Origin of the sequence: Pseudomonas sp. CFBP 8772, assembly GCF_014841665.1 — a bacterium.
In the GTDB taxonomy this organism is placed as follows: domain Bacteria; phylum Pseudomonadota; class Gammaproteobacteria; order Pseudomonadales; family Pseudomonadaceae; genus Aquipseudomonas; species Aquipseudomonas graminis_B.
Genome location: NZ_JACYUI010000005.1, coordinates 284214 through 340544, shown reverse-complemented (window position 1 = coordinate 340544; position 56331 = coordinate 284214). Strand labels below are relative to the sequence as shown.

The window sequence follows — 56331 nt, the reverse complement described above, 5'->3', positions numbered from 1 at the left end:
CGGCTTGCCATGAGCACGACGCGTTTTTTCTGCGCGGAATCGGTAATCCGCCAGTCCATCGAAAACTCTTCGGCGATAGGCGCAAAGGCTTGGCGGAAACCTTCGAGTTCGAAAGGCAGGGAATCGGCGCGGATTTCATGACGCATGAAAAACCAGCCGCTGAGACTGTCAGAGTGATGACTCGCTTCGGTAATCCAGCCGTTGTGCGAGGCCAGAAAGTTACTGACCTTGGCAACGATACCGACACGGTCCGGGCAAGCAATCACCAGACGAAAAGTGCGCATGTGAAAAACTCCAGAACTTCGCAAAGGCCGCCATTCTAGCGATTACGTGAGGACTGTGCAGTACCCGTATGCCGCTCATTTCAGGCGGCAAAAAAGCGCACCCTGCGGGGGTTAATGCATAAGTGCCAGACCGGTTCATCGGCGACGGAAATTCGACGCCAGATACTTCGCTGGAACTGCACCATGAGGGGCGTTCTATAACCCAACATGTGTATCTAAATCGAGCGTATGTCTGCGGCTATTTCAAAATGCTACGGATAAAACTTTTCTTAAATGTTTACTTGCGCAAACACTCTGATTATTATGCGCCCATCGCATCTTGCCCATCACAACATAGGTAACCCCCATGTCATTGATCAACGAATACCGCGCAACAGAAGAAGCCATCAAAGAATTGCAAGCCCGCCTGCAAAACCTGCAACAAGACGACAAACTGCAGAAAGAACTTGAGTTCGAAGGCAAACTGCGCACGTTGATGGGCGAATATCAGAAATCCCTGCGCGACATCATCGCGCTGTTGGATCCAGAGTCCAAAATGAAGGCGCCACGTGGCGCTGCTGTAAAGCCGGTTGGCACCAAGCGCGCTCGCAAGGTCAAGCAATACAAGAACCCGCACAACGGTGAAATCATCGAAACCAAAGGCGGCAACCACAAGACGTTGAAAGAGTGGAAAGCCAAGTGGGGCGGCGACGAGGTTGAAGGCTGGGCAACTCTGCTGGGTTAATTCCCGAGTGTAGAGTCAGTCGTCGCACTGAAACGTCCGACCCCAAAAAAACGCCAGCTGATGCTGGCGTTTTTTATTGCCTGCCATTAATCCAGCCTGGCTAAAGCGCCAGACGCTGTTTCAACATCAGAGAGTATTCCTGCCATTGAGCGAGCACCTTGAGTTGCTCGGGCGTGGCCTTCAGTGAGAGCTCGATCAGCGCACGGCTGAATGCCTTGAGCGTATTCGGCGCGCCGGCCTGAGGATCGCTCAGGCGCAACTGACAAAACGCCAGCCAGCGCTGTTGCTCTGCAACGCTCAGGGTTTCAGCAAAGTTGCGGGCGCGATAGCGGAATAACAACTCGGGCAGTCGATGATCATCGAACGGCCAGACATCGGTAGCCAGTTGCTGCGGCTCGGCAGTTCGCACCTGCTCGCAGAGACGACGGTCCCGGTCATTGATGAAGCCGTCGTATAACTGCTGTTCCGGATCTTCACTGGCAGGGAAGTTGTCGTTGGCGTACACGCTTTTCAACTTGTCCTGCCAGATCGTCTGCCCTTCATTCAATGCGGCGACGCGCATTTTATAAACACTCATGTCCAATTGCAGACGCTGACGGTCCTCCTCACGAAGCACGCTCAGCGGGGCAATGACCGGGCATTTATTTACATGCAGCAATTTGAGCGGGACCGGCAACTGGCCTTCGAGCAGATCTTCGCGACGGGTATATAGACGCTGACGCAAGGTCTCGCCGTCTTCGTCCAGCAGCGGGCTGTGGTCATGGAACAGGTCGCAGACAATCAATGCATTTCGGTTGACCGGATGCCAGGCCAGCGGGAGTACAACGCTCACATAACTTCGCGCCGCGGAAAACCGACCCGATATATGCACAAGCGGCTGCATCAACCGAATCTGATCCTGCACCTTGTGCTTGAAGCGCAACTCAAAAAGATAATCGTAAAGTTTGGGTTGTTTATCGCGAACCAGGCGCGCCAGTGCGATGGTCGCGCGGACGTCGGAGAGCGCGTCGTGGGCCTGACCATGGTCGATCCCGTTAGCCGCCGTGAGCCGCTCGAGTTTCAGCGTGACCCGGCCCTCTTCTTCCGGCCAGACAATGCCTTCGGGGCGCAATGCGTAAGCCGTGCGGACCACGTCGATCAGATCCCAGCGGCTGTTACCGCTCTGCCACTCGCGGGCGTAAGGATCGAAGAAGTTTCGGTAAAGGCTGTAGCGGGTCATCTCATCGTCAAATCGCAACGTGTTGTATCCCGCGCTGCAGGTGCCAGGGAGTGACATCTCTGCGTGCAATCGCGTCATGAAATCCGCTTCACACAGGCCCTTTTCCGCAAGCCGGTCAGGCGTAATGCCCGTCACCAGACACGCGGCCGGATGGGGCAGGATGTCATCGCCGGGCTGGCAATAGAGGTTGATCGGTTCGCCGATCTCGTTGAGCTGATCGTCCGTACGAATGCCCGCCACTTGCAGCGGCCGGTCGTTGCGTGGATTGATCCCGGTGGTTTCGTAGTCGTACCAGAAGATGCTGGAAGTCACGGGCTGATCCTGAGCAAAAGACCGGGCGAGTTTATCAGATGCCTTTGGGCGTCTGACGCCAGCGGATGCACACCACCGCTTGGGATACTGCGACACAGTTTGTGCGAAAGTGTCGGCTGTCTGTGGGCAGCAAGTTGTAACAGGACCCTTCCCACACTGTGTCCAGAATCATCCGGTTGCTTAGCCGCTCCGGCGTGGCTAGCATCAAACCTCTTTCACCGGCGTACCTTTCTTTATGTCCCTTTCCCATGCAGAGCCAGGAATTGCTGCGCCGCTTGTCCTGCTGGACACCCGTGTTCGCATGGAAACGCCCGAGGGCATAGACCTCATCCTGCGCCCCGCCGGTTCACTGCCCCGCTCCGTTGCGTTCGGCATCGACCTGATGATTCGCGGCGTATTGCTGGGTGTCCTGTTTTTTGTGCTGGGAACACTGGGCGACTTCGGCACCGGACTGTTCATGCTCGCGCTGTTTCTCGGAACCTGGGGCTATATGGTGCTCTTCGAGGTGCTGCACCAGGGGCGCACGCCGGGGAAACAGATCATGGGGCTGCGGGTCATTCATGATGACGGCACGCCGATTGGCTGGTCGGCCTCAGTGCTGCGCAACCTGCTGCGTTTCGTCGACATGCTGCCCTTCGGCTACTGCGTTGGCGGGTTCACCTGTTTGCAGCACCCGTTGTTCAAACGCCTGGGGGATCTGGCGGCCGGCACGCTGGTCATCTATCGGGATTTACCCCCGCAGCGGTCGCCACTGGCCGAAGCCACTGCGGTGAGCCCACCGCTGCTCCTCTTGCTGGAGGAGCAGCGCGCCATTCAAGCCTTCGCCGAGCGCCACGACACTCTTTCCCCGGCGAGGGCTCAGGAGCTCGCCGCCATCGTCACGCAGCCGTTGCAGCTGGCTACCTCGCCAGATCCGCACTATCCGGTCCAGCAACTACACGGCATCGCCCGCAGCCTGGCCGGTTCGTCATGAAGCAGAGCCTGTTCGAACAACGCCATGCAGACGACTGGCAGCGTTTTGCAACGCGTCTTGAGGCGCTGGAAGGGAGTCGACGTAAAAGCGAATCCGGTGCTGGCTTCAGCCGCGAATACCGTCAGATCTGCCAACACCTTGCGCTGGCGATTGACCGTGGGTACGCCAGTTATCTGGTCGAGCAACTGCAACAGCTTGCGATGCGCGGCCACCAACAGTTGTATCGCCACCGAAGCCAGTTCACTGCGCAGTTGCTGAGCTTCGTGCTGGCGGACTTTCCGCGGCTGGTGCGTGCTGAATGGCGATGGGTTGCCCTCGCCGGCCTGCTGTTTTTTGGCAGCCTGACGCTCATGGCGCTGCTGGTCTACGGCTATCCGGATCTGGTCTACAGCGTCGTCAGCCCGGCCGATGTCGCCGAGATGCACGCGATGTACGAGCCCGCCGCGCGGCGCATCGGGCAGACGGCCGAGCGCGCATCGAGCACTGACTGGCTAATGTTCGGTTACTACGTCATGCACAACGTCGGCATTGCTTTCCAGACCTTCGCCAGCGGCCTGCTCTTCGGCGTCGGCAGTCTGTTTTTTCTGTTCTTCAACGGGCTGATGATTGGCGCGGTTGCAGGCCATCTCACCGACGCGGGCATGGGGGCAACTTTCTGGCCGTTCGTGGTCGGACACAGCGCCTTTGAGCTGACCGGCATCATGCTGGCGGGTGCGGCGGGGCTCAAACTCGGATGGGCGCTGGTGGCGCCTGGTCAACTGCGCCGGAGCGAGGCGCTCCAAGGCGCTGCCCGGACCAGCGTACGACTGATCGGCGGGGTCATGATGTTCCTGCTCATCGCCGCATTCATTGAAGCGTACTGGTCGTCGATGTGCTGGCCACCAGCGATGGCCAAATATGGGGTGGGCGCTTCTTTGTGGCTGCTCGTCGGCGCCTACCTGACGCTTGCCGGACGCACGCCCCATGCGCCTGACTGACGCCAGCGTTGTCATACGCCCACGTACGCCCTGGGAGGCCATCGACCTGGGCGTTCTTCTGGCGCAGCGGCATCGCGCGTTGCTGATGACCAGTTGGGCCATCGTCACCTTGCCGGTCGTCGCACTGATTACCCTGCTGCTGTGGGATTACCCGTCGGTGGCAGTCCTGGTGTTCTGGTGGCTGAAGCCGGCCTACGAACGGCTCCCGCTGCTGATTCTGTCCCAGGCGCTCTTCGGCTCGGCACCTTCGCTCAGGCAGGCGCTGAAAAACTTCCCGTCCGCACTCAAACCGCAGTTGATAGCAAGCCTGACGTGGCGCCGTCTGAGCATCAGCCGCAGCTTCTATCAGCCGGTGCAGCAACTCGAAGGACTCGACGGGTTGCCGCGTGCGCAGCGGATTGCCGTGCTTGGACAGAAGGATTCCCGGGCGGCGCGTCTGCTGACCGCGCTGGGCAGCACCGTTGAAATGACCTTCTGGATCGGCCTGATGGTGCTGTTCTACGCCATGATTCCGCCACAGATTGAGGCGGACTGGTCGTGGCGCAGCTTGCTGGACATCGAGGGTGAGTGGAACTGGCTGGAGCATCTGACCAACGGGTTTTATGCCTTGGTCCTTATCGTCTGGGGGCCGGTGTATGTGTCGTGCGGGTTCGCGCTGTACCTCAATCGCCGAACCGCATTGGAGGCGTGGGACATCGAACTGGGTTTCCGCAAGCTGCGTCAGCGTGTTATGGGCAGCGCACTGGCGTTGCTACTGGGCGGGTGCCTTGCACTGACGTTGCTGCCGTCTTCCGCCCTGGCAGAGTCGGCGCTAAACCCGTCGATGACAGACCCGTCAATGGCGGACGAAATCCCCGGCGAATCGGGCAATAGCTGCCCGTTGCCGCCGCTGGACAACCCGCAGACGGACGAGAACGTGGCCTCGCCGGATTCCCCTCGCCTGCGTAATCAGTTGCTGACCAGCCAGGCGTCACAGGACGCCATCCATTCAGTGCTTGAGCAACCGCCGTTTAAAAATCCCAAACCAGTGTCCGGCTGGCGCATCGCCCAGCCAAAACAGGATGCCAGCCATGATGCCAGGTCAGCCGAGACACTGACCTGGCTGGCGCGGCTGATCGTCGGCCTGCTCAACGTGGGCAAAACCTTATCAACGCTGTTCGGGGCACTGTTATGGACGCTCGTCGGCCTGACGGTCGCGTGGGTGATCTGGCGCTATCGGGCCTGGTTCGCCACCTTCGTTGGTAAAAGCACGCCCAAGGCAATTGCACCACAAGACCTCCCTCAGCAACTCTTTGGCCTGCAGGTTCGGGCTGAAAGCCTGCCGGCGGATGTCGCCGATGCAGCAGAAAGGCTCTGGCAGCAGTCACCGCGCGAGGCGTTGAGCCTGCTTTACCGCGCACTGCTGAGCCGCCTGTTGACGGATTACCAGCTGCCGCTGAGAAGCGCAGACACCGAGGGCCAGATTCTGGCGCGGATCGCCGAGCTCAAGCAGCCCTCCCTCGATGACTTCAGCCATGAGCTGACGCACCACTGGCAGAATCTCGCGTACGGGCACCAGATGCCGCCGGATCAGGCACGGCAGACGTTGTGTGCAGACTGGCGGAAGTTGTTCGCGCAAGGGGCAGGGGCATGAGCCGGCGCTGGATCATCGGGCTGGTCGCCACGCTGATGCTGGCAAGCATCGTCATCGCCAGTGTGCCCGTACTGAAGCGGCTCGAGCGTTACCAGGAAACCGTCGATCAGGGCCCTTCTCCCGAGGCGCTGGCCAACCCTTACCTCGCCGCTCAGACGTTCCTGCGTCAGCGGAACATTGTGGTGAAGACGGTCGAAACCCTCGCCACTCTCCCGGATATCCAGGACCAGCCGCAGACGCTCATGCTGCTGGATTTCCGCGACAAGATGACGCCGTCCGAGGTCCAGCGCTTGCTGGCCTGGACCCGTTCGGGAGGCCGCCTTCTGTTTGTTGCGGAACAACTGTGGGACCCGACCAAGGGGAGCAGCGGCGACCTGTTGCTGGATCAATTGCAGATTCATCAATTTCTCACCCTGGATCTGCAAGAGCAGGACCGCGAACGTCAGCGCGAACAGCTCAAGCCGGTCATCCCGCTGAGCACTCCGGACATTCAAGGCTCCGAAACGCCGTGGCCCGAGTTGACCCGGCTATTCCTGCAAAATGAAAACGATCCGGCCTACATGAGCTTCGACCCGGCCTTCCACCTGGATGACCCCGAGGATCATGCGCAGTCATGGGCCAACAGCGCTGACGCCACGCACCTGCTGCAAATGGTGTACGGCTCCGGATTGATCACCGTCGTCACCGACGCCGACCTCTGGAAAACCCACGCCATCGGCGAATACGATAATGCCTGGCTGCTCTGGTACCTGAGCCAGGACAGCACTGTCACGATGGTGCTGCGCACTGAACACGACAACCTGTTCGGCCTGCTCTGGAAATACTTCCCACAAGCCCTCCTCGCGTTGACGCTGTGCCTCATCGCAACGCTTTGGCATGCAGCCATGCGCCATGGCCCGATGCTGCCAGTCCTGTCCCGTGGTCGCCGTCAGCTCAGCGAGCACCTGCGGGCGAGCGCCGACTTCATGCTCCGCCGCGAAGGCCAGCACGCCGCGTTGCGCGCCTTGCAGCAAGACATCCTGCGCCGCGCCCGGCAACGGCATCCCGGTTTTGAAACCCTGGCCGTCACCGAACAATGGCAAACGCTGGCGCGCATGACACGTCAGTCCACCAGCAGCATCGGCCAGGCATTGCGTCCGCGGCCAGAGCAGCGCCTGTCCAGCAGCGAATTCACCCGTCAGGTTGCGTACCTGCAAACCATCAGGAATGCCTTGAGCGGGTAGAAGGCAAAACCGCAGTCTCATGACGCTGCACTGGCTACTGGGATGCCGAATCAGTCTTCGACTGCATCAACAACTTTGTTGACGTAATTCTCGACGAACCAATCAGGCAAATCCTCGAACCGAAATTCGAAATCAATGCCGTTGGTGACCTCGGCAAGCAAAACGGCCTCAGCTTCCGAGTTATCGAAAATGTAAGCACGATCGGTCGCCTCGACTGCAGCAGGAAGCAAATCAAGCGAGCCCTTGTAGCGCTTGCGACTTTTGTCTTCAGGTACGTTGTGACCACCTTCTGCAACTCGGTTGGCGACTCTCTGGATGTTGATGTCCACAGAATCAGTGGAAACGTAATAGAGGTAGGTACGGTAGCCCTTGCGCTGTGCCAGCTCCAGAAACTCGACTTTGTCAGGGCTGGACATCACCGTTTCAAAGGTGAAATTTTCGCCGAGTTCAAGCAGCTGATGTCGAATGAAATCTGCAATCGCCGACGCGAAGTAGGAATCCATGGGTACAAACGTGAAGTCAACGCGATCGCCATTCAGACCGATTAACTTTGCCTGGCCCTGTCTGTTGAATCTGACGAGCAGCGCGTGCTCATCGATAAATGAATGCAATGCCTGGGGGGTGGTGCGAATTGTGTAGCTGGAAAGGTCCAGAAAACCGGTTTCTTTGACTTCGTGTTCGATGTCATCCGCGTTGACGTAGATACCGAAGGTTCGCCGGGACAAATCCCTTCATCGTGGATTTACCGCTGCCATTGGGCCCTGCCCAGCAGCGTGCCCTAGGCACTGGTTTTCAGCCGGCGAACCTTAAGCACTTTGCCGAGCTGGACTTTGGTACGAGGCTTGGCTTCGGCGATCACCCGCATCGAGCCGTCAGCTTTGGCTTCAACCATATTCGTACCCTGGATGCGATAGACAGTCAGGCCTGATGACAACGCTCGGTAATACGCCGAAACGGTCGCGCTTGCAGCCAATACGGGGATTTTGTCCTCAAGATTCAACATGTCTTCTTCGGACAATGTGTTTAATTCGACCTGAGCCATGGCGTTCTCCGGCATTCAGTTTCATTTGGTAAGGAGGTTCGTCGTGATTCTAGCCCAAGTGGGGCCGCCAATCTCGACCCGGTTGTTTAACAGGACCCGAGCGAATCGCTTGAGGGTTCTGGACATCGACTCAAGATCGGACAAACATGGCTCCGGCTCTGTTCGACCAAGCTTCGACACGGCATCGCTGTCGACCTTTGAGTCTCCATATATTCACAAGATGCGGCGAGCCATGCAGCTCGCTCAAGACGCCCCGACATAATCCCCCGCACATTCAAATGAGGTAAGCGCTCGATTTATGGACGATAAAACGGACCTCAACGTTAGCAAAACGCCTGAGCATGGGAGCGATCAACCGACCGAGCCAGGCCACGCCGCCAATCACCTCCCCACTCCAGAACACGGGGCCGTGGACCACAAGCAAATCGAGCCAGCCACCCCCTCGGGCAGCAATCCGGCGCAGCAGCGCCAGCGTGCGATTCATCTGGCGCAGGCGGTGCGGCACGAGTTGCAAAAAGCGGTGATCGGCCAGGACGCCGTGATCGATGATGTACTGACTGCACTGATCGGCGGCGGCCATGTGTTGCTTGAAGGCGTTCCCGGGTTGGGCAAGACGTTGCTGGTACGGGCGCTGGCCCGGTGTTTCGGCGGCGAGTTCGCGCGCATTCAGTTCACCCCTGACCTGATGCCCAGCGATGTCACTGGCCATGCCGTGTACGACATGCAGAGCGAGCAGTTCAAGCTGCGCAAAGGGCCGCTGTTCACCCATCTGCTGCTGGCGGACGAGATCAACCGCGCGCCGGCGAAGACTCAGGCGGCGCTGCTTGAGGCGATGCAGGAACGTCAGGTCACGCTGGAGGGCCGAGCCCTGCCGGTGCCGCAACCGTTCATGGTGCTCGCGACGCAGAACCCGATCGAGCAGGAAGGTACTTATCCGCTGCCTGAAGCCGAACTCGACCGCTTCATGCTCAAAGTGCGTATGGATTACCCCCAGGCTGATCAGGAGCTGGAGATGGTCCGTCAGGTGACCCGTTCGACGCGTTCCGACATGCTCGACATCCAGCCCCTGCGCACCTTGATGCAGGCGAAAGATGTGCTAGCGCTGCAACGCATCGCCGGCGATCTGCCGGTGGATGAACAGGTCCTCGATTACGCCGTACGGCTGGCCCGCGCCACCCGTACGTGGCCGGGCCTGACACTCGGCGCGGGGCCGCGAGCATCCATTGCTTTGATTCGGGGAGCCCGCGCGCGGGCGCTGTTGCGCGGCGGCGAGTTCGTCGTACCCGACGATGTCAAAGGTTGTGCGCTGGCGGTACTGAGGCACAGGGTCAGGCTGGCCCCGGAGTTGGACATCGAAGGGTTGTCGGTAGATCACGTGCTCAAGCAATTGCTGGATCAGGTGGCGGCGCCGCGCCGATGAAACAACTGCTCAAGCCTTCGACCCGCATGCTCTGGTGGCTGGCCGTTCTGCTCGGCGTGTCGGTGCTGCTCGGCGTTTTGCAGGCATTGGGTCGAGGCCCCGTTGCACGGCTGGACGGCTTTTTCTGGACCCTGCTATGGGTAATGGCTGCCGTGGCAGGGCTGGATGCAGCATGGCTGTGGCGCTTGCCCTCCCCTCGGGTCAAGCGGCATTTGAGCGGCAGCCTGGGGATGGGACGCTGGAGCGAGGTGCGGGTCGAGCTGGAACACGATTCACCCCGCGCGCTGCACATGACCTTCTTTGATCACGGCCCCTCCGAGCCGGACGCCCGCTACGAAACCGACAATCTGCCTCAGGTCGTCGTGCTGCGCCCCCAGCGAACGGCCCAGCTGACCTATCGGCTGCGGCCGGCCAGCCGGGGGGACTTCACTTTCGAACGGACCGAAATCCTCATGCGCAGCCCGTTGCGCCTGTGGTCATCCCGGCGGTATGTACCCAACCATGACGCCGTCCGGGTCTACCCTGATTACGCCCGGCTGCAGAACGGGCAGTTGCTGGGCGTCGAGAACTGGCTCAGGCAGATCGGCATCCGCCAGCAACCGCGTCGGGGACTGGGCCTGGAGTTTCATCAGCTGCGCGAATTTCGTGAAGGCGACAGCCTGCGCCAGATCGACTGGAAAGCCACGGCCCGGCATCGCGCGCCCATTGCCCGGGAATATCAGGATGAGCGCGATCAGCAAATCCTGTTCATGCTCGACTGTGGCCGACGCATGCGCAGCCAGGACGGCGAGTTGACGCATTTCGACCATGGGCTGAACGCCTGCCTGCTGTTGAGCTATGTGGCCTTGCGTCAGGGCGACGCGGTCGGTCTTTCAACCTTCGCGGGCGATCAGGACCGGCATTTGCCACCCGCCAAAGGCGCGGGGCAGCTGAACGTGCTGCTGAATCACCTCTACAACGTCAACGCGACCCAGCGCCCCGCCGATTATGCGGTGGCGATGCGAACCCTCCTCGCGCGGCAGAAGCGACGGGCGTTGGTGGTGTTGATCACCAACCTGCGGGACGAGGATGACGAGCAATTACTCGAAGCGGTCAAACAGCTGAGTCGCCATCACCGGGTGCTGATTGCCAGTCTGCGCGAGGCCGTGCTCGACGATCTTCGTCAAGCGCCGGTGCATACCTGGCAACAGGCCGTGGACTATTGCGGAACGGTCGACCTGCTCAACGCACGCAGCGGGCTGCATGAGCGTTTGATCGCCCATGGCATCCCTGTGCTGGATGTGCGCCCCAGTGAGCTGGGGCCAGAGTTGGTAAGCCGATACATGAGCTGGAAAAAAGCCGGCGCGCTGTAGGGCGCCGGCCTTCAGGCAGACGCTTCGAGCGGATAGAAGCTGAAATAGCGCTGCAAGGCCTGAATGAGGACAAAGTATTCCGCCGGCGCCGCTTGCAGACGGAAGCCGGAATCGAATATGCGAGGGGTTTCGTCTTCCTGACACCACAGGCAGCTGGCGTCGATGTCGATGTGGTAGAGGCCGTTCTTGCCGTCAGGCACTTTCAGGCGCAGCTGAAAATCGGCGCCCACCAGAATGGGCAGATCGCTGATCAGCATCAGGCCCTGCTCTGACACGTTCCCCAGACAACCCAAAGGTTTATCGGTGTACCGGTTGAACACTTGCAGGTAGTAAGGCAGTTGATGACGCTCTATTCGTCGTTCATTAAGCATGCGGACACTCGCCCTGAGATGACCATTGAGCATGGCCGCGCTAGTGCTTTGGGATTCGGTTGCACGGAACTGCCAGACCCGTAAAGCCAGAACCCATCAATGGATAAGCCCATCACGGCATCTGACTCACTCGGTACTGGCAAAAGTCACTGACTCCTAGGGCCGATCGGCGTTAAACACCCCTATCGGGCTCGCTTTCGGATCAGTGGCACTGCCACCTTCGTCAAAACACTTAGGTCCCTACCCATCGCAGCCTAGCTCAGGTTTTCCCGATATCCACTCGAAAACGCTACCGTACATCCACTCGGGTGTAACTAACGTGAAGCAGGGCGCGGTGTGGCGGGCGGCGCCAGGTTGTCATGGCCGAGCTGATGCAGTGTGTCCAGACGGGCCTTGGCGCGGAACGCGTATTCGCTTTCCGGGAACTGGGTGATGATGTACTGGTAGGTCTGTACCGCATCCATGTAGAACTTCTGGCGCTCCAGGCACTGACCCCGCAACATTGACACTTCGGGCTGCACGTAGCGACGCGAACGGCTCTCCCGGTCGACTTTCGACAGGTTGTACATCACCGCGTCACAGTCGCCCTGGGCGTAGGCGCGGTTGGCATTGTTCAAATGGCTGTTCATTGCCCAGCGGGTGCAACCACCCAAGGCAAGCAGCGCCACTAATATCATCACGATTCGCATGAGAGTCTCCTGTGCTCAGCCCTTGTATCGGCGTATTCCGGGATTTCTTCAAGGCCGATTTGAGCCCCGCCGGCCTGCCGATTGCCCAGCGATCAGGGGGTCAGGTAGTGCAAAGGAACAATGACTACAGAGCAATACAGTAGTAGCCTCTCGCTGCGCTTCATTTAAGGAGTTTGTGCATGACCGTTCGCCGCACCAAAATCGTAGCCACACTGGGCCCTGCCAGTAATTCGCCAGAAGTCATCGAGAAGCTGATTCTTGCAGGCCTGGACGTCGCCCGCCTTAACTTCTCCCACGGTACGCCCGACGAGCACAAGGCTCGCGCGAAGCTGATCCGCGACATCGCCGCCAAGAACGGTCGGTTCGTCGCGTTGCTGGGTGACCTTCAAGGCCCGAAAATCCGCATCGCCAAATTCGTCAACAAGAAGATCGAGCTGAAGGTAGGTGACAAGTTCATCTTCTCCACCAGCCATCCTCTGACCGACGGCAACCAGGACATCGTCGGTATCGATTACCCCGATCTGGTCAAGGACTGCGGCGTCGGCGACGAGCTGCTGCTGGACGATGGGCGCGTGGTCATGCGCGTCGACACGCAAACCGCCGATGCACTGCATTGCACCGTGACCATCGGCGGCCCGCTGTCGGATCACAAAGGCATCAACCGTCGCGGCGGCGGCCTCACGGCACCGGCGCTGACCGAGAAAGACAAGCAGGACATCAAACTCGCTGCCGAAATGGACCTGGATTACCTGGCCGTTTCGTTCCCGCGTGACGCGGCCGACATGGAATACGCGCGCAAGCTGCGTGACGAATCCGGCGGCACGGCCTGGCTGGTGGCGAAGATCGAACGCGCCGAAGCCGTTGCCGACGACGACACCCTCGATGCCCTGATCCGCGCCAGTGACGCGGTCATGGTTGCCCGTGGCGACCTGGGCGTGGAAATCGGCGACGCCGAGCTGGTGGGCGTCCAGAAGAAAATCATCCTGCACGCGCGTCGCCACAACAAGGCGGTGATCGTTGCCACGCAGATGATGGAATCGATGATTTCAAGCCCGATGCCAACCCGCGCTGAAGTGTCCGACGTGGCCAACGCCGTGCTCGACTACACCGACGCCGTGATGCTGTCCGCTGAAAGTGCCGCGGGCTCATACCCTGTGGAAGCCGTTGAAGCGATGGCGCGTATCTGCGTCGGCGCTGAACGTCATCCGACCGGCAAGACCTCCAGCCACCGCGTCGGTCACTCGTTCACCCGTTGTGACGAAAGCATCGCGCTGGCCGCCATGTACACCGCCAACCACTTCCCTGGCGTAAAAGCGATCATTGCGCTGACTGAAAGCGGCTATACCCCGCTGATCATGTCGCGCATTCGCTCCTCGGTGCCGATCTACGCGTTCTCCCCGCACCGCGGCACCCAGGCGCGCGCGGCGATGTTCCGTGGCGTCTACACCATCCCGTTCGACCCGGCCGCACTGCCGCCGGGTCAGGTCAGCCAGTCGGCTGTGGACGAACTGGTCAAGCGCGGTCTGGTTGAGCAAGGCGACTGGGTCATCCTGACCAAGGGCGACAGCTACCACACCATCGGCGGCACCAACGGCATGAAGATCCTTCACGTCGGCGACCCAATGGTTTAAGCGACACCGCAACACGAAAAAGCCCCGCCTCGTGAGAGTGCGGGGCTTTTTTATGTCCGCACGGCGCCCAACATGCTGACTGCCGTGTGGAACAGACCGACCCGGTACTAGCCAAAGCAGTATCCAGTTCAGGCACGCATTCCCACTGTCATTTATGTCAGTAGCTCCGGTAAAAACGCAGGTCTACAGTTAACAGTTCAGATGACCATCGGAAGGGAAATCACATGAACAAGGAAACTATCGTCAGTGGAAAACCGGACCTGACCTTCGGTACCGGTGGGCTCGCACACTTACCTCCGACCATGAGGTATGCAGGTAATGTGATGTGGAAGCCTGGCGCGGATGCTCTGGTGGTCGGCGCCTCCGAGCAAGACGGGCATTTTCTCGTCACGCGCTTGCTGAAAGACGGCAACGTTGATGTCACGTTCGGAAATAACGGCATCATTCAGGGCCAAATACTACTTGAGCAGATATCGATGGGTGTGAGTGCCTTCGACGTCGAATCCAGTAAGACAGTCATTGTGGTGAACACCTCGACCCCCGGCGGTGGGTATATCCCCTGTGCAACCCGATACGAAGAGGGCGGCATCCTCGACCTAAATTATGGACAAGGTGGCATCCTGCAGCTTGCTTATCCCGGGACCCTCGGCAGTGACCACCTGCCGGCTCATGACCGCCTGCCGAATGTCGAGAGCCAGCGGCAGTCACTCGCGACGACAATGCCAACCGGATCAACGGGACTAACGCCCTCCGGCAAGCTCATAGTGGGTTGGTGGTACGTCAACGAAAGAAAGACCGTTATTTACCAGGTTGATGACACTGGCAAACTGGACACTTCCTTCAATGGAGTGGGTTACGTGACTTACCCAGAGGCGCTGGGCTCTAGCTCACTGAGTGCGTTATTAATCCTGGCATCGGGGAAACTCCTCGCCGTCGGCGAGCATAGAAGTGAATCCGGCGCCTTCTATCCATTTTTGGTTCGGTACAACGAGACTGGCACGCTGGATAATGAGTTTGGAAAGGACGGAAGCGGCGTCGTAGAACTTCAATCGGACCAATATGCCGGTTATATCCTGAACGGCTGTATTGAAACCGAAGTGGGGAATCTGATCATTTTTGGTCGGGATGCCGCAGGCAATGCCCGGCTTATAGGTCTTGTGGGTGACGGCAGCATTGATCCGTCGTTTAGACCCGACAAAGTCCCCGATGTATTCGAGTGGCTTAGCGCAGCATACGACGGAGACAAACTCGTCGCTGCGGGCCATACGTCTGACCCGCGCTACGTCATCATCGCGCGCTACAACACAGATGGCTCTCTTGATCCTGCATTCGGGTCCGATTCAGGCTGGGTACGCCTCGACTACCCCGGCATACCCGAGTCTCCGACGCCGTACGACGTAAAAGCCGTGGATGAAAAGATACTTATAGCCGGCGGCAGCTTCGTCACGCGTATTCTTGCCTGAGGGTGTGTGGGGAGCCAGAAAACGATTGGCGGACTGTCAGCCCTTCTCCACAAATACGTCCGCCAGCAACTGACTGCGCGGCAGTCCTGCGATGAAGAGCCGCTTCGAAAACGCCTCGACGCTGGCGGGCGACCCGCAGACCAGCGCAATGGTCTGACGAGACGTCACGCGCAACCCACTCAGCTCGGCCGCAAAGTTTTCCTGATTGATCAGCTCCACGCGCAGGTTCGGATGCTGGATCGCCAGCTCGCCCAGAGGCCCTGCCAAGTAATGCTCCCGAGGTTCGCGCGCCAGATGCATCAGGCGAATTTCACCCTGATGGTGCTGCCGCAACGCCTCGTGCAGCACACCCCACAACGGTGCCAATCCGGTCCCCGCCGCCAGCAGCCATAACGGCCGATCCTGCCAGTCAGGGTCGTAATGCAACGCGCCGCCTTGAAGTTCGCCGAGACGGACAGGATTGCCCGGTTGCAGCCTACGGGCGACATCAACGAAAGCGCCCGGGCGCTGGCAGTCGATGTGAAACTCCAGAAAGGGATCGTTCCCCGGCACACTCGCCAACGAGTATGGCCGTGCTACGCCGCTCTCGGTCCACAGCACCAGATGCTGTCCGGCACGATAGCGCAACGGACGTTCGGGGTTCAGTCGCAAGCGCAGCACCGATGCGCTGAGCCAGTCAGCCCCGACGACGGTTGCCGGCAAGCCATCGCGCAAGGGATCGAAGATCTCAACGGTCAGATCGCTCGTCACCCGGCACTGGCACGACAACCGCCAGCCCTGGGCGCGCTTATCGGCCTCCAGCGCATCGGGCGCGGCGTCCAGCGGATCGCCACTGACGCAACGCACCATGCACGTATGGCAACTGCCGGCGCGGCAACTGTAGGGGACGGACAACCCGGCGTCGTTAAGCGCGTCGAGCAAATTCGCCGCAGGCGCCACCGACCATTGCCGGTCGCCCACACGCAACTCAGGCATCGGCGTAATCCCAGGCGCCGTGGCAACGGTTGCGGCCCTCGTGCTTGGCGCGATACAGCGACTGGTCGGCGCGTTGCAGTGCGCGGTCCATGTGGTCGCCACGCTCAATGACGGCCATGCCGATGGACAGGCTCAGGTCCAGTTCAGGAAACTCCGGCAGCGTGACCCGGGTAAACGCCAGCCGGATACGTTCGCAGCAATCGACCAGCTGCGCACGGGTGCAGCGAGGGATAAGCAACACGAATTCTTCACCGCCATAACGCGCGAGGATGTCGTCGGAGCGAAGGCACTGGGCAGCGGTTTTGCCGAACACCTGCAGCACCCGATCCCCCGCCGCGTGACCATGGATATCATTGACCCGCTTGAAGTGATCCAGGTCGATGAGCGCCAGCCCGGCGGTGTAATTGCCATCCATGAGCTCAAGTTCGCGGGTCGCTATGCGCAGGAAGTGACGGCGGTTGTAGAGGTTGGTGAGTTCGTCGGTGGACGCCAGCTCTTCGAGCTGGAGCATCATGCCGCGCAGGGTTTCCTGGTGCGCCTGCAAGGTGATCCGGCGCTGGTGCATGCGATTGCGCGAGTTCTGCACGAAGCGCGCGAACAGGCACAGCCAGGAGAAAACGATGAACAGCGCGCAGGTCTGAATCACCGCCAGCCCCGGATCGGCGAGGCGTCCGCGGCTGGCGTCCCACAGGTTGACGCCGGCGAACCCCAGCAAGGCAAACAGGGCACAGCGCGCGAAAATACTGGGGCGCAGATGAAACAATCCGAACATCAGCACCAAAACGTACACGAGCAGAAAGGTGCCGCGGGAGGCTTCCGTATGGCTAATCAGAAACGTCTGCCAGCCCAGCCCCAGCAACACCTGAAACTCGGTCAAGCTGGGGTCTTTGAAGCGTCGGTTGTAGCCACCGAAAAACACCAGGCTCAACGCGGCCTGACAGAAGAGCACCAGCACACTGGTGCACCAGATCCCGAAGAAGGTGGCGTGATAGTAGCCGGTAAAATACGCCATCCATACGAGCATCAGCCCCAGCACGTAGGTGCCGGTAGCGAGCGCGAAACGTTTCAGCAGCAAGCGCTGGATAGTTTGGGCATTCACTCGTTGACTCATCATGGGTATTAAGGGTCCGTCCCGTACCGGCAAGATGACCTGTGATACTTTTCAGGCACCAGATCGAAGCAATCCTGCGCCGTGCGCGGTAATGCAGGCAGCTTGCCACTGTAGTGCTTGCGCAAAAAAATGACTATTCAAATTCCTGTGTTCCAGACGGCCGTAGCAATCTGTTTCACCGGTGTTCCGGTATATACGTTGTACGATGTTCGACCATTGATTGGCGCTCGGCAGATGTACCTTATTTGACCTCGGGTTATACTGCCGCGCCTTTTTTACCCCGGCCTGCCGAGGTGCTGCCCGGCTGTCTGACGCCTGATCAAGATGCTTTCATCCGGCCCAAACGGTCCCGTCGCCACCCGCAATTCGAATGTTCCCGCCAAATCAGAGGAGCGCGCCCAATGACCGTGATCAAGCAAGATGACCTGATCCAGAGTGTCGCTGACGCCTTGCAGTTCATTTCTTACTACCACCCCGTTGATTTCATCCAGGCCATGCACGAGGCCTACCTGCGTGAAGAGTCGCCCGCCGCACGCGACTCCATGGCCCAGATTCTGATCAATTCGCGCATGTGCGCCACCGGTCACCGGCCAATCTGCCAAGACACCGGCATTGTGACCGTGTTCGTCCGCGTCGGCATGGACGTGCGCTGGGATGGCGCGACCATGGGCCTGGACGACATGATCAACGAAGGCGTGCGTCGCGCCTACAACCTGCCGGAAAATGTCCTGCGCGCCTCGATCCTCGCCGATCCGGCCGGCGCCCGCAAGAACACCAAGGACAACACACCTGCGGTCATTCACTACTCCATCGTTCCGGGTAATACCGTGGAAGTGGACGTGGCGGCCAAGGGCGGCGGTTCGGAAAACAAATCGAAGATGGCGATGCTCAACCCGTCCGACTCGATCGTCGACTGGGTGCTGAAAACCGTGCCGACCATGGGCGCTGGCTGGTGCCCACCCGGCATGCTCGGCATCGGCATCGGCGGTACGGCCGAGAAAGCGGCGGTCATGGCCAAGGAAGTCTTGATGGAATCCATCGACATCCACGAGCTCAAGGCGCGCGGCCCGTCGAACCGTCTGGAAGAAATGCGTCTGGAGCTGTTCGAGAAGGTCAACCAGCTGGGCATCGGCGCCCAGGGCCTCGGCGGTCTAACCACCGTGCTCGACGTCAAGATAATGGATTACCCGACCCATGCCGCGTCCTTGCCGGTCTGCATGATCCCCAACTGCGCCGCCACCCGCCACGCCCACTTCGTCCTCGACGGCTCCGGCCCTGCTTCGCTGGAAGCGCCACCGCTGGACGCCTACCCGGAGATCGTCTGGGAAGCCGGCCCGTCGGCGCGCCGCGTCAACCTCGACACGCTGACGCCGGAAGACGTGCAGAGCTGGAAGCCGGGCGAAACCGTCCTGCTTAACGGCAAAATGCTCACCGGTCGCGACGCTGCGCACAAGCGCATGGTCGAGATGCTGAACAAGGGCGAAACCCTGCCGGTAGACCTGAAGGGCCGCTTCATCTATTACGTCGGCCCGGTTGATCCGGTCGGTGACGAAGTGGTGGGGCCTGCCGGGCCGACCACCGCGACGCGGATGGACAAGTTCACCCGCCAGATTCTTGAGCAGACTGGCCTGTTGGGCATGATCGGCAAATCCGAGCGCGGCCCGACCGCCATCGAGGCGATCAAGGACAACAAAGCGGTTTACCTGATGGCCGTTGGCGGCGCCGCTTATCTGGTCGCTCAGGCGATCAAGAAGTCGCAAGTGCTGGCGTTCCCGGAGCTGGGCATGGAAGCGATCTACGAGTTCGAAGTCAAGGACATGCCCGTCACGGTTGCCGTCGACAGCAAGGGCGAGTCGGTTCACATCACCGGCCCCGCCATCTGGCAGAAGAAGATCAGTGAAAGCCTGGCGGTGGAAGTGCAGTAAGCGTTTCAATCGCTAAAACGAAAAAGCCCGACCTGCGTGTCGGGCTTTTTTGTGGGCGATGGTTGCGGAGGCGTTTACCCCCGCCGATCCAGCACGTTCACCACCAGCCGATCCAGCCATCCCCATACGCGCTCCTGAACCCGTCGCCACAGCGGTCTGGATTTCCAGCCGTCCAGGGTGATTTCACTGCTCACGGCAAAATCCTGGGTGAAGCTGGCGGCCACGGCACGGGTCAGCGCGGGGTCGATCGCTTCGAGGTTGGCTTCAAGGTTGAAGCGCAGGTTCCAGTGATCGAAGTTGCATGAGCCGACGCTGACCCAGTCGTCGATCAGCACCATTTTCAGGTGCAGGAAGCACGGCTGGTATTCGAAGATTTGCACCCCGGCCTTGAGCAAGCGCGGGTAATAACGGTGGCCAGCGTAGCGAACCGAAGGGTGATCGGTGCGCGGACCGGTGAGCAGCAGGCGCACATCGACGCCCCGAGAGGCCGCTCGGCGCAAGGCACGGCGAACTTTCCAGGTCGGCAGAAAATACGGGGTGGCCAGCCAGATGCGCGTCTTGCTGGTGTTCAGTGCACGCACCAGTGACTGCACGATATCCCGGTGCTGACGGGAATCGGCATAGGCCACACGACCCAGCCCATTCCCGCTGACGGGTGCCTTGGGCAGACGCGGCAGACCGAAGTTTTCCGCAGGCCGCCATGCTCGCCGCCGAGGGTTGGCGTGGAACTGGCGGTCGAACAACGCTTGCCAGTCGATCACCAGCGGCCCGCGAATCTCGACCATCACCTCATGCCACTCGCTGCTGTTCAGGTCCGGGCGCCAGAACTCGTCGGTGACACCCGTCCCGCCCACCACCGCCAGCTCTTTGTCGACCAGCAGCAGTTTGCGGTGGTCGCGGTAGAGGTTTCGAAAGCCACGCCGCCAATGGACGGGATTATAGAAACGCAGAATCACGCCAGCGTCGGTCAGGCGCTTGCGCAGACTGATCGTGAACGCCGCGGCGCCGAAACCATCGAACAGACACCTCACGATGACCCCGCGATTCGCCGCACCGACCAGCGCCTGCACGATCGCCTCGGCGCAGGCCCCGGCTTCCACCAGATACAGTTCAAGCTCGATTTGCTGCTGCGCGCCTTCAATCGCAGCGATCATGCGCGGAAAGAACGCCGGGCCGTCGATCAGCAGGTTGAACTGATTTTCCTCGCGCCACGGAAAAATCGCGCCCCTCATGAGCGGCGCGCCGTGGCGATCAAGGCACAGGCATCAACGGCATTTAGCGCGCAGGCGAACGAGGAAGGAAGGCGAATAGACATGCGGACTCCAGAGGGTGCGATGCGCAACCCTATCCGGCTGTCTGACCGCACGCAAACTTCAACGTTCTACGGCACCGGCGGCGACAAACGGCAGCCCTGGCGCGGGCCCTCCCACTGCGCTGCGCTCTCGCGGCCCAGCCCTGTCGCAGTGATGCGCTTGTTCAGCGCGTCTTCGTCGAGGGTGCTCGGCAGCCACTGCTTCACGTAGCTGCGGCAATAGTCTGCAGGGTTATTCATGACGAAGCGGCACGAGCAATATTCTTTGGCGGTGTAGGCGCTGATGATGCTGGGGAATACCTGCAGCTGAACGCGCCAGTTCCAGATCAGGCCGGCAATGATCAGCAGCACCAGTATGAAGAAGCTGCGGAATGGGCGGCGTCGGATGAATGCCATGCGAGCGTTCATTGATCACCCTCCCCGGCCACGGCCTTCAGCGCCAGCTTGAGCAACTGGTTGTGGTCATAAGTGCCGTCGCGATCGTCGGCGTAGCGAACGATCACCAGCTTCGCGCTGGGGATCACGTACAGCGCCTGCCCCCAATGGCCGAGTGCGGCGAAGGTGTCGGGAGGTGCGTCGGGCCACGGACCGAGGTTGCCGTCGGCGGTCTTGTTCAGCCACCAGTGACCGCCGGGGGCTTCATCGGTCGGGGTCGGAGTCAGGGATTTGAACGGCGTCAGGTTGAAATCAACCCAGGCCTTGGGCATCAACTGGCGGTCTTGCCAGCGTCCGCCGCGTTCCATCAGCAGGCCGATGCGCGCAAGGTCACGGGCCGTCATGTACGCGTAGGACGACCCGACAAAAGTGCCGGTGGCGTCGCGCTCCCATGTGGCGCTGGTGATGCCCAGCGGGTCGAACAAGGCGGTCCAGGGGTAATCGGCGTAGGCGCGTTCACCCACCATGCCTTTCAGCGCAGCGGCGAGGACGGTGCTGTCGCCGCTGGAATAGCGGTATGAAATGCCCGGCGCACTGGCGGTGACGTGCTCAGCGGTGTATCGCGCCATGTCGCCGCGCCCTCGGGTATAGAGCATCGCGACGACCGACGAGTTGAGCGGCGCGTATTCATAATCTTCCTGCCAGTTGAGCCCCGAAGCCCAGTGCAGCAGGTCCTGAAGTTTGATATCGGGATGCGCGCTGAAAGGCGGGTAGAACCTGGCGACGGCGTCTTCAAGCTTGAAACGGCCTTCACCAAAGGCGACGCCTAGCACGCTCGCCAGAATGCTTTTGCTGATAGACCAAGTCAGGTGCGGGGTGTCTGCACGGGTCACGCCGCCGTAGCGTTCATACACCACTTCACCGTCGTGAATGATCAGCAGCGCGTCTGTGCGCACGCCTTCGCGGGAGGCTTCGTCGCGGGCCGGGAAGGCATAGCTGTCCAGAGCGGTGACTGCATTATTTCGATTGAGCAGTCGCTCGGACCAATCCGGCGCAGGCCAGGTTTCGGCAGCGGCGGCGGAACAGGTGATCAGGAACAGCGCGACGGCGAATAGCAGACGGGTCATGGAGGGGACTCGGGCTCGGATGCAGGCAACCGTAGCAGTCAATGATGACAGCCCATTGAACGCAAACCCCTGTCACGCAACCATCACCAAAGCTTAATGGTCGTGACACGGCCTCTCCCTAGCCTGAATTCGTACAGCAATGCTCGAACAATCAGTCGACCCGCCTGGACGAAGGCGGGATTACGGAGACGCCGCATGACTCAGATCGCCAGCATTCGAGACACCCGAACCGAACGTCGCCTGCAGGCTGAACGCCTGGTCGGTGAGAAGGCCCTGCAGGAAGCACAGGCGTTGCGCTTCAGTGTGTTCAGTGGCGAATTCAACGCCAGGCTCAAGGGCGCCGAGCTGGGCCTGGATATCGATGATTACGACGTTCACTGCATGCACATCGGCGTGCGTGATCTGAGCAGCGGTCGTCTGGTCGCCACCACCCGCTTGCTGGACCACAAGGCCGCCAGCACCCTGGGCAAATTCTACAGCGAAGAAGAATTCAGCCTGCACGGCCTGCGGCATTTGCAGGGCCCGATCCTGGAGTTGGGCCGGACCTGTGTCGATCCCTCCTACCGCAACGGCGGCACCATCGCCGTGTTGTGGAGCGAACTGGCCGAGATCCTCAACGAAGGCGGCTACAGCTACCTGATGGGCTGCGCCAGCATTCCGATGCAGGACGGCGGCATTCAGGCCCACGCGATCATGCAACGCCTGCGCGAACGTTATCTGTGCAACGAACACCTGCGCGCCGAACCGAAGAATCCCCTGCCGACGCTGGACCTGCCCAACAACGTGATCTGCGAGATGCCGCCCCTGCTCAAGGCTTACATGCGCCTGGGCGCGAAGATCTGTGGCGAGCCGTGCTGGGACGAAGATTTCCAGGTCGCCGACGTCTTCATCCTTCTCAAGCGCGACGAGCTGTGCCCACGCTACGCTCGCCACTTCAAGGCAGCGGTGTGATGAGCACCTGGCGCAGTCATGCGCGCGTGGTGCGGGTGCTCTGGGTGATTGCGCTGGGCTTGAGCATCGCCGGCACCTTTGCCCTGATGGAACGCCTGCGCATCGGCAATTCCATGGCCCGTCGCCAGCGCTGGACCGCCTGGTTCATGGCGCGCCTGAGTGCCGCGCTGCCGTTTCGCGTGACCGTCAGCGGCAAGCTGCCGAGCGAGCCGATGTTGTGGGTGAGCAATCACGTGTCGTGGACCGACATCCCGCTGCTGGGCATGCTGGCGCCGCTGTCGTTCCTGTCCAAGGCCGAAGTGCGCACCTGGCCGGTGGCGGGCTGGCTGGCCTTGAAAGCCGGCACACTGTTCATTCGCCGGGGCTCGGGCGACAGCAAGCTGATTCAGAAGCAGATGGGCCAGCACTTGCTGGGCAGGCATTCGCTGGTGATCTTCCCCGAGGGTACCACCACCGACGGTCGCAGCTTGCGTACCTTCCACGGCCGCCTGCTGTCCAGCGCCATTGAAACCGGCGTGCCGGTACAGCCTGTTGCCATTCAATACGTGCGGGACGGCCAGCCGGATCAGATTGCGCCGTTCATTGGCGACGACGACCTGCTCTCGCACCTGCGTCGGCTGTTCGCAAATGAAGTGAGTGAAGTGCATATCCAGCTGCTCTCGCCTATCGCTTCTGTGGGGAAAGAACGCGCAGCGCTGGCGTTCGAAGCGCAGCAGGCGGTACAGGTCGCGCTGTTCGGTGAGGCGGTTCAACCGGTGATGGTACGTTCCGCCGCCAAGGCCGCCTGAGCAAACGCCTGAAGATCAGGATAAAACGCGCTGAAATCGTCACTCAGTGGTCGGTACAGCGCGTGCAACTCTTGGTTGACCCCGGCCAGGCCTTCCGGCCGTGTCAGGCGACGCGAGATGCCAGCCAGCGCATCACCCACCACCGAAAATTCACGGTACGAACCCAGCCAGTCCTGCGCCGCCATGCGCGGCGCAATCAACGCGAGACGCTCTGGCAACGCGGGCTCATCGGCCAGCACGCGGTAAACCTTTCCGGTGAAGGTATCCAGCGGCTCGTCGGAATACAGGTGCCAGTCCCGCGCCAAGCAATGGTCGAAGAACACATCCAGCGCGATCCCTGCATAGCGACGACGGCCATCGGGAAAACGCCCCAGTGCCTGCTTGATAAGCGGGTGCGAATCAGTGAATGCATCGATTCGCCGGTGCAGACGAATCGCGCTTTCGATGTCTGCCGGGAAGCGCCCCGGCAGCAGGCCTTTTACGAAGTCGCCGTACAGGCTGCCCAGCAATTGCGCCGGCGTCTGCCCGCCGAGGTGCAGGTGTGCGAGGTAATTCATGGTTGTTGCCTATTGTTGCGTGCCTTTTTTCTGCGCCTGACTCCGCCGAAGGTGCGGGGACTCATTCGCAATGACGCTCGTACAGTCGCCGCATTCCCTGCGCCTGTAAAGCGGGAATGCCGGTGAAGGGCCCACCGGGGTATCAGGCCATGCTCATATCGTTATAACCCGATATAACGAACCAGCCCGTCCTAAGCACTTATTCATATTTGTATATCGCGATTTATAGATATAAGGTTGGCCCCATCGCGATACAGCGCACCTGCACTGAGCACGACATGCCTACTGACATCGATATCGACGAAATCATCAAAGCCCTCGCCCACCCGGTTCGCCGGCAGATTCTGGATTGGCTCAAAGACCCGGTTGCGACCTTCCCCGATCAGCGTCACACGATTGATGGTGGCGTCTGCGCCGGGCAGATCGACCAGCGCGCCGGTCTGTCGCAGTCGACCGTTTCGGCCCATCTGGCCACATTGCAACGGGCCGGCTTGATCACCAACCAGAAACACGGCCAGTGGCATTTTTTCAGGCGCAACGAAGACGTCATTCAGGCGTTCTTGCAGCAACTGACGCAGCGGCTCTGAGCCCCTCGCCCCACATCCAGGAGACGCAACGTGCCCCTTTCACTACTCATTCTGGCCCTGAGCGCCTTTGCCATCGGGACGACCGAATTCGTCATCATGGGCTTGCTTCCCGACGTCGCCAGCGATCTGGGCGTCAGCATTCCCGGTGCCGGCTGGCTGGTGACCGGCTACGCCCTGGGCGTTGCAATCGGCGCGCCGTTCATGGCGATGGCCACCGCCAAGCTCCCGCGCAAAGGCGCGTTGGTCACGTTGATGGGCGTCTTCATCATCGGCAATCTGCTCTGCGCGCTGGCGGCGGACTACAACATTCTGATGTTCGCCCGCGTGGTCACCGCGCTGTGCCATGGCGCGTTCTTCGGCATCGGGTCGGTGGTAGCGGCAAATCTGGTCCCGGCCAATCGTCGCGCTTCGGCCGTCGCGCTGATGTTCACCGGCCTGACCCTGGCCAACGTCCTCGGCGTCCCGTTGGGCACTGCACTGGGGCAACAGGCCGGCTGGCGCTCGACCTTCTTCGCGGTGACGGTGATTGGCGTCATCGCCTTCATCGGCCTGATTCGCTTCCTGCCGAGCAAGCGCGATGAAGAGAAACTCGACATGCGCGCCGAACTCGCCGCGCTCAAAGGCGTGGGCATCTGGCTGTCGCTGAGCATGACCGCGCTGTTCGCCGCCTCTGTGTTCGCCCTCTTCACCTACGTTGCGCCACTGTTGGGCGAAGTCACCGGCGTCTCGCCGCTGGGCGTGACCTGGACGCTGATGCTCATCGGCCTCGGCCTGACGCTGGGCAATATCATCGGTGGCAAACTCGCCGACCGCCGACTGGCCGCCACGCTGATCGGCGTGTTCATCGCCATGGCAGTGATCTCCACGGTGCTGAGCTGGACCAGCACGGCGCTGATCCCGGCTGAAATCACCCTGTTCCTCTGGGCCACCGCTGCGTTCGCCGCCGTGCCTGCCTTGCAGATCAACGTGGTGACCTTCGGCAAGGCCGCGCCCAATCTGGTGTCCACCCTGAACATCGGCGCCTTCAACGTCGGCAACGCGCTGGGCGCCTGGGTCGGCGGCAGCGTCATCGCCCATGGCTTCGGCCTGACCACCGTGCCGCTGGCAGCAGGCGTTCTGGCGGTGCTGGCGCTACTGGTTACGTTGATCAATTTCCGTCAGCGCAACGATGTCGAAATGGCCCCTTTGACCAACTGATTCCCCGAATTTGAAACCTGCGGATCCACCTTTTACCGACTGCACTAAGGATTTCACGATGACCACGATTTTTGACCCGATCAAGATGGGTAACCTGGAACTGACCAACCGCATCATCATGGCGCCGCTGACCCGCTGCCGCGCCGACGAAGGCCGCGTGCCCAACGCGATGATGGCCGAGTATTACGTTCAGCGCGCCTCGGCTGGTCTGATCATCAGCGAAGCCACTTCGGTCATGCCCATGGGCGTTGGCTACCCCGACACCCCGGGCATCTGGTCGAACGATCAAGTGCGCGGCTGGGCCAACGTCACCAAAGCCGTGCATGCCGCCGGTGGCAAGATCGTGCTGCAACTGTGGCACGTGGGTCGCGTTTCCCACCCGACTTACCTGAACGGCGAAACCCCGGTTGCGCCGAGCGCCATCCAGCCGAAAGGCCACGTGAGCCTGGTGCGTCCGCTGTCTGATTACGTCACCCCTCGCGCACTGGAACTGGCTGAAATCGAAGAGATCGTCGACGCCTACCGCGTCGGTGCCGAGAACGCCAAGGCCGCCGGCTTTGACGGCGTAGAGATCCACGGCGCCAACGGTTACCTGCTCGACCAGTTCCTGCAAACCAGCACCAACACCCGCACCGATGCCTACGGCGGCTCGCTGGAAAACCGCGCACGTCTGCTGCTGGAAGTGACCGACGCCGCTGTTGACGTCTGGGGCGCCGGCCGTGTCGGCGTGCACCTGGCACCCCGCGCTGACGCGCACGACATGGGCGACGCCAACCTGGCAGAGACCTTCACCTACGTCGCCCGCGAATTGGGCAAACGCGGCATCGCGTTCATCTGCGCCCGCGAACGTGAACTCGACGACAGCCTGGGCCCACGCCTGAAAGAAGCGTTCGGCGGCGTGTTCATCGCCAACGAGAAATTCACCAAAGAAAGCGCCAACGCCTGGCTGGCGAGCGGCAAGGCCGACGCCGTCGCCTTCGGCGTGCCGTTCATCGCCAATCCCGACCTGCCGGCACGTCTGGCCAAGGATGCCCCGCTGAACGAAGCTCATCCCGAAACCTTCTACGCCAAAGGCGCCGAAGGCTATGTGGATTACCCGACGCTGTAAGCTGCACCGTTCAAAAGTAATACATCGATAATAAAAAAGCCTCGACTCGAAAGAGCCGGGGCTTTTTTTACAGCAAACTTTTCAACTTACAGCTCTGGATAATCAGTAGCCAACACATTGCCTTCCGAATCCGTAACAGTGCCATCCGGGAATCGCCAGGTGCCGTCCGGATAACCAATAGTGCCGTCAGGATACAGATAACTGCCGTCGGTGTATTGATAGGTGCCGTTCGGAAACTTGATCGTCCCGTCTGCGTAAATGATGGTTCCGTCCAGATACTGGACGTTGCCATCCCCATCCGTAATGTAGTCGCCCCCGGCATCCGCCACGCGGCCGTCCGGCAATTGTTTGTCTCCGCTCGGCAGTAAATACGTCCCCAATGGATACAGCAACGAGACGACACCGGTAATCGTATCAACGATCGACAGCACTTCAGCCAGACGAGGCGGGATCAGCGGCTTGGGCGGCAGCACCAACGACGCGGGTGGCTTGACCGGCCCCGTAGTGACTGGCTTGGGGGGGCGCGGTTTAACCGCCAACTGCGGTGGTTTCACTGGCTTTACCGCAGGCGGTCGGATGACCGGCGGTTTGATTGAGGGCGGAGTTGTCACAGGTGGCTTTGTAACGGGTGGCTTGGTAACCGGTGGCTTCGTAACGGGTGGTTTGATAACCGGAGGCTTTGTAACCGGTGGCTTTGCGACCGGCGGCTTCGTCACGGGAGGTCTGGTGCCGGGTTTGATTCTGGGCGGCTTCGCAGCATTTCGGGCAAGGCCTGCACCGCTGACGATGCTTTTACCGATCGAGCGGCTTTGGCCGTGTTTAGTGTTGAATCCATTCATCTTAGTCATCCTTAACGGTTGTAACGAAACACCTCGCTGGAGTTGTATCGTTCTTCAAAAAAGCTTCGTCACTGAAGCTCCTCACTGAGTGTGCGATAACCAACAGCGTTATCGCGAGTCACTGGCTAGACCGTAATTCAAAAAAAGATAAACGCAACTCAAAACCCATATCAAATATCAAAATCGGAAATAGCCTACAGGACAGAGTTAAACATTCACGCCTCAACTTCACTCTGCGTCACCTCCCCCGACAACATCACAAATGGCGACGTCATCGGGGGCTGCTTCAAGGTCGAGCATTAATCTGTTGCGACAATGTCTGAATTTGACTCTGCAACGTGTTGATCGTCCGCGTCATCTGACCACGAAACGCATCAAACTCCGCCGTGCTGGCACCCGACGAAGCAGCTGCCGGACGATTCTCCAACTCACTCTTCACCACCACCATATCCTGCTCAAGCTGCTCGATCGCCTGACTGCCATTCGCCTTCTTCAGACTCGCCACGTCCGCGCTCAAGCCCTTCAACTGCGACTCCAGACGCTCCTGCTCAGACTGCGCCGACTTGCCATCCGGCATCGCCGCCTTCAACGCCGCCAGCTCCGTGGTCACGGCCTTCAACTGATCCTGCAACTGCTGATTGACCGCCTGCTGCTGCGCACTCTGCGTACTGATCTGCTCCAGCCGTTTGTCCAGCCCGCCCTGCAAACCTGCCACGCCCTGCTGCTGCTTGCTCTGATCAGCCAACTGATCCTGCAACTGCTTGATCTGCGCCTTCAGCGCCTCGCTGCTGCTCGCCATCGACTCGGTGGCCACCACCTTGCCGGAAATATCCTGCAAGCGCCCCGCCGCCTCCTCACTGATGCGCGCGAAGCTTTCCTGCGTCGCCACCAACTGCTGCTCCATCAAAGAGACCTGCTGAAAACTCCACCAGCCCAGGCCGCAAAACGCGATAAACAGCACACAGATCAACGCCCACAACGCACCGGTACCGGGCGCCTTCACCTTCACCACCGGCGTGTCACGGGAATACACCGTCGTGCGCTCGCGGGCGCCCGGTGGCGGCAGAAAGTCATCGTCATCGTCTTTGGCGCTGAGGCTCGGGACGTCATCGACGTCGTCATAGGGATCTTTGCGCATGGATTTACCTTTGAAAAAACCGCTGAATCTGAATGGCTCGCAGTATAACCACGGATGTTGAAGCCTTTTACAACGCGCCGCCGTGCTGGGCTTTCCACCAGCCGCAGAACTCGTCGAGGGCGGTCCACACGCTGACGTCGGGCTGGTAATCCAGATAATGCCTGGCGCGATTGATATCAAGCGTGAAATCCCGGCTCATCACCTGTATCCCGATGCGCGACAGCGTCGGTTCAGGTTGCCCGGGCCAGATCAGGCACGCCGCCTCGTTCATGGCCGCGGCGGTGTACGCCAGGCCGTAAGACCGATAACGCCTTACAGGCGGTAATTCCATCTGGCGCATCACGTAATTGACCACGTCCCAGAGCGGCACCGGCGCGCCATTACTGATGTTGTAGGCCTTGCCCAGCGCCGAACCCGCCGCCAGCAGACTGCTGAGCAGCGCTTCATTGAGGTTTTGAATGCTGGTGAAATCGACCTTGTTCAGTCCGTTGCCGATGATCGACAGACGATTCTTGCGCTGCATCTCCAGCAGTCGCGGGAAAATACTCGTGTCACCTGCGCCCGTCACAAAACGAGGACGCAGGGCGATCACTTCCAGACCGAACTCTTCAGCACCAAATACTTTTTGCTCGGCCAGGTATTTGGTCGCGGCGTAGTGATTGCCGAAGCGCTTGGGCACTTGCTCCTCACGGATATCGAGGTGCGATCGGCCATCGAAATAGATCGAGGGCGAGGACAGATGCACCAACCGCCGGACTCTCTGTTTCAGGCAGGCTTCAACGACGTTTTCGGTGACTTGAACGTTGCCCTGATGGAAGTCCTGGCGTCGTCCCCATGTGCCCACCGCACCCGCGCAATGGACCACGGCTTCGACGTCGTCACACAGCGCATGAACGAGTTCCGGATCGGAAAGATCGCCCTGGATGAACTCGGCCCCGCGCCGCACCAGATGCTCGACACCCTCCGCACGACGGCCGTTGACCCGGACGTTCAAGCCTTGCTCCAGCGCGAAACGCGCGAAGCGTCCGCCAATGAAGCCGCCTGCGCCGGTGACCAGAATTTTCATTGCCTGCTCCGTTTAATCATCTTTTGCCTGTGATCGCCGCGGCTGTTCTGCGACCGATCCTACAATCTGCTGCGTCGACTACTGACGTTCACTCAGGCTGCAACGGCACCAGCCATTGCCCCGCTTTTTTCGCCAGATGGTCCGTCAGCTCCGTCAGCAAGCGACCGCCATTGCGCCAATGATGCCAGTACAACGGTACATCAATGCAGTGATCGGCCAGCAACTCGACCAGTTGACCGCTCGCCAATTGCCCGCGGACCTGCAATTCCGGCACCAGTCCCCAGCCCATTCCGGCTTCGACCATGCGCATGAAGCCTTCGGACGAGGGACACAAATGATGCTCGAATCCGCCTTCGACGCCCAGCGAAGCGAGGTAGCGGTGCTGCAGGAAATCATCCGGGCCGAACACCAGCGCGGGCGATCGGGCGACCGCTTGCGGCGTCACGCCCTGCGGGAAATGCCGATCGATGAAGTCAGGGCTGGCCAGCGCCCGGTAGCGCATGGCGCCGAGCAACACACTTCGCGCCCCCGCCACCGGCCGTTCACTGCCGCACAGACACGCGGCCACGTCACCGGCGCGCATGCGTTTGAGCCCGACATCCTGATCCTCAACCACGAGATCAGTGAGCAATCGATGCTCGGCACAGAAGTCGCCGACCGCGAGGGCCCACCAAGTCGCCAGGCTGTCGGCGTTCAGTGCGATGCGCAGGCGCTCGGGCATGCCGCCTTCGTCCAGCGCGGGCACCACGCTTTGCAGATCCCGCTCCAGCAAGCGCACCTGCTGGACATGGTTGAGCAAGCGCCGGCCGATGTCTGTCGGCGTGGGCGGCGTCGCCCGGACCAGTACTGGCTGGCCGACCCGCGCCTCCAGCAGCTTGATGCGCTGGGACACCGCCGACTGCGAAAGGCCAAGCACCTGTGCAGCACGCTCGAATCCGGCTTGCTCGATCACCGCCGCCAGCGCGGAAAGCAACTTGTAGTCGAACATCATTTTCTCTAATGGGTGATGAGCTTTATTGGTTTTTCTTATACTCGCTCTCGCCTGACAATCGCCACCACTGACTGATGCCCACCTCAACAAACGGCGAATATCAATGACTGGCGAAACCTCCCTCAGCGCGTTGCTGCGCAGCATGGACCCCGAACTGAACGAAGGTGATTACGTGTTCTGCACCGTGGCTGACAGCAGCCACGTGCAAGGTGTCGAGGTGATCGGCAGCTTCAGGGAGCGTGAAGGCCTGACCGTCATACTTGAACGCAGCCAGGCGCAGCACCTGGGCCTGGCCAGCGATTACGTCATGGCCTGGATTACCCTGACCGTCCATTCCTCACTCGCGGCCGTCGGGCTGACCGCCGCGTTCGCCAGCGCACTGGGGCAGGCGGGCATCAGTTGCAACGTGGTCGCGGGCTTTTACCACGACCATCTTTTCGTGGGTAAGGACGACGCGCTGGAGGCCATGAGCACCTTGCGCGCACTGGCGACGAGCGCCTGATCCCGTCCATCCCTGAACTGATCGAGGCCCGACATCATGTGGCAAAGCTACCTCAATGGCCTGTTGGTTTCCCTCGGGCTGATCATGGCCATCGGCACCCAGAACGCTTACGTGCTGGCGCAAAGTCTGCGTCGCGAACACCACCTGTCCGTGGCCTTGCTGTGCATCGTGTGCGACGCCCTGTTGGTGGCCGCCGGCGTGTTCGGGCTGGCCAATGTGCTGGCCCACAACCCGACGCTTCTGGCGGTGGCGCGCTGGGGCGGAGTGGTGTTTCTGCTGTGGTACGGCGCCATGGCTTTGCGCCGCGCGTTGTCGCCGCAGAGCCTCGCCAACGGCGACACCCACGGCCAGCGCTCTCGCCGCGCGGTATTGCTGACCGCCCTGGCGGTGACCTTGCTGAACCCGCACGTTTATCTCGATACGGTCCTGCTGATCGGCTCCCTCGGCGCGCAGCAAGCAGTGCCCGGCGCTTATGTGGCCGGGGCAGCCAGCGCTTCGGTGTTGTGGTTTTCAACGCTGGCGATCGGCGCCGCCTGGCTGGCGCCCTGGCTCGCGCGCCCGGCCACCTGGCGCCTGCTGGACCTGATGGTCGCGGTGATGATGTTCAGCGTGGCGGTGCAATTGGTCAGGACGGCGTGAAAACCCAAGCCTGCCACTACGCTTTCGGCGCAATGCTCTGGAACCTCTATCCCACACTGTTGTTGCGTGGTTAAGGTCCGGGGCCGGTGCTATGATCCAGCCCCTGCGCTGCAAAGAGTACAAACTCGCCAGCGTAAGTTCTGTCTGGCCGCCCGTGATCGGCCTTGCGCAAACCGCAACTGACCTGATTAGGAGAATTACCATGGCTTTTGAATTGCCTCCGCTGCCGTACGCACATGATGCTCTGGCACCGCACATCTCCAAGGAAACTCTGGAATACCACCACGACAAGCACCACAACACCTACGTCGTGAACCTGAACAACCTGGTGCCAGGCACCGAGTTCGAAGGCAAGACTCTGGAAGAAATCGTCAAGACGTCCTCGGGCGGTATCTTCAACAACGCCGCTCAAGTCTGGAACCACACGTTCTACTGGAACTGCCTGGCGCCAAACGCCGGCGGCCAACCGACCGGCGCTCTGGCTGATGCAATCAACGCTGCGTTCGGTTCCTTCGACAAGTTCAAGGAAGAATTCAGCAAGACCTCCATCGGCACGTTCGGCTCCGGCTGGGGCTGGCTGGTGAAGAAAGCTGACGGTTCCCTGGCACTGGCCAGCACCATCGGCGCCGGCAACCCGATCACCAGCGGCGACACCCCGCTGCTGACCTGCGACGTCTGGGAGCACGCTTACTACATCGACTACCGTAACCTGCGTCCAAAGTACGTCGAGGCGTTCTGGAACCTGGTCAACTGGAAGTTCGTTGCCGAGCAGTTCGAAGGCAAAAGCTTCACCGCCTGATGAATGCTTGAATGCTCGAATAAAAAAAGCCCGGCACGTCCGGGTTTTTTTTTCGCCTTCTGTTTGTCGTTTATGTATTGTCTGGAAGCGATAGCCGACTAATATCAAATTTCGTGCTGATTCAAACGGCTGGGCTCAAGTTCTTCCCGCGGACGACCGACACAGTACGGTTAGCCTGAGTGGTCTGCCTGTTAAGTGTTTTCCCGATTGATGGGGTCAGGCGCAAGCCAGAGGCGTCTGATCCGAATGCCTGCATTGCCCGTGCGTGCACACAGTCAGGCCGCTATCAGCATGGATGAAGGAATGGCCATTTGAAGCTGGAACTCAAACACAGCTTGTCGGTGAAGCTGCTTCGCGTTGTGCTGCTTTCAGCGCTGATCGTGGGGGTCGTGCTCAGTTGCGCACAGATCGTCTACGACGCATACAAAACCCGCCAGGCCGTTGCTTCGGACGCAGCGCGTATCCTCGACATGTTTCGCGACCCGTCGACACAGGCCGTCTACAGCCTGGACCGGGAAATGGGCATGCAGGTCATCGAAGGGTTGTTTCAGGACGAAGCGGTGCGACTGGCGTCCATTGGTCATCCCAACGAGACGGTGCTCGCCGAGAAATCCCGCGCCCTCGAAGTCACCCCTACCCGCTGGCTCACCGATCTGATCCTTGGCCAGGAACGCAGCTTCACCACCCAACTGGTCGGCCGCAGCCCGTACAGCGAATACTACGGCGACCTGCGCATCACCCTGGACACCGCCACCTACGGCGAAACCTTCCTCACCAACTCAATGATCATCTTCATCTCCGGCGTGTTGCGCGCGCTGGCGTTGGGTCTGGTCCTGTACCTGGTGTACCACTGGCTGCTGACCAAACCGCTGTCGAGAATCATCGAGCACCTGACTACCATCAACCCCGACCGCCCCAGCGAACACCAACTGCCCCTGCTCAAAGGCCACGAAAAAAACGAGCTGGGGATCTGGGTCAACACCGCCAACCAACTGCTGGCGTCCATCGAGCGCAACACCACCCTGCGCCACGAGGCTGAATCCAGCCTGTTGCGGATGTCCCAATACGACTTCCTCACCGGGCTGCCCAACCGGCTGCAACTGCAGAAGCAACTGGACAAAATCCTCGTCGACGCCGGCAAGGTGCAGCATCGGGTCGCGGTGTTATGCGTCGGGCTGGATGACTTCAAAGGCATCAACGAACAATTCAGCTATCAGGCCGGCGACCAGTTGCTGCTGGCCCTCGCCGATCGATTGCGCGGCCACAGCGGACGTCTCGGCGCCCTCGCCCGCCTGGGCGGCGACCAGTTCGCGCTGGTCCAGGCCGATATCGAACAGCCTTATGAAGCCGCCGAGTTGGCGCAGAACATCCTCGACGATCTGGAGGCGCCCTTCGCTGTTGATCAGCAAGAGATTCGCTTGCGCGCCACCATCGGCATCACTCTTTTCCCCGAAGATGGCGACAGCACCGAGAAGCTGCTGCAGAAAGCCGAACAGACCATGACGCTGGCCAAGACCCGCTCGCGCAATCGCTACCAGTTTTATATCGCCAGCGTCGACAGCGAGATGCGCCGTCGTCGCGAGCTGGAGAAGGACCTGCGCGAAGCCATGGCCCGCGAGCAGTTTCATCTGGTCTATCAGCCGCAGATCAGCTACCGCGACCACAGTGTGGTCGGCGTCGAAGCACTGATCCGCTGGATTCACCCGGAACACGGCTTCGTGCCCCCTGACCTGTTCATCCCGTTGGCCGAGCAGAACGGCACCATTATCGCCATCGGCGAGTGGGTGCTGGATCAGGCCTGCAAACAGCTGCGCGAATGGCACGATCAGGGCTTCAGCGACCTGCGCATGGCGGTGAACCTGTCCACCGTGCAGCTGCACCACGCCGAATTACCGCGGGTGGTGAACAACCTGCTGCAGATCTACCGCTTGCCGCCCCGCAGTCTGGAGCTTGAAGTCACCGAAACCGGCCTGATGGAAGACATCACCACCGCCGCCCAGCACCTGTTGAGCCTGCGCCGCTCCGGGGCGTTGATCGCCATTGATGACTTCGGCACCGGTTATTCATCGCTGAGTTATCTGAAAAGCCTGCCGCTGGACAAGATCAAGATCGACAAGAGCTTCGTGCAGGATTTGCTCGACGACGATGACGACGCGACGATCGTGCGCGCCATCATCCAGCTTGGCAAAAGCCTGGGCATGCAGGTGATTGCCGAGGGTGTGGAGACCGCCGAGCAAGAGGCGTACATCATTTCCGAGGGTTGCCACGAAGGTCAGGGCTATTTTTACAGCAAGCCGCTGCCGGCGCGGGAACTGCTGGTTTACCTCAAGCAAGCCCAGCGCACTCACAGCGAGGCGCTGTAGCACGCCTGCCTTGCGACGAAGAGGCAGCCGTTGCGCGGATTCCCCCTCGCCATTGCGACGCGGCACCTTACCTCTCCCTTGAAACAGCTTGAAATATCTCCCTCAGACTGCCTGGGCAAATGGCCTTTACACCGAATGCAAATCTTTCGCATTATGGCGCAGCATTTTTTGGCGTTCGCCACCGTTTACACCTCTTCTCGATGCAGGATTCCGTCATGATTCGTATGCCCCTGGCAACCGCAAGTCTGCTGGCTGTCGCTATTGCTCTGGCCGGTTGTGATCAAGGCAAGGACAAACCCGCCGCTGCAGCGCCTGCCCCGGCACCTGCCGCAGCCGCCGCCCCAGCCACAGCGCCGACCCCCGCCGCTGCACCGACCCAGTCCAGCGAAGCCGCCACCAAAGCAGTGGTCGCCAACTACGCCAACATGGTATTTGCCGTCTTCAGCGACGCCGAATCCACTGCCAAAACCCTCAGCACGGCAGTCGACGCTTTCCTCGCCACCCCCAATGACCAGACCCTGAAAGCAGCGCGTGCAGCGTGGGTCGCGGCGCGGGTGCCGTACATGCAAAGCGAAGTGTTCCGCTTCGGCAACACCATCATCGACGACTGGGAAGGTCAGGTGAACGCATGGCCGCTGGACGAAGGCTTGATCGACTACGTCGCCAAGGATTACCAGCACGCACTGGGCAACCCGGGCGCGACTGCCAACATCATCGCCAACACGTCCGTGCAAGTGGGTGAGGACAAAGTCGACGTCAGCGAAATCACCCCTGAAAAACTCGCCAGCCTGAACGAGCTCGGCGGTTCGGAAGCCAACGTGGCGACCGGTTACCACGCCATCGAATTCCTGCTCTGGGGCCAGGACCTGCACGGCACCGGCCCGGGCGCCGGCGAGCGTCCGGCCAGCGACTACATCGAAGGTCAGGGCGGCACCGGCGGCCACAACGACCGCCGTCGCGCCTACCTGAAGGCCGTCACCGACCTGCTGGTGAGCGACCTCGAAGAAATGGTTAACAACTGGAAACCGGGCGTCGCCGACAACTACCGCGCCACGCTGGAAGCAGAATCCGCCGAGAGCGGACTGCGCAAAATGCTCTTCGGCATGGGCAGCCTGTCGCTGGGTGAACTGGCAGGCGAACGCATGAAAGTCGCGCTGGAGGCCAATTCCAGCGAGGACGAGCACGATTGCTTCAGTGACAACACCCACAACTCGCACTTCTACAACGGTCTGGGCATCCGCAACGTTTACCTGGGCGAGTACACCCGCGTCGACGGCAGCAAAGTGACTGGCCCAAGCCTGTCTTCGCTGGTGGCCAAGGCCGACGCTGCGACCGACCAGACCGTTCGTGCCGACCTCGACGCGACCCAGGCAAAGCTGCAGGTCATCGTCGACCACGCCAACAAGGGCGAGCATTTCGACCAGCTCATCGCGGCCGGCAATACAGCAGGCAACGAAGTGGTGCGCAACGCCATTGCTGCGTTGGTCAAACAGACCGGGGCCATGGAACAAGCGGCCGGCAAGCTGGGCATCACCGACCTGAACCCGGACAACGCCGACCACGAGTTCTGATCCCCATCACGTCCGCTTCAAACCCTGTGGGGGCCACGCCTTCCGGTGTGAAGCCGTTCCAGCTGCAAACAAATGCCGACCCGACCACGGGCCGGCATTTTTTTCGTCAATCGAAGCTCCAAACCTCACCAAAACCGGCCTTATCCGGGGACCGGTCTGTAAGCTTTGTAGGGCATTTCCTGTTCGCTCCTTGTCGGATTGAACACGCCTCCCCCGCCGCCGATCATGCGCACTTCCTTGACCCCACCCTATCCAGGAGGAGACAGAAAGTGCCCAAGAGAAACAATAAAAGGCGCCGCGTCAGTAAGCTCAAAGCCAACGATTACGGTATCCACCTGCTGGTCGGCGTCAAGGGCCCGCGTGCCTGGAAGGTGACGATCTACCGCGATGGCAGGACCTTCAACCGGCTCTTCTCATTCTCCCGCTACGGGGGCCGTGACCCGGCACGCCAAGCCGCCGACGCGTGCCGTGACCAATTGCTGCTGGCGCACCTGCCCAAGCTCAGCCGCGACATCCGTCAACGCATCATCGCCACCAACACCAGCGGCTATCCGGGGGTGCATTACCGCTGCTACACCGGCATTGCCTATTGGGTGGCGCGGACCACGCTGCGCAACGGCAGCAGTGTCACCAAGTCGTTCAGGGTCGAGCATTACGGCTACGAGCGGGCCAAGGAGCTGGCGATCCGCGAACGCGAGCGGCAGCTCGACGGCATTGGCGATTATCGGTCGTTCAAGGTGGTCGAGGGCGAACGGCGCCTGATGCAGCTGCTCGTGGAAAACCCGGCCCTGGAGATCGCCGGAGCGTGAGCTTTACCGTCCCGTTGCCTGCGGGTGATTTGGTAACAACACGTTACGAGAGGTCCTTCAAACGCTAATCCCTCTTATTCATAAAACACGGGGCTGGTAAGCTTGCTCGCCCCGATTTCCACCCCTTTGCAGGACCTGTATGACTGCGCGGTTACGTCCTTCGTTTCTTCTGCTGATGGCGCTGGCCGTCAGTGGGTGCGATGACGCCCCGCGTTTCACCGCAGCCGAGCCGGGCGAGTCGCGGTCCGGCGGCGCCACCACCGTGAACAAAAGCGACCGCAACGCGTTTTCCCTGCCCTCGGCCAACCTGTCGCCCGCCCGGCGGCTGGACTTCAGCGTCGGCAACAGTTTCTTCCGCAACCCTTGGGTGATCGCCCCCTCGACGACCACCGCCCGTGACGGTCTGGGTCCGCTGTTCAACACCAACGCCTGCCAGAACTGCCACATCAAGGACGGTCGCGGACACCCGCCCGAGCCCGGCGCCGACAACGCTGTCTCCATGCTGGTGCGCCTGTCGATTCCCGACGACCCGGCATTCGCCGAACACATCAGGCAGCTGGGCCTGACACCCGAGCCTGTATACGGCAAACAACTGCAGGACATGGCCATCCCCGGCGTGACGCCTGAAGGCAAGGTTCGGGTCGACTACGATTCGATGACCGTGCATTTTCGCGACGGCACCCCGGTGCATCTGCGCCGCCCTACCCTGCAGATCACCCAACCCGGTTACGGCCCGATGCACCCGCAGACGCGAGCTTCCGCGCGTATTGCGCCGCCGATGATCGGGCTGGGGCTTCTGGAAGCTATTCCTCAGGCCGCGATTCTGGCCAACGCCAACCCGGATGATGAACAGGGCACCGGCATCACCGGTAAACCCAACTGGGTCTGGGACGATGCGCAGCAGAAATCCGTCCTCGGGCGTTTCGGCTGGAAAGCCTCGCAGCCGAGCATCAAACAGCAGAATGCCCACGCACTGGCGGGTGACATGGGTCTAACGTCCACCTTGATGCCGGTCGACGACTGCACGCCGTCACAGACCGCGTGCCTTGCTGCGCCCAACGGCAATGGCCCGAACGGCGAGCCGGAGGTCAGCGACAACATCCTGCGGCTGATCACTTTCTACACCCGTAATCTGGGCGTTCCGGCCCGTCGAGACGTGGCCGACCCGCAGGTACTGGCGGGCAAGAATCTGTTTTTCAAAGCAGGTTGCCAGCAGTGCCATACGCCCCAATTCACTACCTCCGCCGATGCCGCCGAACCCGAACTGGCGAATCAGGTCATCCGCCCTTACACCGATCTGCTGCTGCATGACATGGGCGAAGGCCTGGCCGACAATCTCAGCGAATTTCAGGCCAGCGGCCAACAGTGGCGCACCCCGCCGTTGTGGGGCATCGGCCTGACGCAAGCCGTCAGCGGCCACACGCAGTTTCTGCACGACGGGCGCGCCCGCAACCTGATGGAGGCCGTGCTCTGGCACGGCGGCGAGGCGCTGCCGGCGCAACGTCAGGTGCTGGCCTTCGACGCGGAACAGCGCGCGGCGCTGCTGGCGTTCTTGAATTCTCTCTAACGTATTTCTGAAGATAAGGAGTCGGGCATGTTCCGCCCCAAGTTGTTGCTCACCAGCCTTGCCGCACTGGCACTGGGCGCGTGCGCGCCGTCGGACCCGCAAGCCGTGACGTCTGCCGCCATTGCCAGTCAGGTCATCCTGCCGACCTACAGCCGTTGGGTCGATGCCGACCGGCAACTGGCGATCAGTGCCCTGTCCTACTGTCAGGGCAAATCCGACCTGGACACCGCCCGCGCCGATTTCCTCTACGCACAAAAAGCCTGGGCCGAGCTGCAACCGCTGCTGATCGGACCGCTGGCCGAAGGCAATCGCGCCTGGCAGATTCAGTTCTGGCCGGACAAAAAGAACCTCGTTGGTCGTCAGGTGGAGCAACTGGTCACCGCACAGCCGCAGATCAGCGCCGATGCCCTGGGCAAATCCAGTGTGGTGGTTCAGGGCCTGTCGGCCTATGAATACATCCTCTTCGACGCCGACATCGACATGGCCAATGCCGAGCAGAAAGCCCGCTACTGCCCACTGCTGGTGGCCATCGGCGAGCGTCAGAAAGCGTTGGCCGAAGATATCCTCAGCAGTTGGAACAGCAACGACGGCATGCTCGCTCAGTTGAGCAAGTTTCCCAACCAGCGTTACGCCGATTCCCACGAAGCCATTGCCGAGTTGCTGCGCGTGCAAGTGACTGCGCTGGACTCGCTGAAGAAAAAGCTCGGCACCCCGCTGGGCCGTGGCACCAAAGGCGTACCGCAACCGTTTCAGGCCGAAGCCTGGCGCAGCAAAGCCTCGCTCAGCAGCTTGCAGGCGAGTCTGGCCAGTGCGCAGACCGTCTGGGCCGGCGTCGACAACAAGGGATTGCGCGGGCTATTGCCGAAGGAGCAAAAGCCGTTGGCCGACAAGATTGACGCCGCCTACGCTGAGAGCAATCGACAGCTGGCCGCGCTGAAACCGCCACTCGGGGATCTGTTGGCCAGCGAAGAAGGCCGCCAGCAGCTCAACGCTTTCTACGACAGCCTCAACGTGGTCCATCGCCTGCACGAAGGCGAACTGGCCAAAGCGCTGGGCATTCAACTGGGCTTCAACGCCAATGATGGTGACTGATATGTTGCGACGTCAGGCTCTGGGTCTGGGCAGCCTGCTGCTCAGCGCCGTTACATTCGGCGGCTGGACGCTGTTCGCGAAAAAAGGCGAAAGCCCGCTGCTGTTGTCCGCGCGGGACGACGGCAACGGCCAGCACTTTGCGGTGGGTTATCGCGTCGACGGCACGCAAGTCTTCGCCACCGCCGTCGCCCAGCGCTGTCACGACATCATCAATCATCCGAGCTTGCCGATCGCGCTGTTCGTCGCGCGCCGGCCGGGGACCGAGAGTTACCTGATCGACCTGCGCGACGGTCGTCTGCTGCAAACCATCACCTCGCAACCCCACCGCCACTTCTACGGCCACGCGGTCATCCACAAGGACGGCGAATGGCTGTACGCCACCGAAAACGACACGACGGAACCGGGCCGCGGATTGTTGGGCGTTTATCGATTCGTGGATGAGCGGCTGCAGCGCACCGGGGAGATTCCCACCCACGGCGTAGGCCCCCACCAAGTGTCATGGATGCCGGATGGCGAAACCCTCGCAGTCGCCAACGGCGGCATTCGCACCGAGGCCGAAAGCCGCGTCGAGATGAACCTCAATGCCATGGAACCCAGTCTGGTGCTGATGCAGCGCGACGGTACGCTGCTGAGCAAAGAGACACTGGCGCAGCAGATGAACAGCGTCCGGCACATGGCGATTGCCAGCGACGGCACCATCGTGGCGGGGCAGCAGTTCATGGGGCCTTCCCACGAATCCGCCGAGCTGCTCGCCATCAAGCGGCCGGGCCAACCGTTTCAGGCTTTTCCGGTGGCCGAGCAACAGCTACAGGCCATGGCGCACTACACCGCCAGCGTTGCCATTCACAACGAACTGCGGCTGGTGGCGCTGACCGCGCCGAGGGGCAACCGCTTCTTCATCTGGGACCTGGACAGCGGCGCGCTGAAGCTCGACGCACCACTGCCCGACTGCGCCGGGGTGGGTGCGGTGGCGGACGGCTTCGTCGTAACCTCGGGCCAGGGCCGCTGCCGTTTCTATGACTGCCGCGAGACGGTGCTGGTCGCCAAGCCGCTGGAGCTGCCGGCGGGGTTGTGGGACAACCATCTGCACTTGGTTTGATCGGGAACGGAAGTCCTGCTCACTGCCACTGGCAACTAAACCCCGACACGACTAACGTGCTCGCCTGATTCGTCGGTTTTCCAAGGAAGTGGAATATGTTGCGTCGCCGCATGTTGATCATGTTGGGCATTGTCCTGATCGTGGTGCTGGCCTTGGGCGGGTACAAGGCGTTTTCGGTTTATCAGCAGATCCAGCAATTCACGGCGCCGAAGCCGCCGATCAACGTCGCGGTAGCGGTTGTTGCCGAGCGCCCGTGGCAGAATCGTCTGCCGGCCATCGGCACGCTCAAGGCCTTCCAGGGCGTGGACCTGTCGCTGGAAATCGCGGGCACGGTAAAGGCCGTGCAGTTCGAATCCGGCCAGAAGGTCAAGGTCGGTCAGCCGCTCCTGCAACTCGACAGCGATGTGGAAAAGGCACTGCTCGGCACTGCCGAAGCGGACCTCGGTCTGGCACAGGTGGAGTACGGCCGCGGCAGTAAACTGGTGGGCGAATCCGCCATTTCCCGTGGCGACTTCGACAAGCTTGCGGCCACCCAGAAAAAGGCCGCCGCCACCGTCGCACAACTGAACGCTTCCCTGGCGAAGAAGCGCATCCTCGCACCCTTCAGCGGCACCATCGGCATTCGTCAGGTTGACGTGGGCGACTACCTGGCCAGCGGCACGGTGATCGCCACCCTTCAAGACCTGACCAGCCTGTACGCGGACTTTTTCGTGCCGGAGCAGATGCTCCCGAAGCTGGCCCTTGGCCAAGAAGTACAGGTGAGCGTCGCGGCCTACCCCGAACGCGTCTTCACTGCGCGCATCAGCGCCATTAACCCCAAGGTCGAAGACACCACCCGCAATGTGCTGATTCGCGCCACGCTGCCCAACCCCGACAGCCAACTATTGCCTGGCATGTTCACCAGCCTGCAAGTGCTGCTCGGGCAGGACACGCCGCAACTGGTACTGCCGGAAAGCACGATCACCTACACGCTGTACGGCAACTCGGTCTACGTCGTCGTGCCGAAAAAGACCGCCGACGGCCAGCCGGAAAACAACAGCAAGGGCGAGCCTCAGCTCATGGTCGAGCGGCGCTTTGTCGAAACCGGCGAGCGTCGGGCCGGGCTGGTGATTATCAGCAAAGGATTGAAAGCCGGAGAGCACGTGGTCACCGGCGGTCAGCTCAAACTGGATAACGGCGCTGCCGTCGCCATCGTGGCCGACCCGGCAACACCGTCTGACGCCACCCCGGCGGCGCAGAACAGCCAGCCCAAAGCTGACTGATCAAGGAATCGATCATGGCCTTTACAGACCCGTTCATCCGTCGCCCGGTGCTCGCCAGCGTGATCAGCCTGTTGATCGTGCTGCTGGGTTTTCAGGCGTTCAGCAAGCTGACCATCCGCCAGTACCCGCAGATGGAGAACGCGCTGATCACCGTGACCACGGCCTACCCCGGCGCCAACGCCGAAACCATTCAGGGCTATATCACTCAGCCGCTGCAGCAGAGTCTGGCGAGCGCCGAAGGCATCGACTACATGACCTCGGTCAGCCGGCAGAACTTCTCCGTCATTTCCATCTATGCACGCATCGGCTCCAACAGCGACCGCCTCTACACCGAGCTGCTGGCCAAGGCCAACGAGGTCAAGAACAAGCTGCCCCAAGACGCAGAGGACCCGGTGCTGAGCAAGGAAGCCGCTGACGCCTCGGCGCTGATGTACATCAGCTTTTACAGCGCCGAACTGAGCAATCCGCAGATCACCGATTACCTGTCCCGGGTCATCCAGCCGAAGCTGGCGACGCTGCCGGGCATGGCCGAAGCCGAGATTCTGGGCAATCAGGTCTTCGCCATGCGCCTGTGGCTCGACCCGGTGAAGCTCGCCGGTTTCGGCCTCACCGCCAGCGACGTCACCGAGGCGGTGCGCAAGTACAACTTCCTGTCCGCTGCGGGCGAGGTGAAGGGCGAGTACGTGGTCACCAGCGTCAACGCCAGCACCGACCTGAAATCCCCCGAGACCTTTGCGGCCATCCCGCTCAAGACCGTGGGCGACAGCCGCGTGCTGCTGGGTGATGTGGCGCGGGTGGAGATGGGCGCGGAAAACTACGACACGGTCAGCTCGTTCGACGGCACACCGTCGGTGTACATCGGCATCAAGGGCACGCCCAGCTCGAACCCGCTGGATGTGATCAAGGAAGTGCGGCGCATCCTCCCGGAGCTGGAAGCCCAGTTACCGCCGAGCCTCAAAGCGTCCATCGCCTACGACGCGACGCTGTTCATTCAAGCCTCGATTCATGAAGTCGTGAAGACCCTGATCGAAGCGGTACTCATCGTCATCGTCGTGGTGTTCCTGTTTTTAGGCGCCCTGCGTTCAGTGCTGATCCCGGTGATCACCATCCCGCTGTCGATGATCGGTGTGCTGTTCTTCATGCAGTTGATGGGCTATTCGATCAATTTGCTGACGCTGTTGGCGATGGTGCTGGCCATCGGGCTGGTGGTGGACGACGCCATCGTGGTGGTGGAGAACATTCACCGGCACATCGAGGAAGGCAAGACGCCGTTCGATGCAGCCATCGAGGGCGCTCGCGAGATCGCCATGCCGGTGGTGTCGATGACGATCACCCTGGCGGCGGTGTATGCGCCCATCGGTTTTCTGGAGGGACTGACCGGTGCGCTGTTCAAGGAATTCGCGCTGACGCTGGCCGGCGCAGTAGTGATCTCCGGGATCGTCGCGCTGACCCTGTCACCGATGATGTGCGCCGTGCTCCTGCGCCGGGAAGAGAATCCCGGCGGCCTGGCGCACAAGCTCGATCACGCCTTCGAGAGCCTGAAAGGCCGTTACCAGCGCGTCCTCCATGGCACGCTGAATACGCGTCCGGTGGTGATCGTGTTTGCGGTGCTGGTGCTGTGCCTGATTCCGGTGTTTCTCAAGCTCAGCCAATCGCAACTGGCGCCGGACGAGGACCAGGGCATCATCTTCATGATGGCGACGGCACCGCAGCCGACCAACCTCGATTACATGAACACCTACACCGATCAGTTCATCAGCATTTTCAAAGCGTTCCCGGAGTACTACTCCTCGTTCCAGATCAACGGTTTCAATGGCGTGCAGACCGGCGTCGGCGGGTTCCTGCTCAAGCCGTGGGATGAGCGCAGCCGCACGCAAATGGAGCTGCTGCCAGAAGTGCAGGCCAAGCTCAACGGCATCACCGGGCTGCAGGTTTTCGGCTTCAACCTGCCGTCGTTGCCCGGCACCGGTGAAGGGTTGCCGTTTCAATTCGTGATCAATACACCGGGCGACTATGCCGCGCTGCTGGAGGTGACGGATCGCATCAAGAAACGCGCCGCCGATTCGGGCAAATTCGCGTTTCTGGACGTTGACCTGGCGTTCGACAAGCCGGAAGTGGTGGTCGACATCGACCGCGCCAAGGCCGCCCAGATGGGCGTGTCGATGCAGGACCTGGGCGGCAGTCTGGCGACGCTGCTCGGCGAGGCGGAAATCAACCGTTTCACCATCGACGGGCGCAGCTACAAGGTCATCGCCCAGGTCGAGCGCGCCTACCGCGACAACCCGGCGTGGCTCTCGAATTACTACGTCAAGAACGCCGACGGCAAGATGCTGCCGTTGTCGACGCTGATTACCGTCAGCGACCGGGCAAGGCCCCGACAGCTCAATCAGTTCCAGCAGCTCAACTCGGCGATCATCTCCGGCTTCCCCCTGGTGAGTCAGGCGGAGGCGATTGAGTTGGTGAGACAGATCGCGATCGAAGAATCGCCACCGGGTTTTTCCTACGACTACGCTGGCGCCTCCCGTCAGTACGTGCAGGAAGGCAATGCGCTGTGGGTGACGTTCGGCCTGGCCCTGGCGATCATCTTTCTGGTGCTCGCCGCGCAGTTCGAGAGCTTCCGCGATCCGCTGGTGATTCTGGTGACGGTGCCGCTGTCGATCTGCGGCGCATTGATCCCGCTGTTCCTCGGCATCTCGTCGCTGAACATCTACACCCAGGTGGGTCTGGTGACGTTGATCGGGCTGATCAGCAAGCACGGCATTCTGATCGTCGAATTCGCCAACCAGCTACGCCGGGACAAAGGCTTGACCGCCCGCGAAGCGGTGGAGGAAGCGGCGGCGATACGCTTGCGTCCCGTCTTGATGACCACCGCAGCGATGGTGTTCGGCATGGTGCCGCTGATTCTCGCGACGGGTGCGGGCGCGGTCAGCCGGTTCGATATCGGGCTGGTGATTGCCACGGGCATGTCGGTGGGGACGTTGTTCACGCTGTTTGTGCTGCCGTGCGTGTATACGCTGCTGGCGCGGCGGGATGATGCGCAGCCCGACGGCAATAGCCATGGGGTTGCCGACACGACTGCTGGTCGCTGACTCAAAAACCTCGCCACACGCCCACAAAAAAGGCCCCGATCTTCGGGGCCTTTTGGTCAGCGCAACGGAAAGGAATCAGCCTTGCGGTCCGCTCCCTTGGGCCAGGCCGAACATCAACAGCAGCAGATCGTGATCGGGCCGGGCCGTGTCAGACACCTTGGCCACCCGAGGCAGCGGGCAATGGCCTTCGCCATGCACTGCACTCAGAATCTTCGGCCCGGGCTGATCCCAGGCAGCCAGCGCGATGGAAGTCACCCCCAACGCCCCGACCAAAAACAAACCTCGCGCCATTTCTAACTTCATCGCTGTAAACCTTTGATGGGCCTGCCAAACGCGGTCTCGTAAAAGTAGACCAGCTTTGTCCAGTCCGCCGCCTGAAACGACGAATGGCGGCGCAGTTGTTTCATGTCGTGCTGTGCGGCAGCGTAGGACGTCAGGCGCTGTCGGCATTTCTCCAGATCGAGCAACGCCACTTCAGCCTTGGCATTGGCGCCCTCGCCCACGACACGAACGAAAACGTGCTTGATGTAAATGCAGCTGTGCTGCCAGCGCCCCTTGTGCATACGGGCCAGGTTGCTGGCGATTTCCTGAAGCATCTGTTCGTAGACAGCTTCGCCATATTGCTCACGACCGCCGGCGCGCAGCCAGTTTTCGAATTCGTCAAAACCGTCCAGCGAGGCGGTGACGAGCAGCGCGCGCCACTCGTTGTTCTCATCGCGCTCTGCGCCGCAGAACACCATGCGCGGCACGTTGACGTCGAGCTGACGAAGGCCCTCGAGGGCATCGCGTTCGCGCAACACCGTCGGACGGCCAAAAGGGTGCAACCAACTGCGGTAGATATGGCCTGTCTGGCGCTTCACATACAGCAGCCGACCGTTTTCCGAGACGACGCGCTGCACGCCACTTTCACCGCCGCGGCGCACATTGGGTTCTTCGACCCACTCGCCCCGCGTGTTCCAGAAATAGGCGAAGCGGTCCTTGGCAGGAACGGCTAACTCTGTTGCGAAATCCACGGCCATCCTGTTGTTACCTCTTACGTAATAGATACACACGCCACATGGCGTACATCGGCAGGAAATCCAGGCGCTCTTGAATCCGAAACCCTGCCTGTTCAAATTCGGCCTCTACGGTGGCCACCGGCAGCACGAAGCGATTCTGATAATCATGTTGCGGTCGCGACGCTTCGGCGCGTCGTCGCTTCCAGGCCTTGAAATTGCCATCCACCCACAACGACACAATCACGCTGTCGCGGGTCACCCGGTGAAACTCCTTCAACAGCACGGCGCGGTCTTCGGCCTTGCCGATGTGATGCATCAGGCGCATGCAGAAGATGCTGTCGACGGCGTTGTCGGGCATCTCGATAGCAAAGGCCGAGGTCTGTAGCGGTTGCACGCGCTTGACGACCTCCGCGGGTTGCGACTCGCAGGCGATCTTGACCATCGCCGCCGAGTTGTCCGCACCGATGATCACCCGGTTGGGCTTCTCTGCCAGCACGGGCCAGAAACGACCGGCGCCACAGGGCAGGTCCAGCACCAGACCCGGCTCGCCTGCCAGCGCCAATGCGCGGCGGGCGAGCTGTTTGTCCCGTCGATCCGACAAGCGTCTGGCCAGTCCATCGTTGTGTTTACGTAAATACTTTTTCGCGTGTTCGTCGTCGTACTTGCGCGAAAAATCAAGCTCGATCCGCTTGCTCATGGCCGCTTCTCCTTTAAATGAGAGGGCCAAACTAAGCAGCGGGGCGTTATGTTCAGGTCACATGAATGTGAAAAAAACGTCTGAAAAAGTGAAGATATGTTACGAGATTATTCAAGGACTTAGGGCCAGCATACGGCCATATTCCGCGGAGTTTTAGCACCTTTACACAGGCTGTACATTTGTCGACGGCAGCCGAACGGGGTCTTTGGCAGGGCGCGAACCCATGTCCACGCTGAATCGACAGCCGTTGGGCTCCATGGTGTCCAGGCTCACCGACCACCCCTGGTTTTCGCAGATACGCTGCACCAACGACAGCCCAAGGCCCAGACCTTCGCCCCTTTGCTCGGTGCCGCGCACGAATGGCTGAAACATTGCCTCACGTTTTTCCTCGGGGATGCCTACACCGGAATCCTCCACCATGAAGCCGCCTTCACGCAGCGTCAGGCGGATAAAGCCGGTTTCGGTGTAGTGCAACGCATTGCGCAGCAAGTTGCCCATCACGGCATACAGAAAGGTGGCGTTGTAGGCGGCTTCGGAAGGTTGGCCAGGCAGGTATTCCAGGGTCAGCCCTTTGCGCTCGATCGGCTCGCGCCACAGGCTGATCAACTGCTGGGCGGCGCCTTGCAGGGTCAGTTGCGGATTCAGGGCGAGGTCGTCGCGCTGGGTGCGTGCCAGCATCAGGAAGGTCTGCACCAGATCGCGCATTTCCTCGCACGCCCGCGCCACGCGTTCGACCTGGGCCCGCGCGCGCTGGTCCAGCGCCGGGTTTTCCAGCAACAGCTCACAGGAACTGGCCAGCACCATCAACGGCGTGCGCAGTTCATGGCTGACGTCGCTGGTGAACATCCGCTCGCGGGTCAAGGCATCACGCAGGCGGCCCAGTGTGGCGTCGAAGGCGACCGCCAACTCGCCCACTTCGTCAGCGGCGTAATCAGGGGCCAGGGGCGGCGCGAGGCCGAGCAACTGATCGCGATGGCGCACCTGCCGGGCCAGCCGCACCACCGGCGCCATCACCCGCCGCGCCAGTATCCAGCCGAGGAAAATCGCCAGCGCCAACGCCAGCACAAAGCCCACCAGCACCACGGCGAACAGCACGCGCTCACGTTCTTCGAAATCGCTTTGATCCTGGAGCAGCACGTAGTGGCGACCGTCGACGATCTCGACCATCGCGTGGTAGGACAACGGCCCGCGAAAGACTTCGTGAAAGCCCGACTCCAAATGACGAATATCCTTCGGCAGCTCGAAATCCCCCGGACCGCCGCTGAAGTAAAACAGCTGATCCGGCTCGGGGCGATGGTTCCAGTCATTGACGCTGTCCATCAGCAACAGCCGCGTCAGGTCGCCGCCCAGTCCCGCCGAAATCAGCTTTTCTTCGACCAGGTGCACCGTCGCGACAATGCCCATCGCGAAGCAACCGGCAACCAACGCACTCATCAAGGCGAAGGCGATGATGATCCGCTGGGCGAGGCTCTGCTTAAACTCCATCACGCCCCTCGGCGAGGCGGTACCCGACACCGTGGACGGTCTGCAACAGCGGCTTGGCGAACGGCTTGTCGATGACCTGACGCAATTGGTGAACATGGCTGCGCAGGCTATCGCTGTCCGGGCAATCGTCGCCCCACAGGGCTTCTTCCAGGACTTCACGGCGCAGCACGTGAGGGCTCTTCTGCATCAACACCGCGAGCAACTTCAGGCCAACCGGGTTGAGTTTAAGCAGACGCCCTTCACGGGTCACTTCAAGGGTGTCGAGGTCGTAGATCAGATCGGCGACCTGCAGAGTACGTCGACCGCCGCCCTGGGCACGCCGCAGCACGGCCTCGATGCGCGCCGCCAGTTCCGACAGCGCGAACGGCTTGAGCAGGTAGTCGTCGGCGCCGGAGCGGAACCCCTGCAGCCTGTCGTCGAGCTGGTCGCGGGCGGTGAGCATGATCACCGGGGTGTCGCGGCGCGCGTCTTCACGCAGGCGCTTGCACAGGGTGTAACCGTCGATGCCGGGCAGCATGATGTCGAGCACGATCAGGTCATAGTGCTCGGTCGCTGCCAGGTGCAGACCAGACAGACCGTCTTGCGCGCAATCGACGGTATAGCCCTTCAATCCGAGGTAATCGGCGAGGTTTGCCAGAATGTCCCGGTTGTCTTCAACCAGCAGAATTCTCATGGCGCGTGTCTCCCTATGCGGTGTGGCGAGACCCGGGACACGGCTCGAGATGCCGCTCAACAAGGTCAGAGTTGGCGGCAGCTTACGGCGATGCGCGCTCAAGGGCCAGCACTGCGGTGCATAACGTTTTTTTCACCCGCGGTTCACGGCGCCGCGACAGCGTTCTGCTCAGACTTCGCACCGCTCGGGCTCCATACACCCCCGCTCTCCCCTCGCCCACCACACGGGATTTGCCATGTCACACGCACTCGAACGGCCCGCCTCACGCCCGATCAACGGCTGGGTTTATCTGGGCATACCGGCCGTGACCGCCATCGTTCTGATCTTGCTGGAATTGACCTCGCTGGACATGGACATCGCCAAACTGGCCTATGACCCGGTGGCGGGCGAGTTCATCGGTCGGCACAGCTTCTTTCTCGAAGACGTCCTGCATGACCGCGCCAAACAGGCCGTCATCGCCATCGGCGTGTTGTCCTTCGTGAGCTTCATTGCCTCGTTCTTCGTCAACGTGCTGAAGCCCTGGAAACGTGAACTGGGCTGCATGGTCTTGTCGATGGCGTTATCCACCAGCTTCGTCACGCCGGTGAAAGTCGTGACATCGGTGCAGTGCCCGTGGAGCCTGAAAGAATTCGGCGGCCAGGAAACCTACAGCGAACTCCTCAGCCCCCGCCCCCAAACCGACAAACCCGGCCGCTGCTGGCCCGGCGGCCATGCGGCCACCGGCTTCACACTGTTCGCCCTGTTCTTCGTCTTCCGCGACCGCAAACCCCGCCTGGCCAAAGCCGGCCTGATCTTCGCGGCGGGACTGGGCACCGTCTTCTCCATCGGCCGAATGCTACAAGGCGCGCACTTCTTCTCCCATAACATCTGGACGGCGGTGTTCTGCTGGCTGCTTTGTTTGGGGGCGTATTACTTCGTGCTGTACCGGCCGGCGAAAAAGGATGTAGTGGTGGGTGGAGAAGCAGTTTCGGGATGATGACTAGACGGGGACAGATTAATTTACGGTGAAGCGCTGTAAATAAATCAGTCCCCTACAACCCGGTAAATAAATCAGTCCCCTACAACCGGTATGCATGCCCACGCAGAGCGTGGGCATGATCAAGCGTTAGACCCAAAATTGATAGTGCCCAAACGGGCCTCTTCCCGGCTAAAGCCGGTCCTACAAGGAGACCGCGTGCATCCCGTGGGATTGGCTCTCCCTGTAGGACCGGCTTTAGCCGGGAAGCCCTTGATGTGCATCTGCTCTTGATCCGCTTTTGATCTTCGTACACAAAAAGTCCAGTCACCGCCAAACGCGACTTGGGTGCAGGCTGAACGCAGATCTCGCGCAGTGGGCCGAGCCGCATGGATGCCGCGAGAGCGCCGTCAGGGCATGGATGCCCGTTAGGCGCGGGCCCACGGAGCGAGACCGGAGTGAAGGAACCCGACGAAGTCGGGCCCAACCAGGAGCAAGCACCCTTGGTTACTTGGGGTGCTTTTCCAAGTAACTCGCCGGAGGCGAAATGTCTGCCCCTAGGCAGACGCTCTTGATCCTGAGGCTTTTCGAAGGTCACTCGCGGAGGGAGTCATTTAGCGCCGCCCATAAAAAAACCCCGCCTAAGCGGGGTTTTTTCTACATCGGGGTACGGCTAGCTTACATCATGCCGCCCATACCACCCATGCCGCCCATATCAGGCATACCGCCACCGGCTGCCTTCTCATCAGCCACATCAGCAATCATCGCCTCAGTAGTGATCATCAGACTGGCGATCGACGAAGCAGCCTGCAGAGCAGAACGCGTCACCTTGGCCGGATCGAGAATACCCATCTCGATCATGTCGCCGTACTCGCCGCTCGCAGCGTTGTAACCGTAGTTACCCGTACCCTGCTTGACCTTGTCGACCACAACGCTAGGCTCGTCGCCCGAGTTCGCCACGATCTGACGCAGAGGCGCTTCAACCGCACGACGCAGCAGAGCGATACCCACGTTCTGATCAGCGTTGTCGCCACGCAGTTCGGAAATCGCCTGCAGCGAACGAACCAGCGCAACACCACCGCCAGGCACCACGCCTTCTTCAACGGCCGCACGGGTTGCGTGCAGGGCGTCTTCAACGCGGGCTTTCTTCTCTTTCATTTCAACTTCGGAACCCGCACCGACCTTGATCACTGCAACGCCGCCCGACAGCTTGGCCAGACGCTCTTGCAGCTTCTCTTTGTCGTAGTCCGACGACGTGTCGCCGATCTGCTGACGGATCTGCGCGATACGACCGTCGATGTCGGCACGAACGCCAGCACCGTCGATAATCGTGGTGTTTTCTTTGTTCAAGATAACGCGCTTGGCATTACCCAGGTGTTCCAGGGTAGCGGTTTCCAGGCTCAGGCCGATCTCTTCCGAGATAACGGTACCGCCAGTCAGAACAGCGATGTCCTGCAGCATGGCCTTGCGACGGTCGCCGAAGCCAGGGGCCTTGACCGCTGCAACCTTCACGATGCCGCGCATGTTGTTCACGACCAGAGTCGCCAGCGCTTCGCCCTCAACGTCTTCAGCCACGATCAGCAGAGGACGGCCAGCTTTCGCAACGGCTTCCAGAACTGGCAGCATTTCGCGGATGTTGGAGATCTTCTTGTCAACCAGCAGCAGCAGCGGGCTTTCCAGCTCGGCAACCATGGTGTCCGGCTTGTTGATGAAGTACGGGGACAGGTAGCCGCGGTCAAACTGCATGCCTTCAACGACAGACAGCTCGTTTTCCAGACCCGAACCTTCTTCAACGGTGATAACGCCGTCTTTGGTCACTTTTTCCATGGCTTCGGCAATGATGTCGCCGATGGAATTGTCCGAGTTGGCCGAGATGGTGCCGACCTGGGCAATTGCCTTGGTGTCGGTGCAAGGCTTGGACAGCTTCTTCAGCTCGGCAACAATGGCGATGGTCGCCTTGTCGATGCCGCGCTTCAGGTCCATCGGGTTCATGCCGGCAGCGACGGCTTTCAGGCCTTCGTTAACGATGGCTTGAGCCAGAACGGTGGCGGTGGTGGTGCCGTCGCCAGCGTCATCGTTCGCACGGGAAGCAACGTCTTTGACCAGCTGCGCGCCCATGTTTTCGAAACGGTCTTTCAGCTCGATTTCTTTGGCTACGGACACACCGTCTTTGGTGATCAGCGGAGCGCCGAAGCTTTTTTCGATGATGACGTTACGGCCTTTAGGGCCCAGAGTTGCTTTTACTGCGTCGGCCAGGACGTTGACACCAGCCAGCATTTTTTTACGGCCAGCATCGCCGAATTTAACTTCTTTAGCAGCCATGATCGTTATTCCTTAAATACTTTGTAGTAACGGGAAATGGGGTATCAACTCAGCCTTCGACGACCGCGAGAATTTCGTTCTCGCTCATCACCAGCAGGTCTTCGCCGTCTACTTTCACAGTGTTGCTGCCGGAGTAAGGGCCGAACACCACTTTGTCACCCACTTTCACGGCCAGCGCGCGTACTTCACCGTTGTCCAGGATGCGACCGTTGCCGACGGCGATGATCTCGCCACGGTTAGGTTTTTCAGCAGCCGAACCAGGCAGCACGATACCGCCAGCAGTTTTTGTTTCTTCTTCGCTGCGACGGATTACGACGCGGTCATGCAGAGGACGAAGCTTCATTGTCGATCTCCTAATTATGGTTTTTAAACGCCCGGTGCGAACACCGGCGGGTTAAAACATCCGGGCTTGCCGGTTACGGTTCGCGAGCGAACCGCAGAATACGGTCTGACGAAACGCGCCAGAAACCTTGCGGTGACCCATACATAAGGGCGAGCAAGCCGAATTCAAGGCTGACCCCAGAAATTTTTTGAAGGAAGTGTGGTCGCAAAAACGAACACGGCACCCGCAGGTGCCGTGTCGTGGTGGACGTGAATCACTTTTTGTCCAATGGCTCGAATTCGCCTTCGATCACTTCGCCCTCAATGACCTCAGGGCGGCGTGCTTCAGGACGGGCAGCGCCGGGGTGCATGGGACCCGGTGAATTCGCCGCATGCATGTTCTCGGCAAACGCACGCTGGCGCGCGGCCTGAGCCTCGGCGCGGTTGCGCACCTTACCGACGATCAGGCGACGGGTAAACGGCATCAGAAACAGCAGGCCCAGCACGTCACTGATGAAGCCAGGCAGCACGAGCAAACCACCGCCGATGGTCATCATCAAACCGTCGAGCATCTGCTGGGCGGGCAGTTCGCCACGGGCGAGACTCTGGCGGGCACTCAGCGCGGTGGCCACACCGGCGATCCGCACCACGAACACACCGAGCATTGACCCGGCAACGACCAGCAGGAAGGTCGGCAGGAAGCCGATCGACATCCCGACTTTCACCAGCACGAACAGCTCGAGCACCGGAAAAAGCAATAAAAGCAGAAGAAAAACGCGCATCAAAGTGAGTTCCTAAACGGAAGAAGGCTTCCAGTAGACCTTACGTGAAGTCGCAAAGTCGTTAATTCAAGCCTCGGCCTGTTCAAGTGTGGGCCATTTTTCAGCGTGAGCCAGTTGAATCAAGGCCTGGCGGACGTGTGTCGGCGTATTACAGGGTTCAGCGAAGGCCAGCCAGTGCAGACTTTGTCCCACGCGCAAATGCATGCCCTCGCTGTCGATGCCGACCAGCATGGCGGGCTCGGTCTTGGGCAAACCGGCCAGTTCGACGTAGTGGGCGATGGCCTTGGCGTGGTCGGCGTTCATGTGCTCGACCATGCTCACCTCCGCAGCCCCGGCAAATGGATTGGCCAGCGCTGCGTCGTCCAGCCAGTGAATCGCGCCAAAGCCGCCGATAAAGCGATAACGCACCGGCTTCAGCACCCAGAAATCGAAATCGTGGGCGCTGTGGTAACTCTGGGATTCCGGAAAATAGCGGTAGTAGCGCTGAGCGGCCGCTTCCGTCTGTGCCTGGTCGCTGATCTTCTCGGCCTCGGCCATCAGCGTGACGCGCCCCACCGCTTGCACATCTTCGGCGCCCCGTTCGCCCACCAGTAAAGAGCACTTGGCGTCGAGCTGCAGGTTGTGGGTGTGTTGCGCGATGCGGCTGATGAGGGTCAGCGGACGGCCTTGATCATCCAGGCAATAAGGCACCACCGAGCCAAACGGGTAACCGGGCATCGACTTGGAATGGGTCGACAACACGCCACGGTATTCCTTGAGCAGCAAGGCTCGTGCTTGCCGGTTGGCGCTGGCGCTCATGTGGGGCTCCTGGACAGTAAAACGAAGGCATCGGGGATGCGAAGCGGGAGACGGCGACGCATGCCACACGATAATCGTAATCGTGGGAAGGTGCCAGGTTGGGAGGGAGTGACGGTTTGGCGGAAGGTTCGCGTAACGAAAACGCGGTGAAAACTCAAGCCCGCCGGCGCGCGCAGATCAGGGGTTGACCTGCGCACGCTCAGGCATCGATAGCGCTGCTATTACCAGGAAACACCGAAACCGGCGGTGTAGCGGGTCTTGTCCAGGTCGCCGTTGTCGGAGCCGCTGATGATGTCCTTCTCAGCCTTGAGGTTGAGCGAGGCCCATTCGGTGACTTTGTAACGCAGGCCCACTTCCGTCTCGAGGCTGTAGTCAGCTACGCCGCTGATAGGCTTGCCGACTTCACCGTTGGTGAAGAATTCGACCTTCTTGCCGATCAGGTAACGGTTGTAGTCCCAAGTGCCGGACACGGAATAGAAGTTGTCCTTCTCACCGTTGGAATATTCGAAATCGGTGCGGTTAAGCAGCGCACCGATTTTGAATGCGCCCAGCTCGTCGTCCCAGAACTGGTAACCCGGACCGGTACCGACGGTGCGCTGACGGGCCAAGTCTTCAATGGTGTCACGCTTGTAGGTGATGCGGCCGTCCCAGAACCACTTGTCCGTGAAGAACCGGTCCACCGAGTACTCGGCGTCCCAGTTATTGGTGGTGGTCAGGCTGTCCTGGGACTCGCGGTTGTACTCGCCCTTGGCGTTGTGGCGCCATTGGCCGTGGGTCGCTGAGGTCTTGAAGGCGATGTTGTAATCGTCGGTGTCGTTCTCGGCGCGCTGGAAGTCGAGCGCAGCGTCGACATTGCCCTTCCACACCAGATCAGTGACCACCGGCTTGGGTTTGATGATCTGCTGAATGCTCGCCAGCTCAACTGTCTTCGGTGCATCGCCATTGGCCAGCGTGACCTTGCCATCTTCGGCCGGCTGCAACGATTTGGAGACTTCGCCAGTGGTAGCGTCCTGCTTCACCAGAAGGTGCTGGTCACTTTCCAGCGTCTTGATTTCCTTCCAGTCCAGCGGGACGTCGCCTGCGTATTTGGTATTGATCAGCAGCTTGCCGCCGTCGAAGAACTTGATGGTCCCGGTCATTTTGTCGCC

Annotated in this window: 54 protein-coding genes (2 of these 54 running past the window's edge); 28 read left to right on the top strand and 26 right to left on the bottom strand. The window is 60.8% G+C overall.

Translation table 11 applies throughout. The annotated features are described in order from the left end of the window. On the bottom strand, positions 1 to 284 hold the start of the coding sequence (purU, locus tag IFT99_RS13560; protein WP_192132822.1) for a formyltetrahydrofolate deformylase. 568 nt of this gene lie to the left of the window's left edge; only the first 284 of its 852 coding nucleotides appear in the window; its start codon is at positions 282 to 284; the stop codon falls past the left edge of the window. Positions 285 to 630: 346 nt separating this feature from the next. Here purU and mvaT point away from each other — a divergent pair, with 346 nt between their 5' ends. Then, positions 631 to 1008: a histone-like nucleoid-structuring protein MvaT gene (gene mvaT / locus IFT99_RS13555; RefSeq protein WP_065992265.1), complete on the top strand. Its 378-nt coding sequence runs from the start codon at positions 631 to 633 to the stop codon at positions 1006 to 1008. 100 nt (positions 1009 to 1108) lie between these two features. Here mvaT and sbcB read toward each other — a convergent pair whose 3' ends face one another. After that, positions 1109 to 2539: an exodeoxyribonuclease I gene (sbcB, locus tag IFT99_RS13550; protein ID WP_192132821.1), complete on the bottom strand. Its 1431-nt coding sequence runs from the start codon at positions 2537 to 2539 to the stop codon at positions 1109 to 1111. 235 nt (positions 2540 to 2774) lie between these two features. Between sbcB and IFT99_RS13545 the strand changes: the two genes are divergently transcribed. From IFT99_RS13545 to IFT99_RS13530, 4 genes are read left to right on the top strand one after another with little or no spacing between them, the layout of a single operon-like run. Next, positions 2775 to 3512 carry an RDD family protein gene (locus IFT99_RS13545; RefSeq protein ID WP_192132819.1) on the top strand — a complete coding sequence of 246 codons (738 nt, stop codon included), beginning with the start codon at positions 2775 to 2777 and terminating at the stop codon, positions 3510 to 3512. Beyond that, on the top strand, positions 3509 to 4489 hold the full coding sequence (locus IFT99_RS13540) for a stage II sporulation protein M (protein WP_192132817.1): 981 nt from the start codon (positions 3509 to 3511) through the stop codon (positions 4487 to 4489). Before IFT99_RS13545 ends, IFT99_RS13540 begins: the two co-directional genes overlap by 4 nt. Further along, positions 4476 to 6122, top strand: coding sequence for a DUF4129 domain-containing protein (locus IFT99_RS13535; RefSeq protein ID WP_192132815.1), 1647 nt, complete (start codon positions 4476 to 4478; stop codon positions 6120 to 6122). Before IFT99_RS13540 ends, IFT99_RS13535 begins: the two co-directional genes overlap by 14 nt. Then, positions 6119 to 7345 carry a DUF4350 domain-containing protein gene (locus IFT99_RS13530; protein WP_192132813.1) on the top strand — a complete coding sequence of 409 codons (1227 nt, stop codon included), beginning with the start codon at positions 6119 to 6121 and terminating at the stop codon, positions 7343 to 7345. The genes IFT99_RS13535 and IFT99_RS13530 overlap by 4 nt, the downstream gene beginning before the upstream one ends. A 50-nt stretch (positions 7346 to 7395) precedes the next feature. Here IFT99_RS13530 and IFT99_RS13525 read toward each other — a convergent pair whose 3' ends face one another. Together IFT99_RS13525 and IFT99_RS13520 are read right to left on the bottom strand one after the other, a co-directional pair. After that, complete coding sequence (locus tag IFT99_RS13525) at positions 7396 to 8070, bottom strand: zeta toxin family protein (RefSeq protein WP_342214620.1); 675 nt, start codon at positions 8068 to 8070, stop codon at positions 7396 to 7398. 53 nt (positions 8071 to 8123) lie between these two features. Further along, positions 8124 to 8387: a hypothetical protein gene (locus IFT99_RS13520; protein WP_192132812.1), complete on the bottom strand. Its 264-nt coding sequence runs from the start codon at positions 8385 to 8387 to the stop codon at positions 8124 to 8126. Positions 8388 to 8685: 298 nt separating this feature from the next. Here IFT99_RS13520 and IFT99_RS13515 point away from each other — a divergent pair, with 298 nt between their 5' ends. Together IFT99_RS13515 and IFT99_RS13510 are read left to right on the top strand one after the other, a co-directional pair. Next, on the top strand, positions 8686 to 9807 hold the full coding sequence (locus IFT99_RS13515; protein ID WP_197985971.1) for an AAA family ATPase: 1122 nt from the start codon (positions 8686 to 8688) through the stop codon (positions 9805 to 9807). After that, the gene (locus tag IFT99_RS13510) at positions 9804 to 11159 is read left to right on the top strand and encodes a DUF58 domain-containing protein (protein ID WP_192132809.1); all 1356 of its coding nucleotides are present in this window, start codon (positions 9804 to 9806) and stop codon (positions 11157 to 11159) included. Before IFT99_RS13515 ends, IFT99_RS13510 begins: the two co-directional genes overlap by 4 nt. An 11-nt stretch (positions 11160 to 11170) precedes the next feature. Here the strand turns inward: IFT99_RS13510 and IFT99_RS13505 are convergent, their stop codons facing one another. Continuing rightward, a complete protein-coding gene (locus IFT99_RS13505) occupies positions 11171 to 11530 on the bottom strand; it encodes a PilZ domain-containing protein (RefSeq protein WP_192132807.1) in 360 nt (119 codons plus the stop codon). 314 nt (positions 11531 to 11844) lie between these two features. After that, a complete protein-coding gene (locus IFT99_RS13500) occupies positions 11845 to 12219 on the bottom strand; it encodes a tetratricopeptide repeat protein (protein ID WP_065992246.1) in 375 nt (124 codons plus the stop codon). Between the two features lie 179 nt (positions 12220 to 12398). On the opposite strand from IFT99_RS13500, the gene pyk reads away from it, so the two are divergent. Then, positions 12399 to 13850, top strand: coding sequence for a pyruvate kinase (pyk, locus tag IFT99_RS13495; protein ID WP_065992245.1), 1452 nt, complete (start codon positions 12399 to 12401; stop codon positions 13848 to 13850). A gap of 224 nt (positions 13851 to 14074) precedes the next feature. Continuing rightward, complete coding sequence (locus tag IFT99_RS13490; RefSeq protein ID WP_192132805.1) at positions 14075 to 15313, top strand: hypothetical protein; 1239 nt, start codon at positions 14075 to 14077, stop codon at positions 15311 to 15313. A 36-nt stretch (positions 15314 to 15349) separates the two neighbouring features. Here the strand turns inward: IFT99_RS13490 and IFT99_RS13485 are convergent, their stop codons facing one another. After that, on the bottom strand, positions 15350 to 16288 hold the full coding sequence (locus tag IFT99_RS13485; protein ID WP_192132803.1) for an iron-sulfur-binding ferredoxin reductase: 939 nt from the start codon (positions 16286 to 16288) through the stop codon (positions 15350 to 15352). Then, positions 16281 to 17387, bottom strand: a complete 1107-nt coding sequence (locus IFT99_RS13480; RefSeq protein ID WP_410928500.1) for a GGDEF domain-containing protein — start codon at positions 17385 to 17387, stop codon at positions 16281 to 16283. Before IFT99_RS13480 ends, IFT99_RS13485 begins: the two co-directional genes overlap by 8 nt. 413 nt (positions 17388 to 17800) lie before the next feature. Here IFT99_RS13480 and IFT99_RS13475 point away from each other — a divergent pair, with 413 nt between their 5' ends. Next, positions 17801 to 19324: a fumarate hydratase gene (locus IFT99_RS13475; protein ID WP_081567934.1), complete on the top strand. Its 1524-nt coding sequence runs from the start codon at positions 17801 to 17803 to the stop codon at positions 19322 to 19324. Between the two features lie 74 nt (positions 19325 to 19398). Here the strand turns inward: IFT99_RS13475 and IFT99_RS13470 are convergent, their stop codons facing one another. From IFT99_RS13470 to IFT99_RS13460, 3 genes are all read right to left on the bottom strand, one after another. Next, positions 19399 to 20556 (bottom strand): phospholipase D-like domain-containing protein, encoded by a 1158-nt coding sequence (locus IFT99_RS13470; protein ID WP_065992236.1) that lies wholly within the window; start codon positions 20554 to 20556, stop codon positions 19399 to 19401. Positions 20557 to 20705: 149 nt separating this feature from the next. Next, positions 20706 to 21044 (bottom strand): amidase, encoded by a 339-nt coding sequence (locus IFT99_RS13465; RefSeq protein WP_192132801.1) that lies wholly within the window; start codon positions 21042 to 21044, stop codon positions 20706 to 20708. After that, the gene (locus tag IFT99_RS13460; protein ID WP_192132799.1) at positions 21041 to 22138 is read right to left on the bottom strand and encodes a serine hydrolase domain-containing protein; all 1098 of its coding nucleotides are present in this window, start codon (positions 22136 to 22138) and stop codon (positions 21041 to 21043) included. Before IFT99_RS13460 ends, IFT99_RS13465 begins: the two co-directional genes overlap by 4 nt. 195 nt (positions 22139 to 22333) lie before the next feature. Here IFT99_RS13460 and olsB point away from each other — a divergent pair, with 195 nt between their 5' ends. Then, positions 22334 to 23089 (top strand): L-ornithine N(alpha)-acyltransferase, encoded by a 756-nt coding sequence (olsB, locus tag IFT99_RS13455; protein ID WP_192132797.1) that lies wholly within the window; start codon positions 22334 to 22336, stop codon positions 23087 to 23089. After that, the gene (locus tag IFT99_RS13450) at positions 23089 to 23877 is read left to right on the top strand and encodes a lysophospholipid acyltransferase family protein (RefSeq protein ID WP_192132795.1); all 789 of its coding nucleotides are present in this window, start codon (positions 23089 to 23091) and stop codon (positions 23875 to 23877) included. The genes olsB and IFT99_RS13450 overlap by 1 nt, the downstream gene beginning before the upstream one ends. Here IFT99_RS13450 and IFT99_RS13445 read toward each other — a convergent pair. Next, positions 23838 to 24434 (bottom strand): acyl carrier protein phosphodiesterase, encoded by a 597-nt coding sequence (locus IFT99_RS13445; protein ID WP_192132794.1) that lies wholly within the window; start codon positions 24432 to 24434, stop codon positions 23838 to 23840. The genes IFT99_RS13450 and IFT99_RS13445 overlap by 40 nt on opposite strands. Positions 24435 to 24712: 278 nt before the next feature. Between IFT99_RS13445 and IFT99_RS13440 the strand changes: the two genes are divergently transcribed. Genes IFT99_RS13440 through IFT99_RS13430 form a run of 3 tightly spaced genes read left to right on the top strand, consistent with a single transcriptional unit; the run spans position 24713 to position 27326 of the window. Beyond that, complete coding sequence (locus IFT99_RS13440; protein ID WP_192132792.1) at positions 24713 to 25021, top strand: ArsR/SmtB family transcription factor; 309 nt, start codon at positions 24713 to 24715, stop codon at positions 25019 to 25021. A 30-nt stretch (positions 25022 to 25051) separates the two neighbouring features. Then, positions 25052 to 26218, top strand: a complete 1167-nt coding sequence (locus IFT99_RS13435; protein ID WP_192132790.1) for an MFS transporter — start codon at positions 25052 to 25054, stop codon at positions 26216 to 26218. Positions 26219 to 26276: 58 nt separating this feature from the next. Beyond that, complete coding sequence (locus IFT99_RS13430) at positions 26277 to 27326, top strand: alkene reductase (RefSeq protein ID WP_192132788.1); 1050 nt, start codon at positions 26277 to 26279, stop codon at positions 27324 to 27326. 86 nt (positions 27327 to 27412) lie between these two features. Here the strand turns inward: IFT99_RS13430 and IFT99_RS13425 are convergent, their stop codons facing one another. Then, entirely contained in the window at positions 27413 to 27880 is a 468-nt protein-coding gene (locus IFT99_RS13425; protein ID WP_192132786.1) for a hypothetical protein, read from the bottom strand. A gap of 22 nt (positions 27881 to 27902) precedes the next feature. Here IFT99_RS13425 and IFT99_RS13420 point away from each other — a divergent pair, with 22 nt between their 5' ends. Then, on the top strand, positions 27903 to 28253 hold the full coding sequence (locus IFT99_RS13420; protein ID WP_192132784.1) for a hypothetical protein: 351 nt from the start codon (positions 27903 to 27905) through the stop codon (positions 28251 to 28253). Positions 28254 to 28451: 198 nt separating this feature from the next. On the opposite strand, the gene IFT99_RS13415 is transcribed toward IFT99_RS13420, so the two are convergent. The 3 genes from IFT99_RS13415 to IFT99_RS13405 form a co-directional block, all read right to left on the bottom strand. After that, positions 28452 to 29303 (bottom strand): ATPase, encoded by an 852-nt coding sequence (locus IFT99_RS13415; protein WP_192132782.1) that lies wholly within the window; start codon positions 29301 to 29303, stop codon positions 28452 to 28454. A gap of 67 nt (positions 29304 to 29370) precedes the next feature. Next, positions 29371 to 30369 carry an NAD-dependent epimerase/dehydratase family protein gene (locus tag IFT99_RS13410; protein ID WP_192132780.1) on the bottom strand — a complete coding sequence of 333 codons (999 nt, stop codon included), beginning with the start codon at positions 30367 to 30369 and terminating at the stop codon, positions 29371 to 29373. Positions 30370 to 30457: 88 nt separating this feature from the next. Then, positions 30458 to 31357: a LysR family transcriptional regulator ArgP gene (locus IFT99_RS13405; protein ID WP_192132778.1), complete on the bottom strand. Its 900-nt coding sequence runs from the start codon at positions 31355 to 31357 to the stop codon at positions 30458 to 30460. Positions 31358 to 31463: 106 nt separating this feature from the next. On the opposite strand from IFT99_RS13405, the gene IFT99_RS13400 reads away from it, so the two are divergent. The 11 genes from IFT99_RS13400 to IFT99_RS13350 all read left to right on the top strand — a co-directional run bounded on the left by IFT99_RS13400 (position 31464) and on the right by IFT99_RS13350 (position 46152). Beyond that, positions 31464 to 31862 carry an ACT domain-containing protein gene (locus tag IFT99_RS13400; RefSeq protein ID WP_065992215.1) on the top strand — a complete coding sequence of 133 codons (399 nt, stop codon included), beginning with the start codon at positions 31464 to 31466 and terminating at the stop codon, positions 31860 to 31862. A 36-nt stretch (positions 31863 to 31898) separates the two neighbouring features. Then, positions 31899 to 32501 (top strand): LysE/ArgO family amino acid transporter, encoded by a 603-nt coding sequence (locus tag IFT99_RS13395; protein ID WP_192132776.1) that lies wholly within the window; start codon positions 31899 to 31901, stop codon positions 32499 to 32501. Between the two features lie 202 nt (positions 32502 to 32703). Then, complete coding sequence (locus tag IFT99_RS13390; protein WP_065992213.1) at positions 32704 to 33300, top strand: superoxide dismutase; 597 nt, start codon at positions 32704 to 32706, stop codon at positions 33298 to 33300. A gap of 311 nt (positions 33301 to 33611) precedes the next feature. After that, on the top strand, positions 33612 to 35663 hold the full coding sequence (locus IFT99_RS13385) for a putative bifunctional diguanylate cyclase/phosphodiesterase (protein WP_065992207.1): 2052 nt from the start codon (positions 33612 to 33614) through the stop codon (positions 35661 to 35663). Between the two features lie 215 nt (positions 35664 to 35878). After that, positions 35879 to 37234: an imelysin family protein gene (locus IFT99_RS13380; protein ID WP_192132774.1), complete on the top strand. Its 1356-nt coding sequence runs from the start codon at positions 35879 to 35881 to the stop codon at positions 37232 to 37234. 269 nt (positions 37235 to 37503) lie between these two features. Next, positions 37504 to 38043 (top strand): AP2/ERF family transcription factor, encoded by a 540-nt coding sequence (locus tag IFT99_RS26570; protein ID WP_065992198.1) that lies wholly within the window; start codon positions 37504 to 37506, stop codon positions 38041 to 38043. A gap of 139 nt (positions 38044 to 38182) precedes the next feature. Next, entirely contained in the window at positions 38183 to 39610 is a 1428-nt protein-coding gene (locus IFT99_RS13370) for a di-heme oxidoreductase family protein (RefSeq protein WP_192132773.1), read from the top strand. A 27-nt stretch (positions 39611 to 39637) separates the two neighbouring features. Then, a complete protein-coding gene (locus IFT99_RS13365; protein ID WP_192132772.1) occupies positions 39638 to 40702 on the top strand; it encodes an imelysin family protein in 1065 nt (354 codons plus the stop codon). Position 40703: 1 nt separating this feature from the next. Then, positions 40704 to 41801 carry a DUF1513 domain-containing protein gene (locus tag IFT99_RS13360; protein ID WP_192132771.1) on the top strand — a complete coding sequence of 366 codons (1098 nt, stop codon included), beginning with the start codon at positions 40704 to 40706 and terminating at the stop codon, positions 41799 to 41801. Between the two features lie 95 nt (positions 41802 to 41896). Beyond that, positions 41897 to 43063, top strand: coding sequence for an efflux RND transporter periplasmic adaptor subunit (locus tag IFT99_RS13355; RefSeq protein ID WP_192132770.1), 1167 nt, complete (start codon positions 41897 to 41899; stop codon positions 43061 to 43063). 14 nt (positions 43064 to 43077) lie between these two features. Further along, complete coding sequence (locus IFT99_RS13350) at positions 43078 to 46152, top strand: multidrug efflux RND transporter permease subunit (protein ID WP_192132769.1); 3075 nt, start codon at positions 43078 to 43080, stop codon at positions 46150 to 46152. Between the two features lie 75 nt (positions 46153 to 46227). Here the strand turns inward: IFT99_RS13350 and IFT99_RS13345 are convergent, their stop codons facing one another. The 5 genes from IFT99_RS13345 to colR form a co-directional block, all read right to left on the bottom strand. Then, complete coding sequence (locus tag IFT99_RS13345; protein ID WP_065992187.1) at positions 46228 to 46455, bottom strand: hypothetical protein; 228 nt, start codon at positions 46453 to 46455, stop codon at positions 46228 to 46230. Then, positions 46452 to 47171, bottom strand: coding sequence for a lipopolysaccharide kinase InaA family protein (locus IFT99_RS13340; RefSeq protein WP_192132768.1), 720 nt, complete (start codon positions 47169 to 47171; stop codon positions 46452 to 46454). Before IFT99_RS13340 ends, IFT99_RS13345 begins: the two co-directional genes overlap by 4 nt. 7 nt (positions 47172 to 47178) lie before the next feature. Further along, positions 47179 to 47847, bottom strand: a complete 669-nt coding sequence (locus IFT99_RS13335) for a class I SAM-dependent methyltransferase (protein WP_192132767.1) — start codon at positions 47845 to 47847, stop codon at positions 47179 to 47181. A gap of 162 nt (positions 47848 to 48009) precedes the next feature. Then, positions 48010 to 49332: a sensor histidine kinase gene (locus tag IFT99_RS13330; protein ID WP_192132766.1), complete on the bottom strand. Its 1323-nt coding sequence runs from the start codon at positions 49330 to 49332 to the stop codon at positions 48010 to 48012. Next, positions 49322 to 50005: a two-component system response regulator ColR gene (gene colR / locus IFT99_RS13325; protein ID WP_037014624.1), complete on the bottom strand. Its 684-nt coding sequence runs from the start codon at positions 50003 to 50005 to the stop codon at positions 49322 to 49324. Before colR ends, IFT99_RS13330 begins: the two co-directional genes overlap by 11 nt. A 235-nt stretch (positions 50006 to 50240) precedes the next feature. On the opposite strand from colR, the gene IFT99_RS13320 reads away from it, so the two are divergent. Then, entirely contained in the window at positions 50241 to 50981 is a 741-nt protein-coding gene (locus IFT99_RS13320; RefSeq protein ID WP_192132765.1) for a phosphatase PAP2 family protein, read from the top strand. 657 nt (positions 50982 to 51638) lie between these two features. On the opposite strand, the gene groL is transcribed toward IFT99_RS13320, so the two are convergent. The 5 genes from groL to IFT99_RS13295 form a co-directional block, all read right to left on the bottom strand. After that, entirely contained in the window at positions 51639 to 53282 is a 1644-nt protein-coding gene (groL, locus tag IFT99_RS13315; protein ID WP_065992179.1) for a chaperonin GroEL, read from the bottom strand. 49 nt (positions 53283 to 53331) lie between these two features. After that, positions 53332 to 53625: a co-chaperone GroES gene (locus tag IFT99_RS13310; RefSeq protein ID WP_065992178.1), complete on the bottom strand. Its 294-nt coding sequence runs from the start codon at positions 53623 to 53625 to the stop codon at positions 53332 to 53334. 253 nt (positions 53626 to 53878) lie between these two features. Continuing rightward, the gene (locus IFT99_RS13305; protein ID WP_065992177.1) at positions 53879 to 54385 is read right to left on the bottom strand and encodes an FxsA family protein; all 507 of its coding nucleotides are present in this window, start codon (positions 54383 to 54385) and stop codon (positions 53879 to 53881) included. Between the two features lie 66 nt (positions 54386 to 54451). Further along, positions 54452 to 55183 (bottom strand): HugZ family pyridoxamine 5'-phosphate oxidase, encoded by a 732-nt coding sequence (locus IFT99_RS13300; RefSeq protein WP_192132764.1) that lies wholly within the window; start codon positions 55181 to 55183, stop codon positions 54452 to 54454. A gap of 221 nt (positions 55184 to 55404) precedes the next feature. After that, positions 55405 to 56331 carry the 3' portion of a DUF481 domain-containing protein gene (locus tag IFT99_RS13295; RefSeq protein ID WP_065992174.1) on the bottom strand. Its footprint extends 81 nt past the window's final position, so only the last 927 of its 1008 coding nucleotides appear in the window; its start codon lies beyond the right edge, outside the window — the gene reads right to left on this strand; it ends in the stop codon at positions 55405 to 55407.

Coding starts and splice junctions, on each gene's coding strand:
- mvaT (WP_065992265.1), top strand. CDS start 631: ATGTCATTGATCAACGAATACCGCGCAACAGAAGAAGCCATCAAAGAA.
- IFT99_RS13545 (WP_192132819.1), top strand. CDS start 2,775: ATGTCCCTTTCCCATGCAGAGCCAGGAATTGCTGCGCCGCTTGTCCTG.
- IFT99_RS13540 (WP_192132817.1), top strand. CDS start 3,509: ATGAAGCAGAGCCTGTTCGAACAACGCCATGCAGACGACTGGCAGCGT.
- IFT99_RS13535 (WP_192132815.1), top strand. CDS start 4,476: ATGCGCCTGACTGACGCCAGCGTTGTCATACGCCCACGTACGCCCTGG.
- IFT99_RS13530 (WP_192132813.1), top strand. CDS start 6,119: ATGAGCCGGCGCTGGATCATCGGGCTGGTCGCCACGCTGATGCTGGCA.
- IFT99_RS13520 (WP_192132812.1), bottom strand. CDS start 8,387: ATGGCTCAGGTCGAATTAAACACATTGTCCGAAGAAGACATGTTGAAT.
- IFT99_RS13515 (WP_197985971.1), top strand. CDS start 8,686: ATGGACGATAAAACGGACCTCAACGTTAGCAAAACGCCTGAGCATGGG.
- IFT99_RS13510 (WP_192132809.1), top strand. CDS start 9,804: ATGAAACAACTGCTCAAGCCTTCGACCCGCATGCTCTGGTGGCTGGCC.
- IFT99_RS13505 (WP_192132807.1), bottom strand. CDS start 11,530: ATGCTTAATGAACGACGAATAGAGCGTCATCAACTGCCTTACTACCTG.
- IFT99_RS13500 (WP_065992246.1), bottom strand. CDS start 12,219: ATGCGAATCGTGATGATATTAGTGGCGCTGCTTGCCTTGGGTGGTTGC.
- pyk (WP_065992245.1), top strand. CDS start 12,399: ATGACCGTTCGCCGCACCAAAATCGTAGCCACACTGGGCCCTGCCAGT.
- IFT99_RS13490 (WP_192132805.1), top strand. CDS start 14,075: ATGAACAAGGAAACTATCGTCAGTGGAAAACCGGACCTGACCTTCGGT.
- IFT99_RS13485 (WP_192132803.1), bottom strand. CDS start 16,288: ATGCCTGAGTTGCGTGTGGGCGACCGGCAATGGTCGGTGGCGCCTGCG.
- IFT99_RS13475 (WP_081567934.1), top strand. CDS start 17,801: ATGACCGTGATCAAGCAAGATGACCTGATCCAGAGTGTCGCTGACGCC.
- IFT99_RS13470 (WP_065992236.1), bottom strand. CDS start 20,556: ATGAGGGGCGCGATTTTTCCGTGGCGCGAGGAAAATCAGTTCAACCTG.
- IFT99_RS13465 (WP_192132801.1), bottom strand. CDS start 21,044: ATGAACGCTCGCATGGCATTCATCCGACGCCGCCCATTCCGCAGCTTC.
- IFT99_RS13460 (WP_192132799.1), bottom strand. CDS start 22,138: ATGACCCGTCTGCTATTCGCCGTCGCGCTGTTCCTGATCACCTGTTCC.
- olsB (WP_192132797.1), top strand. CDS start 22,334: ATGACTCAGATCGCCAGCATTCGAGACACCCGAACCGAACGTCGCCTG.
- IFT99_RS13450 (WP_192132795.1), top strand. CDS start 23,089: ATGAGCACCTGGCGCAGTCATGCGCGCGTGGTGCGGGTGCTCTGGGTG.
- IFT99_RS13445 (WP_192132794.1), bottom strand. CDS start 24,434: ATGAATTACCTCGCACACCTGCACCTCGGCGGGCAGACGCCGGCGCAA.
- IFT99_RS13440 (WP_192132792.1), top strand. CDS start 24,713: ATGCCTACTGACATCGATATCGACGAAATCATCAAAGCCCTCGCCCAC.
- IFT99_RS13430 (WP_192132788.1), top strand. CDS start 26,277: ATGACCACGATTTTTGACCCGATCAAGATGGGTAACCTGGAACTGACC.
- IFT99_RS13420 (WP_192132784.1), top strand. CDS start 27,903: ATGACCGGCGGTTTGATTGAGGGCGGAGTTGTCACAGGTGGCTTTGTA.
- IFT99_RS13415 (WP_192132782.1), bottom strand. CDS start 29,303: ATGCGCAAAGATCCCTATGACGACGTCGATGACGTCCCGAGCCTCAGC.
- IFT99_RS13410 (WP_192132780.1), bottom strand. CDS start 30,369: ATGAAAATTCTGGTCACCGGCGCAGGCGGCTTCATTGGCGGACGCTTC.
- IFT99_RS13405 (WP_192132778.1), bottom strand. CDS start 31,357: ATGTTCGACTACAAGTTGCTTTCCGCGCTGGCGGCGGTGATCGAGCAA.
- IFT99_RS13400 (WP_065992215.1), top strand. CDS start 31,464: ATGACTGGCGAAACCTCCCTCAGCGCGTTGCTGCGCAGCATGGACCCC.
- IFT99_RS13395 (WP_192132776.1), top strand. CDS start 31,899: ATGTGGCAAAGCTACCTCAATGGCCTGTTGGTTTCCCTCGGGCTGATC.
- IFT99_RS13390 (WP_065992213.1), top strand. CDS start 32,704: ATGGCTTTTGAATTGCCTCCGCTGCCGTACGCACATGATGCTCTGGCA.
- IFT99_RS13380 (WP_192132774.1), top strand. CDS start 35,879: ATGATTCGTATGCCCCTGGCAACCGCAAGTCTGCTGGCTGTCGCTATT.
- IFT99_RS13370 (WP_192132773.1), top strand. CDS start 38,183: ATGACTGCGCGGTTACGTCCTTCGTTTCTTCTGCTGATGGCGCTGGCC.
- IFT99_RS13365 (WP_192132772.1), top strand. CDS start 39,638: ATGTTCCGCCCCAAGTTGTTGCTCACCAGCCTTGCCGCACTGGCACTG.
- IFT99_RS13360 (WP_192132771.1), top strand. CDS start 40,704: ATGTTGCGACGTCAGGCTCTGGGTCTGGGCAGCCTGCTGCTCAGCGCC.
- IFT99_RS13355 (WP_192132770.1), top strand. CDS start 41,897: ATGTTGCGTCGCCGCATGTTGATCATGTTGGGCATTGTCCTGATCGTG.
- IFT99_RS13350 (WP_192132769.1), top strand. CDS start 43,078: ATGGCCTTTACAGACCCGTTCATCCGTCGCCCGGTGCTCGCCAGCGTG.
- IFT99_RS13345 (WP_065992187.1), bottom strand. CDS start 46,455: ATGAAGTTAGAAATGGCGCGAGGTTTGTTTTTGGTCGGGGCGTTGGGG.
- IFT99_RS13340 (WP_192132768.1), bottom strand. CDS start 47,171: ATGGCCGTGGATTTCGCAACAGAGTTAGCCGTTCCTGCCAAGGACCGC.
- IFT99_RS13335 (WP_192132767.1), bottom strand. CDS start 47,847: ATGAGCAAGCGGATCGAGCTTGATTTTTCGCGCAAGTACGACGACGAA.
- IFT99_RS13330 (WP_192132766.1), bottom strand. CDS start 49,332: ATGGAGTTTAAGCAGAGCCTCGCCCAGCGGATCATCATCGCCTTCGCC.
- colR (WP_037014624.1), bottom strand. CDS start 50,005: ATGAGAATTCTGCTGGTTGAAGACAACCGGGACATTCTGGCAAACCTC.
- IFT99_RS13320 (WP_192132765.1), top strand. CDS start 50,241: ATGTCACACGCACTCGAACGGCCCGCCTCACGCCCGATCAACGGCTGG.
- groL (WP_065992179.1), bottom strand. CDS start 53,282: ATGGCTGCTAAAGAAGTTAAATTCGGCGATGCTGGCCGTAAAAAAATG.
- IFT99_RS13310 (WP_065992178.1), bottom strand. CDS start 53,625: ATGAAGCTTCGTCCTCTGCATGACCGCGTCGTAATCCGTCGCAGCGAA.
- IFT99_RS13305 (WP_065992177.1), bottom strand. CDS start 54,385: ATGCGCGTTTTTCTTCTGCTTTTATTGCTTTTTCCGGTGCTCGAGCTG.
- IFT99_RS13300 (WP_192132764.1), bottom strand. CDS start 55,183: ATGAGCGCCAGCGCCAACCGGCAAGCACGAGCCTTGCTGCTCAAGGAA.